The organism is Planctomycetia bacterium, from assembly GCA_016795155.1.
GTDB lineage: Bacteria > Planctomycetota > Planctomycetia > Gemmatales > HRBIN36 > JAEUIE01.
On the sequence record JAEUIE010000005.1, the window covers coordinates 1 to 57,671 of the forward strand.

Annotated in this window: 48 protein-coding genes and 1 tRNA gene (1 of these 49 running past the window's edge); 28 read left to right on the top strand and 21 right to left on the bottom strand. The window is 50.0% G+C overall.

Features of this window, described 5'->3' with window-relative positions; genetic code table 11:
* The 6 genes from JNJ77_02070 to JNJ77_02095 form a co-directional block, all read left to right on the top strand.
* The coding region (locus JNJ77_02070) for a relaxase domain-containing protein (protein MBL8821345.1) at positions 1 to 1,727 on the top strand (1,727 nt) is incomplete at its 5' end.
* Positions 1,724 to 2,284, top strand: coding sequence for a hypothetical protein (locus JNJ77_02075; protein MBL8821346.1), 561 nt, complete (start codon positions 1,724 to 1,726; stop codon positions 2,282 to 2,284). The genes JNJ77_02070 and JNJ77_02075, both read left to right, overlap by 4 nt.
* A complete protein-coding gene (locus tag JNJ77_02080) occupies positions 2,281 to 2,436 on the top strand; it encodes a hypothetical protein (protein MBL8821347.1) in 156 nt (51 codons plus the stop codon). Before JNJ77_02075 ends, JNJ77_02080 begins: the two co-directional genes overlap by 4 nt.
* Positions 2,426 to 3,640, top strand: coding sequence for a type IV secretion system DNA-binding domain-containing protein (locus JNJ77_02085; protein ID MBL8821348.1), 1,215 nt, complete (start codon positions 2,426 to 2,428; stop codon positions 3,638 to 3,640). The genes JNJ77_02080 and JNJ77_02085 overlap by 11 nt, the downstream gene beginning before the upstream one ends.
* A 58-nt stretch (positions 3,641 to 3,698) precedes the next feature.
* The gene (locus tag JNJ77_02090; GenBank protein ID MBL8821349.1) at positions 3,699 to 4,658 is read left to right on the top strand and encodes a hypothetical protein; all 960 of its coding nucleotides are present in this window, start codon (positions 3,699 to 3,701) and stop codon (positions 4,656 to 4,658) included.
* Between the two features lie 2 nt (positions 4,659 to 4,660).
* On the top strand, positions 4,661 to 4,873 hold the full coding sequence (locus JNJ77_02095) for a hypothetical protein (protein ID MBL8821350.1): 213 nt from the start codon (positions 4,661 to 4,663) through the stop codon (positions 4,871 to 4,873).
* A gap of 140 nt (positions 4,874 to 5,013) precedes the next feature.
* Here JNJ77_02095 and JNJ77_02100 read toward each other — a convergent pair whose 3' ends face one another.
* The 3 genes from JNJ77_02100 to JNJ77_02110 form a co-directional block, all read right to left on the bottom strand.
* The gene (locus tag JNJ77_02100) at positions 5,014 to 5,256 is read right to left on the bottom strand and encodes a hypothetical protein (protein MBL8821351.1); all 243 of its coding nucleotides are present in this window, start codon (positions 5,254 to 5,256) and stop codon (positions 5,014 to 5,016) included.
* 74 nt (positions 5,257 to 5,330) lie between these two features.
* Positions 5,331 to 7,859, bottom strand: a complete 2,529-nt coding sequence (locus JNJ77_02105) for a S8 family peptidase (GenBank protein MBL8821352.1) — start codon at positions 7,857 to 7,859, stop codon at positions 5,331 to 5,333.
* Between the two features lie 20 nt (positions 7,860 to 7,879).
* Positions 7,880 to 8,875 (bottom strand): ATP-binding protein, encoded by a 996-nt coding sequence (locus JNJ77_02110; GenBank protein MBL8821353.1) that lies wholly within the window; start codon positions 8,873 to 8,875, stop codon positions 7,880 to 7,882.
* Between the two features lie 613 nt (positions 8,876 to 9,488).
* On the opposite strand from JNJ77_02110, the gene JNJ77_02115 reads away from it, so the two are divergent.
* Positions 9,489 to 10,148, top strand: coding sequence for an energy-coupling factor ABC transporter permease (locus JNJ77_02115; protein ID MBL8821354.1), 660 nt, complete (start codon positions 9,489 to 9,491; stop codon positions 10,146 to 10,148).
* 5 nt (positions 10,149 to 10,153) lie between these two features.
* Here JNJ77_02115 and JNJ77_02120 read toward each other — a convergent pair whose 3' ends face one another.
* Positions 10,154 to 11,269, bottom strand: a complete 1,116-nt coding sequence (locus JNJ77_02120) for a YedE-related selenium metabolism membrane protein (GenBank protein ID MBL8821355.1) — start codon at positions 11,267 to 11,269, stop codon at positions 10,154 to 10,156.
* Between the two features lie 406 nt (positions 11,270 to 11,675).
* On the opposite strand from JNJ77_02120, the gene JNJ77_02125 reads away from it, so the two are divergent.
* The 5 genes from JNJ77_02125 (at position 11,676) to JNJ77_02145 (ending at position 18,573) form a co-directional block, all read left to right on the top strand.
* Positions 11,676 to 12,251 (top strand): sigma-70 family RNA polymerase sigma factor, encoded by a 576-nt coding sequence (locus JNJ77_02125; protein ID MBL8821356.1) that lies wholly within the window; start codon positions 11,676 to 11,678, stop codon positions 12,249 to 12,251.
* Positions 12,248 to 14,551 carry a protein kinase gene (locus JNJ77_02130; protein MBL8821357.1) on the top strand — a complete coding sequence of 768 codons (2,304 nt, stop codon included), beginning with the start codon at positions 12,248 to 12,250 and terminating at the stop codon, positions 14,549 to 14,551. Before JNJ77_02125 ends, JNJ77_02130 begins: the two co-directional genes overlap by 4 nt.
* Positions 14,552 to 14,690: 139 nt before the next feature.
* Positions 14,691 to 15,458, top strand: a complete 768-nt coding sequence (locus JNJ77_02135; protein MBL8821358.1) for a polyphosphate polymerase domain-containing protein — start codon at positions 14,691 to 14,693, stop codon at positions 15,456 to 15,458.
* Positions 15,451 to 16,128 carry a DUF4956 domain-containing protein gene (locus tag JNJ77_02140; GenBank protein ID MBL8821359.1) on the top strand — a complete coding sequence of 226 codons (678 nt, stop codon included), beginning with the start codon at positions 15,451 to 15,453 and terminating at the stop codon, positions 16,126 to 16,128. The genes JNJ77_02135 and JNJ77_02140 overlap by 8 nt, the downstream gene beginning before the upstream one ends.
* Before the next feature lie 729 nt (positions 16,129 to 16,857).
* The gene (locus JNJ77_02145; protein ID MBL8821360.1) at positions 16,858 to 18,573 is read left to right on the top strand and encodes a CotH kinase family protein; all 1,716 of its coding nucleotides are present in this window, start codon (positions 16,858 to 16,860) and stop codon (positions 18,571 to 18,573) included.
* Here the strand turns inward: JNJ77_02145 and JNJ77_02150 are convergent.
* The 3 genes from JNJ77_02150 to JNJ77_02160 all read right to left on the bottom strand — a co-directional run bounded on the left by JNJ77_02150 (position 18,570) and on the right by JNJ77_02160 (position 21,459).
* Complete coding sequence (locus JNJ77_02150) at positions 18,570 to 18,866, bottom strand: MoaD/ThiS family protein (protein MBL8821361.1); 297 nt, start codon at positions 18,864 to 18,866, stop codon at positions 18,570 to 18,572. The two genes, JNJ77_02145 and JNJ77_02150, sit on opposite strands and share 4 nt — an antisense overlap.
* Positions 18,863 to 19,975 carry an exo-alpha-sialidase gene (locus JNJ77_02155; GenBank protein ID MBL8821362.1) on the bottom strand — a complete coding sequence of 371 codons (1,113 nt, stop codon included), beginning with the start codon at positions 19,973 to 19,975 and terminating at the stop codon, positions 18,863 to 18,865. The genes JNJ77_02150 and JNJ77_02155 overlap by 4 nt, the downstream gene beginning before the upstream one ends.
* 107 nt (positions 19,976 to 20,082) lie before the next feature.
* Positions 20,083 to 21,459 (bottom strand): neutral/alkaline non-lysosomal ceramidase N-terminal domain-containing protein, encoded by a 1,377-nt coding sequence (locus JNJ77_02160; protein ID MBL8821363.1) that lies wholly within the window; start codon positions 21,457 to 21,459, stop codon positions 20,083 to 20,085.
* Between the two features lie 130 nt (positions 21,460 to 21,589).
* Here JNJ77_02160 and JNJ77_02165 point away from each other — a divergent pair, with 130 nt between their 5' ends.
* From JNJ77_02165 to JNJ77_02175, 3 genes are read left to right on the top strand one after another with little or no spacing between them, the layout of a single operon-like run.
* Complete coding sequence (locus JNJ77_02165; GenBank protein MBL8821364.1) at positions 21,590 to 22,666, top strand: tyrosine-protein phosphatase; 1,077 nt, start codon at positions 21,590 to 21,592, stop codon at positions 22,664 to 22,666.
* Entirely contained in the window at positions 22,644 to 23,672 is a 1,029-nt protein-coding gene (locus tag JNJ77_02170) for a flippase-like domain-containing protein (GenBank protein ID MBL8821365.1), read from the top strand. Before JNJ77_02165 ends, JNJ77_02170 begins: the two co-directional genes overlap by 23 nt.
* Entirely contained in the window at positions 23,611 to 24,600 is a 990-nt protein-coding gene (locus JNJ77_02175) for a glycosyltransferase family 2 protein (protein ID MBL8821366.1), read from the top strand. Before JNJ77_02170 ends, JNJ77_02175 begins: the two co-directional genes overlap by 62 nt.
* A gap of 2 nt (positions 24,601 to 24,602) precedes the next feature.
* On the opposite strand, the gene JNJ77_02180 is transcribed toward JNJ77_02175, so the two are convergent.
* The 5 genes from JNJ77_02180 to JNJ77_02200 all read right to left on the bottom strand — a co-directional run bounded on the left by JNJ77_02180 (position 24,603) and on the right by JNJ77_02200 (position 29,741).
* Entirely contained in the window at positions 24,603 to 26,534 is a 1,932-nt protein-coding gene (locus JNJ77_02180) for a DUF362 domain-containing protein (protein ID MBL8821367.1), read from the bottom strand.
* A gap of 75 nt (positions 26,535 to 26,609) precedes the next feature.
* Positions 26,610 to 27,545 carry an EamA family transporter gene (locus tag JNJ77_02185; GenBank protein ID MBL8821368.1) on the bottom strand — a complete coding sequence of 312 codons (936 nt, stop codon included), beginning with the start codon at positions 27,543 to 27,545 and terminating at the stop codon, positions 26,610 to 26,612.
* Between the two features lie 57 nt (positions 27,546 to 27,602).
* Positions 27,603 to 28,280, bottom strand: coding sequence for a hypothetical protein (locus JNJ77_02190; GenBank protein ID MBL8821369.1), 678 nt, complete (start codon positions 28,278 to 28,280; stop codon positions 27,603 to 27,605).
* Positions 28,281 to 29,135, bottom strand: a complete 855-nt coding sequence (locus JNJ77_02195) for a DUF481 domain-containing protein (protein ID MBL8821370.1) — start codon at positions 29,133 to 29,135, stop codon at positions 28,281 to 28,283.
* Positions 29,136 to 29,246: 111 nt separating this feature from the next.
* Complete coding sequence (locus JNJ77_02200; protein MBL8821371.1) at positions 29,247 to 29,741, bottom strand: CAP domain-containing protein; 495 nt, start codon at positions 29,739 to 29,741, stop codon at positions 29,247 to 29,249.
* 99 nt (positions 29,742 to 29,840) lie between these two features.
* Here JNJ77_02200 and JNJ77_02205 point away from each other — a divergent pair, with 99 nt between their 5' ends.
* The 3 genes from JNJ77_02205 to JNJ77_02215 all read left to right on the top strand — a co-directional run bounded on the left by JNJ77_02205 (position 29,841) and on the right by JNJ77_02215 (position 32,529).
* Entirely contained in the window at positions 29,841 to 30,704 is an 864-nt protein-coding gene (locus JNJ77_02205; GenBank protein ID MBL8821372.1) for an RluA family pseudouridine synthase, read from the top strand.
* Between the two features lie 38 nt (positions 30,705 to 30,742).
* Positions 30,743 to 31,834, top strand: a complete 1,092-nt coding sequence (locus JNJ77_02210) for a 5-(carboxyamino)imidazole ribonucleotide synthase (protein MBL8821373.1) — start codon at positions 30,743 to 30,745, stop codon at positions 31,832 to 31,834.
* Positions 31,835 to 32,079: 245 nt separating this feature from the next.
* Positions 32,080 to 32,529 carry an RNA-binding protein gene (locus JNJ77_02215; protein MBL8821374.1) on the top strand — a complete coding sequence of 150 codons (450 nt, stop codon included), beginning with the start codon at positions 32,080 to 32,082 and terminating at the stop codon, positions 32,527 to 32,529.
* A gap of 56 nt (positions 32,530 to 32,585) precedes the next feature.
* Here the strand turns inward: JNJ77_02215 and JNJ77_02220 are convergent, their stop codons facing one another.
* Positions 32,586 to 33,887 (bottom strand): DUF418 domain-containing protein, encoded by a 1,302-nt coding sequence (locus JNJ77_02220; protein MBL8821375.1) that lies wholly within the window; start codon positions 33,885 to 33,887, stop codon positions 32,586 to 32,588.
* A gap of 1 nt (position 33,888) precedes the next feature.
* Entirely contained in the window at positions 33,889 to 34,845 is a 957-nt protein-coding gene (locus tag JNJ77_02225; protein MBL8821376.1) for an RNA-directed DNA polymerase, read from the bottom strand.
* A 396-nt stretch (positions 34,846 to 35,241) separates the two neighbouring features.
* Between JNJ77_02225 and JNJ77_02230 the strand changes: the two genes are divergently transcribed.
* The 3 genes from JNJ77_02230 to JNJ77_02240 all read left to right on the top strand — a co-directional run bounded on the left by JNJ77_02230 (position 35,242) and on the right by JNJ77_02240 (position 39,731).
* Complete coding sequence (locus JNJ77_02230; protein ID MBL8821377.1) at positions 35,242 to 38,145, top strand: DPP IV N-terminal domain-containing protein; 2,904 nt, start codon at positions 35,242 to 35,244, stop codon at positions 38,143 to 38,145.
* 209 nt (positions 38,146 to 38,354) lie between these two features.
* Positions 38,355 to 38,984 (top strand): hypothetical protein, encoded by a 630-nt coding sequence (locus tag JNJ77_02235; GenBank protein MBL8821378.1) that lies wholly within the window; start codon positions 38,355 to 38,357, stop codon positions 38,982 to 38,984.
* A 138-nt stretch (positions 38,985 to 39,122) separates the two neighbouring features.
* Complete coding sequence (locus tag JNJ77_02240; protein ID MBL8821379.1) at positions 39,123 to 39,731, top strand: hypothetical protein; 609 nt, start codon at positions 39,123 to 39,125, stop codon at positions 39,729 to 39,731.
* Between the two features lie 8 nt (positions 39,732 to 39,739).
* On the opposite strand, the gene JNJ77_02245 is transcribed toward JNJ77_02240, so the two are convergent.
* Both JNJ77_02245 and JNJ77_02250 read right to left on the bottom strand, forming a co-directional pair.
* Complete coding sequence (locus JNJ77_02245; protein ID MBL8821380.1) at positions 39,740 to 40,474, bottom strand: sigma-70 family RNA polymerase sigma factor; 735 nt, start codon at positions 40,472 to 40,474, stop codon at positions 39,740 to 39,742.
* Between the two features lie 7 nt (positions 40,475 to 40,481).
* Positions 40,482 to 42,620, bottom strand: coding sequence for a serine/threonine protein kinase (locus tag JNJ77_02250; GenBank protein MBL8821381.1), 2,139 nt, complete (start codon positions 42,618 to 42,620; stop codon positions 40,482 to 40,484).
* A gap of 90 nt (positions 42,621 to 42,710) precedes the next feature.
* On the opposite strand from JNJ77_02250, the gene JNJ77_02255 reads away from it, so the two are divergent.
* The 4 genes from JNJ77_02255 to JNJ77_02270 all read left to right on the top strand — a co-directional run bounded on the left by JNJ77_02255 (position 42,711) and on the right by JNJ77_02270 (position 49,437).
* Entirely contained in the window at positions 42,711 to 43,193 is a 483-nt protein-coding gene (locus tag JNJ77_02255) for an HIT family protein (protein ID MBL8821382.1), read from the top strand.
* A gap of 166 nt (positions 43,194 to 43,359) precedes the next feature.
* Positions 43,360 to 46,278: a M28 family peptidase gene (locus tag JNJ77_02260; GenBank protein MBL8821383.1), complete on the top strand. Its 2,919-nt coding sequence runs from the start codon at positions 43,360 to 43,362 to the stop codon at positions 46,276 to 46,278.
* 28 nt (positions 46,279 to 46,306) lie between these two features.
* Positions 46,307 to 46,777, top strand: coding sequence for a GNAT family N-acetyltransferase (locus JNJ77_02265; GenBank protein ID MBL8821384.1), 471 nt, complete (start codon positions 46,307 to 46,309; stop codon positions 46,775 to 46,777).
* Between the two features lie 263 nt (positions 46,778 to 47,040).
* Entirely contained in the window at positions 47,041 to 49,437 is a 2,397-nt protein-coding gene (locus tag JNJ77_02270; GenBank protein MBL8821385.1) for a TonB-dependent receptor, read from the top strand.
* Here the strand turns inward: JNJ77_02270 and lipB are convergent.
* From lipB to lspA, 3 genes are read right to left on the bottom strand one after another with little or no spacing between them, the layout of a single operon-like run.
* On the bottom strand, positions 49,434 to 50,108 hold the full coding sequence (gene lipB, locus JNJ77_02275) for a lipoyl(octanoyl) transferase LipB (GenBank protein ID MBL8821386.1): 675 nt from the start codon (positions 50,106 to 50,108) through the stop codon (positions 49,434 to 49,436). The two genes, JNJ77_02270 and lipB, sit on opposite strands and share 4 nt — an antisense overlap.
* A complete protein-coding gene (locus JNJ77_02280; protein ID MBL8821387.1) occupies positions 50,108 to 50,788 on the bottom strand; it encodes an LON peptidase substrate-binding domain-containing protein in 681 nt (226 codons plus the stop codon). Before JNJ77_02280 ends, lipB begins: the two co-directional genes overlap by 1 nt.
* Entirely contained in the window at positions 50,785 to 51,369 is a 585-nt protein-coding gene (gene lspA, locus JNJ77_02285) for a signal peptidase II (GenBank protein ID MBL8821388.1), read from the bottom strand. Before lspA ends, JNJ77_02280 begins: the two co-directional genes overlap by 4 nt.
* A 169-nt stretch (positions 51,370 to 51,538) precedes the next feature.
* On the opposite strand from lspA, the gene JNJ77_02290 reads away from it, so the two are divergent.
* Positions 51,539 to 51,610, top strand: a tRNA-Val gene (locus JNJ77_02290).
* Between the two features lie 73 nt (positions 51,611 to 51,683).
* Complete coding sequence (locus JNJ77_02295) at positions 51,684 to 51,923, top strand: hypothetical protein (protein ID MBL8821389.1); 240 nt, start codon at positions 51,684 to 51,686, stop codon at positions 51,921 to 51,923.
* 54 nt (positions 51,924 to 51,977) lie between these two features.
* Here the strand turns inward: JNJ77_02295 and JNJ77_02300 are convergent, their stop codons facing one another.
* A complete protein-coding gene (locus JNJ77_02300) occupies positions 51,978 to 53,327 on the bottom strand; it encodes an MFS transporter (GenBank protein MBL8821390.1) in 1,350 nt (449 codons plus the stop codon).
* A 227-nt stretch (positions 53,328 to 53,554) separates the two neighbouring features.
* Here JNJ77_02300 and mnmE point away from each other — a divergent pair, with 227 nt between their 5' ends.
* Complete coding sequence (gene mnmE, locus JNJ77_02305) at positions 53,555 to 54,976, top strand: tRNA uridine-5-carboxymethylaminomethyl(34) synthesis GTPase MnmE (protein MBL8821391.1); 1,422 nt, start codon at positions 53,555 to 53,557, stop codon at positions 54,974 to 54,976.
* A gap of 1 nt (position 54,977) precedes the next feature.
* On the opposite strand, the gene JNJ77_02310 is transcribed toward mnmE, so the two are convergent.
* Positions 54,978 to 57,671, bottom strand: partial view of a hypothetical protein gene (locus JNJ77_02310; GenBank protein MBL8821392.1) — the 3' portion only. Its footprint extends 1,578 nt past the window's final position; 2,694 of the gene's 4,272 nt are visible here — the last part of the coding sequence; its start codon lies beyond the right edge, outside the window — the gene reads right to left on this strand; the stop codon is at positions 54,978 to 54,980.

The window sequence follows — 57,671 nt, forward strand, 5'->3', positions numbered from 1 at the left end:
GGATCCATAACTCCAAGTCTGGTGGCATCGACTACATCCTCTTCAGAGAGGATCCGAGTCGAGAACTGGAATTAGTTCTCGACGGAACGCTGAGCTCACGCTGGTGCATGAAGGAAGTCCCTTCGGTTGAAACGCTGAAACAACTTGCTGCTGGGTTCCACAACGGCTTGCCATTGACACGAAATGCGGGTAGCCCCCATCGTCATGAAGGCTGGTTCGTGACAGTGGTGGCAGATCAGTCAATCCAAGCTCTGTATCGGGCAGCTGACTGTGAAACCAAAAGAACTCAAATCGAGAGTGAATTCTTAACCGTAGCCAGACGGATCACCAGTCTGCTGGAAAAAGATGGCGTCACGACAAGACGAGGCCATCAAGCAGAACTCCTCAGTCTTGGAAAGCTGGAACGCATCACACGTGATGGCCGACAGTTGCTTCATTTCCATGCCTATGTGTTCAACTTTGGACGGAGTGTGGAAAGTGGTGAATTCGGTGCCCTCAGTTTTAAGAAGGCCTTTGATTTACAGCGTTACTATCAGAACATCCTGACAAAAGACTTCGCGAACCGCTTGATTACCAAGCTGCACTTCGATATTTACCGACGGCGGGACAACGGACTTGGGATACGAGGAGTTACCAAAGACTGGATTGCCTCATGGAAAGCTGATTCCAATCAACGTCTGAAGTCGTTTAAGAACACCGTTGGTGTCCGTCGGCAAAAACTCATTGATCAGTTCAACAGGTACTCAAGGGTCGCAAAACAGCAATGGAATCTAGAAGAGCGGTTAGCCACCTGGCGAAAACAGGGTGAGAAGTTCGGATGGTATTTGAGAAATCTTCCCACCAGAACATTGAGATATCTCAGCGAGAAGCAGGTAGAACGGCTGTCTACACGCTACGTCAAAAGGGCCATCCGGTGGGAATCCAACCATGCCAACCTGGTGCGACCCTCATCACTGGTGGCATCGGCCCTTGTAGAGTCACTTCGTGATGAACGTGTCAATGAAGCAAGTATCAAACAAGCCATCACCAAGATGATGAAAAGCCCTAGGAAGTATGGGCTCGATACCTGGAAAGTGAAGGATACTGAGTATCTGATTTTGTTGCGGAACAGTCAGTTGATGCGACAAGCGATCATGCGTTCTGCGACGATGGGCACACAACAACACCGTCGTCACAAGATTGACAAGAAGGAATTAGCTCATCACGCCCTGTATTTGGACCAAGACAACACCGTCACGCTCAACCAATTTGCCACTGGTGAGTATCTCACGTTTGTTCCAGCAGATAGAAAACAGGCACTGCATGCCATCATGGAGAGTTACGCATCCAGGAAATACCGCACCATCATCGTTTCCAAGTCGCCAAGACTCAGACCGAAAGGGGTCGATGGCGAATTTGTCACCGTTGCCAACTTCATCAAGAAGACTCAGCCCAAGAAATTTGCCGAGATCTTCTGGCGAGTCAGGCAGCATCGGTTACGAGGCATACGTCATACAGCCCAGATGATGGATATGATCCGCCGGCCTGATTGGAAATTGAAGTCACGTACAACGGTGCTGCTAGACCCATCGAACTGCAAAGCAGCAGAACTCAAAGTGATGATGGACTACCTACATCGCAAACGTTGCAAAGTCATCATGCTGTCAGATAACCACATCGCAATGCAGATGCAGCATGAACTCAAGCAACAGCAGCAGATGTCCATGAAAATGGGGATGAAGCTGTGACCATACGATCTTTCTTGCTGAAAGCGTGGCATGCTGACCGGGAGCGAGCAAACTCCTGGCTGGTCGTACTCGCACCATGTCATGTGGTGGTTTCCATTGCTTTGCTGTTCAAGGTACGAGCAGAGCAGATGGGCCTGATGTTCTTACTTTGGGCGTTCCTTGCTCTGATAGCTGCCTACTGCGTGTTTGTGAATGGATTGAGGAAAGACACCAAGCCAGTTTGGTACATCGTTATCTACTGGGGGTTACCTCTGCTCGCGTTCTCCACGATCTATGGCTTCATTGCGGCAAAAACCCAGGGTATCAGTCTGAAAAGTATCAGCGTAACTCAGTTGATGGAAAACAGCCACGAAGGCGATGAAGATAGCTTGCTTACCCCTGGCTTTCGCTGGGTGGGTGACCAGCACCATGTTGGCGGTACCCTTGGAACGAATCTCAGCATCATAGGTATTGGCATGCTGCGTTTCATGCTGTCCGTGGTGGTGGAAACACCAGTGTTCATCTATGTGATGTTTGTCTCAACATGGTTGTTTCAAATACGAGGGAGAAGACCATGATGCTCGGATTGGTAATTTTCATTTTTTGGGTGATTGTCCTAGCAGCGTTGTATTCGTTCGGGCAGGTGCACGAGCCAGAAGACCAAACTCATCTTCGTGGGCAAGAGCTTCAATCTGATAAGCAGTTGCAAGGGGACATTGATGACAATTGACCTCGCTTCGATTGCCATTACACCAGAACAGGCAACTCGAAACATCATGATTTCAGGTTTGCCTGGGAGCGGCAAAACCGTGCTCGTCTGGTTCCTGCTGGATTCTCTGCTGAAAGGGTTTCCAGATGAGGACATTCGTATCCTGCTTACTGATCCCAAGAAAGAGAATACCCCGATTGTAGCTGGTGCACTTCCACCTTGGGCACCCATCTGGCTCACTCATCCAGACGAAGCCAGGTCTGTTCGAATTGCCTTCGGCAAAATCTACAAGACATTCAGTGATGCGGAGCGGCTGTCTCACCACCTTATTCAAGACGAGAAGAACTCCGTTGAAAAGTACTGGCGTAACATCGCTCGTTTGTTGCTGTCCTACGAAATACTGTGGTACCAGACAAAACATCCTGGCAACTGGACGCTCCATGATCTTGTGACAGCCGGAACCAATTCAGCAGAACTCGAAAGAAAGCTCGGTCGATTCCCGCCATCGCAGAGTCTGATTCAAGCGACATTTCAAGATCCAGAGCACCGTGGAAAAGTAGTTTCGTCGCTTGGAAGCTATCTTGGGCAATACCGTGCACTCGCTCAGAACTGGCAGAAGTGCAAGGACGAAATCTCGTTGGAGAACATTCTGTCATCTCGCTGTGTGCTGATGCTCGGGCATGATGAACTGTATCCCAGTCAGTTTGCTCGTCTCAACAGCCTGATCATCTCCGAACTGTCAGCCGCCATTCTCTCAAAGCGTGATCAATCCAAGAGGCATTATCTCATTCTCGATGAGTTTGCCTTGCTGAAGGGCTTTACTGATATCCGTGAACTGCTTCTAAAAGGCAGAGATTCAAACATCTCCGTGGTTCTGACCTTCCAAGATCCCGCTGCTGTTATCTCGGTGCTTGGAAAAGACAGGTTCATTGAAATAACCTCGATGTGTCAATTCAAAGTTTTCTTGAAACAGGGACCTGAAGCTTCACGATGGGCATCGGAACAGTGTGGGCAACGCGAGGTGAAAGAAGGGAGTGCCATCAAACAACGTCCAATCATTTTGCCAGATGAATTCATGAACTTGAGCTTGGCAACTGGACGTACCATAGACGGTTTTATCACCACGCCCTATGGAGCTCCCGCTCGATTCAGTCTCCCCTTTCGTAAACGTTTGATCAGTATCTTTCAGAAGGCATCTGGACGTGGGTTTATCCCACGATCTTGATAAACCGTTTGCCATGGTGGCTGACGGTAGAATGGGAATCTCTTTCAAGGAGAAACCGATGAGAATGCGAGTGTTCATGCTGGTGACTGCCATGGCTACCAGCTGGTGCGGTTTACATGGCCAGGAACCCGATCCTGCTCTTGCGCTTGGGGCTGCCTATAGTAAAGCAGTAGCTGAGAAGGAAGAAACTTACCATCGCGCTATTGAAGAACTGTCGAAGAAACTATCAAAAATGCAAATCCTCTCGCAGGATAGCAAAGAAGAAACCATTCTTGCTATGAAAAGCATCGTGACTGGCTTGGTAGCTGAAGGAAAAGCAGTCATTGCATCATATGAGAAATACAAAAGTGACTCCAAGGCCTACATGGCTGCTATGGACCGCATTCCATCTTCAATACCACCGATGGCAGAAATGGCACGCTTCAAGGCACGAAAGTATGCAAACAACCCTATCGGCAGACAATACGAGCAGTTTGCAAAAGAAGCGAATGAACTCATAGGGAAGATTTCTCAGCGTCGCCTGGACGTAGAACAGGGTGATGCCCTTATTGCCCAAGCTGTCAAAGAAACTGAAAATGCTGTTGAGTTCCTTACAGATTACGGAGCATTCCTCGAAGTATTGTCCTTGGGCGACATCACAGCTGCAAGGCAAGCTTTTCGAGAGAGAATGCATGAATTCATGAGGAACTATCAAAAGTTCGATGGGTTAATGCAGCAGTTCCACGAGAAGCTCAAGTCAACCAGTTCCTCTGACCAAATCAGGCAGGAGTACCAGTCGAAAAAGGCAAAGAAGGCAGAGGAGCAGGAACAAAGACGTGTTGAATCTTTGAAGGCGACACGAAGAGAAACAGACCCACAGGATTGGAGTGCTGAAACTGTACAACCTACACTCGCCTACTCAAGTCCGGCACGAACGGTAACGCAAGGTAACTATCGCCCTGTCAACTATGCGAATGTTGCCAAAGCTTCGGCCAACGTGCAACGCAACATCAATACCGTTCGGCGGTTCATCAAATAGCCATGACGACTAATCAAGCACTGGCAATGGATATTGCAGAATGCCTCCTGGAGGCGTTGCCGATTCGTTTCGGAACAATTCAAGAGAGGCGATTTATCACCAAGGCTGCTCTCATCATTGCCGAAAAACTTGATGGTTCCATCAATCAAAAAAGCCCTCAGGATGAGGGCTTGATGGCAACAACAAATGAGTCTTCATCTGAATACAGTGGGTAATTTCCAATGGTGATCCAAGTCTTCGGGTAACAGATCCCAAAGGCTACCTTCCAAGAAATAACGCTTTGATTTCTGGCAGTAGGCTTCTTCGATTTCAATTCCAATCCCAGCAGTTTACTTGGTGAAGGGATTGGTTAGCCTTACTTGATATCACTAATTCCAAACTGATCAGCTTCTTCCTTCGTAATGATTTCAATGATCTGATGAGCAACAAGCACAACAATCCTCAATGGCAGGTGGTTCACTTGGAGAATGACAACTGTCTCTTTTTGAATCTCTACTTTTCTTACCTTGGCCATCGCATCTTCAATGATGGCTTGCTTCTGCATGCCCATCAGGATTTTGGCAGCTGGAGAGCATCGAACCTTGTAGATGTTGTCCATTTCTTGGTTCAGTGAGCAGTTGAGTGTCGTCGTGTTGAAGGTGTCAAGTGTCTACAGTACTGCCAATCAAAAGCTTAGCTGGTCACTTCTATTTCTGTCATCACTTCGGGTTGTGCTGTAATTGCACCATAGAGATCGATCTCAGCATTGGGTGTTTCAATGGTGATGACGAGGCTATAGCGAGCTTTACTGTTGTATTTGTTGAGATGTGGGCGTTCCTTCCACCATCCGGTCACTGGATAGATTGCAATATGGCTGCTTGCTGCCAAAGTTGCAGCATTACCATGCCACCAATCAGAATGAATGCTTCCATGATTTCTTGCTTCTCCTATAAGCCAAGAACGAGTATCCGGAACAATGGAAGGTCTATTTCCATTTTCCCACTCATGCTTGGTGAGCCTACGTCGAAAAGCTTGCAATGATTCTGTTGGTCTCTTGAGGTCGAACCTTAACCCGTGAGATTGATATCGGTACTTTCGCCCCCATACCACTCGGCCAGGGCTTGATTCAATGTAGTACGATAAAGTCACGTGCATCTTGATGTTCAGTTCTCCCAACTGTTGCAACACTTCGATGGGCCAAGGCAAGGCATGAAGATGCATCTCGTTGGTCGAGGGCGGATTCTCAGTAGTATCACCATCCGCGTTTACTGACACTTTGCGATGATAAGGTTGTAGTTCACCCTGGTAAATCAGGGTTGCAGCGTTTTGTGCACTAAAGAGAGCCTTCTCTAAATCAGGGACACCGTAGCCATAGCAGCGAAGTCTCTTCTGAATCACAGATTTGTTGTTGCCTGGAAACCGACGAATCATTGCCGGCGTCCATTGTGCACTGTGAATCATCAAAGCCCGTACTGTTTCTGGCCAGAATTGAGGATAGTAGCTCCAAATGACAGCAGCCATTCGAGCAGCCGATGCAGCAGCAGGACTGGTATCACGTGTGGTAGTGAGCAACTGACCTGTTGGCTTAAGGCACGTTGTCAAAAGTGAAAGATCATCGAGATTATCTCTTTCACCGTTTTTCTCAATGTAGTTTCCGCCCTCCATCACGATGTCAGGCTTGATAGGCCATTCTTTCTGATTATCTGGTGGCCAAGGCAACGATGTACGACTGGTAGGTGTCAGATCACCGGGCTCGGCAATAACTTGCCAGCCATCTTGCAGCGTTTCTCGTTCGATTACTTTCTCCGTGTATGCCCCTACGGTAACGGCATTCCAAGCCTGTGCCGGTTCTTCGATTCCAGCCTTCTGACAATTCCAATCATGGTAGGAATAAGTTGATGCAAAGAACTCTGTTCCAATGTTTCCAGCGGAAACAAAGACAAGCTTAGGAATAGCTTCAAGTCCTCCATGACAACAATCATCCAGTGCAGCTGACCATTGTGAAGGAAGCCCATTATCAAGATCATCAGTTGTAATAGTTAGGCAGTACGCTCGATTCCTTTCTGGTGCGACGGATTCCACTCTTGCAGTTGCTTCTTTGGTAACCGCACCATACACATCTGGTGAGTTTTCACCAGGTGGTGGTGGAATCAACTTCACTGATTCCAATCGGTGCTTCAGCCTGATCGGATCAACAGAATCCAAGATGGTGGTGAGGCAGCCATAAAGGGCTATCCCTGCCATCGTGGTTCCGTGCTGATGTGGATCGTGATCGCTGTTTCCCCATTGGATATCCACAGCATGCAGATCGCTAGGTTCTAATGCTGGGGCCAACAGAAGGTGTCCACGATTGACACCAGTATCAAGCAAGCAAACTGCGGGTGCTGTTCTTGCGGGAGGAATTATTCGTTGAGCTGCGTGTTGCACGAAGTCTGCTTGTTCTCGTCCAGATAGCTGTGTGTAGTGCGATGCAAGCTCTTTGGCTTTGCGCACTTCAGCTACGAGCGTGAGCAGGTCCAAAGACTTTGAAAGCTGAGCAAGTGAGCCAAAGGCTAGCGTCACCAGTCGTTCAGGAAACTTCACATATCTCGACGTGACTTGAAATCCAAGCATCTGTGCCAGCTGAGCAAATCGCTGATAATTTTGCTCCGGTTGCTCATTGAACTGATGAAGCCAAACTTCCAGCCATAAGGTGGCATCTAGACTTGGTATTGGAATGCTGTCAGACCAGAGGTCTTGCACGACTGTCAGTGAGATGGATGAAATACTCTCAATCAATTCTCGATTATCAGCATTTCCATGGGAGTTATCTCGTCTGGCGTAATTCTCAATCAGTTTCAGAAAGCCGACCACCTTGTTGATTGGCATCGATATGGTTGCAACATAGATGCCATTTTCGACTCTGGAACTGAGTAGCCTGATTTTCTGACGTACCCGGTCAAGTCTTTCAAGTCTTAATTGGAACCCTGGATCACTGCGAAGAGTAAAGGTAATGTACTTGATCTGCCCATCGTCTTGCACGTGCAAGTCTGCCTGTTCTTGACGGAGTCGTTCACTTTCTGCAACGGCATTTCTGACTTCATCTGCTCTCGCCCGGCCATGCGGAACTCGATCTCGTGGTGGCAACTGAAAAGGTAGAGCATTAACAGGCACTCCTCCAGCATAAGAATAGGGCACGGAATCAGGAATTTCCTCAAGATGTAAGTGAGGCTTGTTTCTCATGAGGCCCGCTCAACTTGTGATTAACCTAATTCGCTCGTTTGAGGTTTCATTTGTTTTCGAGCACGGAGAGCTTGAATCAATATGCTGCTGTCCATTTCCAAGTTCTTGGAAAGCACCACTCGCCTAGCAGCATCATCACATGCACGACACGTTTCTGCGTGGCTCAGTCCAAGAGCAGACTTGATAACAATCTTCCATTTGATCTGACTGAGATCGTACGAACTCAACCGATTTTCGATCAATTGTCGAAGCATGGTTGCATTCGGGAGTTCGTATCGAATGACATCGTCAAAACGTCGAAAGAGAGCTTCGTCCAGCATGCCCATGAAATTGGTGGCGGCGACAATGATGCTGTCAGACTCATCTCGTTCAAGTAGTTGTAGGAATGAGTTCAGAATGCGTCGTATCTCGCCAACATCATTCCCAGCGGTTCGAGTTGAACCTATCGCATCAAACTCATCAAACAGATAGACTGCTCGAGTTTCCGTCATTGCCAAGAACAGTTGATGCAACTTCGCTGAAGTCTCGCCCAGGTATTTGGTGATCAATCCATGCAACTGAACAAACATCAACGGAAGCTGACACTCGGTTGCCAGTGCTGAAGCAGTCATAGTCTTGCCACATCCTGGCGGTCCCACCAGAAGCAGCTTACGTTTTGGCGTAAGTGCATGCATACGAAGCACTTCACGTTCGCGATTCTGGTGTACGATTTCTTTCAGCTGCAGCATGCTGGCTTCATCAAGCACCATGTCAGACAGCCGAACGGTTGGATAGGACGATGAGACAAGGCCTACCAAGTCGCTTGGTGGCTTGGTGATGGGAACTGCTCGTGGCGGACTGACAGGCCGTTGTTCTCTCCGTGCTTGGTCGATTAGCCTTCTCAGTTCTTCTGCTAACGAGGTGTTTCCCTTCTTTGCACTGTGTGCGGCAATCTGCATGGCAATAGATCGGAACTCAGCATCATCATGCTCAGTGTGACTTCTAACCAATGCTTTAAGCTGCTCAGCAGTAGCCATCTCACCCTTCCAACACACTCGACCATGAGCATCAGTCATGCCGTACGACTATAGCCTATGCCTGTTGGTTATGCTATTCGAGCCTTCTCAACCAAGTGTCTGGTAAACAAAAGACAACGTCGAAAGTGATGCACGGAACGTGCACGGAATACCCTTCCAGGGTGGGTCTTATCGAAGCTTTCGTGCAGTAAACACTAAGTAATCGTCCATCATAAGTCATTAAACCAAAAGGTTTTCCGGTAATCGGCGGTAACCCTAATTCTACTTGGGGTGCAAGAGGTCGTGGGTTCAAATCCCGCCAGCCCGACTCAGTAAACCTCGATGATTTATCGGGGTTTTCTTATTTTATGAAGATGATGAGCGTAGAATTTTGCACCTCCAATGCAGGGAACGTGCAGTGAATCCGCTCATGCGAACACGCAAGCCTTGGTATCGTAAACAAAACAACTGCTGGTATGTTGAGATCGACGGTTCTCAATATCTGCTCGCCAAAGGCACGTAGAACAAACAAGAGGTCGAAGTTGATTACCAACGCCACATGTAAATCGGCCGGTCATGACCTACCAGATTACTTACAATAGCGTTGATTCGTTCCGGGAAAAGAGACGCCATCATGACTTGGGCTGTACATATCCCCGATGGTGTACTTTCTCCTGTTGCATTAGGGTTGGGCCTGGTATTGCTGCTCCTTTTGCTTGCTGTAGGGTGCTACCGCCTGCGCGACGACGAGGTAGCTAAGACTGGAGTATTTACAGCCATACTTTTTGTAGCATCACTTATTCATCCTCCGATTCCTGGTACTAAAGTACATCTGATCCTGAATGGGTTAGCCGGGATGTTGCTTGGTAAACGTGTTGGGTTGGCGGTAGTTATCGCCTTGGCATTGCAGGCACTTCTATTAAGTCATGGTGGACTGTATGCGCTGGGTGTCAACTGCGCCACGATCGGTTTGCCTGGACTGCTGGTTGCTCTGGTTTTTGCATTGATCAAGCGATCTGTGCATCTTCAGTCGCGTTTATCGCGACTATTGGCAGGAGGATTTCTCGGGGGCTTGGGACTCGTCAGCACGCTCATACTGTACTACCTGGTGCTCAGGTTTGGTGCAGTTTCCGGTGAGGACCTGCAGTTACTTGCCACCATTGCATTCGTATGGCATATACCTGTGATAATAATCGAAGTAATCTTTACTGCATTGGTATTCGATTTTCTTTACAGAATCAAGCCAGAACTGCTGGGATTACAGCGGAGTGCAGTTCGTGTAACTGGACAATAAGCCACTCATCTCGCTCTGGAGACTTCGTTTGCTGTAGTAGTCTTCAGTCGTGAAACAGAAAAGACCACCCAGGCGGCATATGAAAAACAAATCGTAAGACCGAGCAGGATAGCGGTGCGACCTGCAGGAGTTGATCCTGAAGATAATGAAACAATCTGAAAACTGTGAGATATTGAGCAGCCTGCAAGAATGCCGATGGCGGTAATCATGGCGTCGCCGTTGCCTTCGCCTGCCAGGACGATCTGTCTCACGGGGCAACCACCTGCAAGCACGCCGGTTAAACCGACCAGTGCCATGGCAAGAATGTTCCAAATATGATCACTGTGACTTGCAGGTTGACTGGTGAAGTCGAGGTTGAATTTCCCGGTGCAGATAGCCAAGATGAAGTACCCACCGATCAGCGCAATCGCAGCCCAGAGCATACGACGTGGTCTGGTATAAATCTGCTTTACTGCTGAGATTGCGCAAAACCCTGTCCAGGATAAGATGCTTCCAGCTACGATGGCAATTCCCAGTGACCAGAACCATGGAGCATGTGGTGGTTTGCCGGCAAGGTCTTCTGGACCGGGGCCAAAAGGCATCCCTCCAGCAAGAAAAAGAATTAACGCAGCAATTGCCAAAATCAGTGCAGGGGTACCTGCAGGAGTAATGACAATGGAAGTCTTACCAGAAGTATAGTTACGCATTTCGAAGATTCGCCCGACACCAACACCAATAATAAATCCTGCCAGTCCAACGAGGGCATTCAGATCGCCTCCCCCCATACGCTGCAGCATTCGAAAGGGGCAACCGAGAAAGACCATGGTTCCAATACCCATCCAGAGTCCGAGGAAAAAACGAGGAGCGGCATGAGCGCCGGCTCGCCCTTCGATGCGGTTTTGCGCAAGACGGAGGATGAAAGCGCCAAGAATCAACCCAGCTAATTCTGGACGAAAAATACGCGGGCCTTCTCCGGTAAAAAGTCCCAGGGCGCCAGCAGTGTCTCTCAAGAAACAGGCTCCGCAGATGCCCATGTTTCCCGGGTTTCCCAGGGCGACAAGCACAGCAGCCAATGCACCTATCCCTGCACATGCTATCCAGAGCAACCAGAGTTTGGTTCCATGAACTTCTGTCCTCAGCATGGTAATGCACTTCCTTTACTTGCTTCTATAAAAAGTCTGCTTCTGACAACCTGCATCACATCATCTTGTTGACAGTTTGAAGTGTGCTGAGTTTCAGATCTGTCAGACTATATGGATGAAGCAGTGCAATGATACAACGACACCAGAAAATGTGGTGATCACAGATTCAATTGTTGGGAAATCAGTCAAGAAATAATCTTACCTTGTTACACTATTATTTGCCACCTATGAACTGGTATTACTGTTTCCAGAACAATGACATGGATCAAGCATGTCTGAAGTGCCTATCAATAGATGGTGTGGAATTATCTGCATCGCAGTGGCGGAGTTGGATGTTTATTCGTTACTTTACTGGTAGTCCCCGATGAAGATTTCTGAACCGCTTAATATTGTTCAACAACTGAAAATGGCACGGCAGAATGTGCCAGGCGCTCGAGGCGATCTGTTGGAGAACTATCGCAACTATCTCGAACTGTTAGCCAGGGTTGAAATCGGCAGACTGTTGCAGACGAAACTTGATACGGCAGATGTGGTACAGGAAACTTTTCTGGAAGCACATCGCCATTTTGATGGATTTCGAGGCAATACGGAAAGTGAACTGGTTGCCTGGCTAAGGAGTATTTTCTCTGCCAAGCTTTCCAACCTGGTGCGGCATTACCTGGGAACACAGGCCCGTGATATTCGAAGGGAGAACGCCCTCGAATTTAACCTCGACCACTCCAGTCGCATGCTGGATCGAGGCCTGTTTACGCCTGAAGGCACTCCCAGCCAGCAGGTGGTACAGCGGGAGCAGGGGGTATTGCTGGCGGAAGCGCTGGCGAAATTGCCTGACAACTATCGAGAAGTGATAGTGCTTCGCCATCTGGAGGAATTGACATTTCCTGAAGTGGCACAAAGGCTGGAGCGAACGGAGAATAGTGTGCAGAAGATCTGGGTACGGGCACTAGCCAAGCTTCGCCAATTGATGGGGGCATCAGAATGAGTCGTCAATCGGTTATCAAAAACGATTCAGACGGGGATGCAATCACTGATTCCATGATGGATGATCCTCGTGTTCTCGAAGTGGTAAATGCTTATCAGCATGAATTGGATCAGGGCCGTCATCCGGATCGCAAACACTATATTCAGCGCTATCCAGATGTATCTTCTGCAGTGAAGCAATGTCTCGAAGGACTGGATCTGGTTCGAAGTGGCATACGGCAGTCAAAATCGAAGGCAGGCTCCACGTTCGTTCCCGGTGCAACTGCTCACGCCGGTGAGTTATCAGCCAGTCCCTTGGGTGATTTTCAGATTGTCAGGGAAATTGCCCGTGGTGGCATGGGTGTGGTGTATGAAGCAATTCAATTATCGCTGGGCAGGCGGGTAGCTCTCAAAGTATTGCCTTTTGCTGCGACGATGGATGCAAGGCGTTTGCAGCGATTCAAGAATGAAGCCCAGGCTGCTGCATTGCTGCACCATACCAACATCGTTCCCATCTATGCGGTTGGTTGTGAACGGGGCGTGCATTTCTATGCCATGCAGTTGATCGAGGGGCAATCGCTGGCGATTATCATTGAACAACTGCAGCAGCAACAGGTGCAACTCGAACCAGCAAGCCCGTTGCCCAGAGCTGGAGCGACCTTGCCAAGTACTGCAAGTCTGCCTGGAACGGAAGCGATGCTGCATCGCACTGAGCAGCAACCAGCAGAGCGAAAACAGAGCAGTACACTGCAGATTTCCGCTGCGGTTACCAGTGGCGCCAAGCTGGATAGTGAAACATATATCCGAAGAGTAGCCAGGCTAATGGTGCAGGCTGCGGATGCACTGGAGCATGCCCATCAGGCTGGCGTCATTCATCGCGATATCAAACCAGGCAACCTTCTTATTGATGCTTCGGCAAATTTGTGGATTACCGATTTCGGGTTAGCCCAGTTACAGGCCGACAATGGCCTGACACGTTCAGGCGATTTTCTCGGCACGTTCCGATACATGAGTCCTGAGCAGACGGGTGGCAAGCGCACTATGCTCGATCATCGAACCGATATCTACTCATTGGGTGCAACTTTTTACGAACTGTTGACACTGCGTCCCGCACTGCCCGGCGAAACTCATCAGGAACTGCTGTATTCCATTCTGCATGTAGAGCCAGCGAGCCCAAGGCAATGGAATCGTGCCATACCTCCTGAAATGGAAACCATTCTGCTGAAGTCGTTATCCAAGCATCCAGCTGATCGCTACCAGACGGCAGCAGAACTCAGTGCAGATGTTCAGCGGTTTCTCGATCACAAGCCGATCACAGCCAGGCCGCCTTCACTGTATGATCATGGACGCAAATGGATCAGAAGGCATCCATCCATTGCTGTTGCATGCGTGCTGCTTCTGGCAGTAGTCACTGCTGGGCTTTTCATCAATAACCGGATGATTGCTACTGAACAGCAGAAAACAGCAGATTCCTTGGAGCGGGAAAAACTGAGGGCTCGTGAAGCAGAAGATAACTTCCAAAAAGCCAGGCAGGCGGTTGATGCCCTGTTTCAGATCAGCCAGGAAGAACTGGCAGACAGGCCCATGGAAGCCAGTCGTAAGCGCATACTTGAAGTGGTGGTGAACTACTATCAGGATTTCATTGAGCAGAGGCAGGGGGATCCCGCTTCGCAAGCGGAACTCACCAGGGTACAGAATGAAGTGAAGAATATTCTGAGAGAATTGAATGCGATACAACGCGAAATGCAGTTACGGCTGCTATCAAACAGTGCTGTTCAAAAGGAATTGAAGTTGACCTCGGAACAGGAAACGCGATTAAAGGAATTCCTTGCTCAGTGGTCGCAGCAGAGACAGTTGTTTTTTGACCGGTCACGAAGCCAGAATACCGAATCACGTCGTACGGAACTGCTTGCCAGTGATGTAGAGCGTGAGAAGATGCTTGCATCCATCCTGCAACCATCACAACTTAAGCGTTATCGTGAAATTGCGATTCAATGTCTCGGTGCGGCGGCGTTTCGGGAGCCTGATATTATCAAAGCCTTGTCGCTAACCTCTCTACAGCGAATGGAAATTCGCGACGTGGAAAAAGATGTTTTCATGCGTCCAGTCAATTTTGGCTCAGGAAATCCTCGACCGCCTGCTCCGTTTAATCCCGAACGGCATCGCCAGTTGCGACATGATGCCATGACCAGGGTGCTGAAAATTCTGACTCCATCGCAGAAGGAAATCTGGCAACAAATCACAGGGCCAGATTTTGAAGAACTGCCTGTCGGCCCAATGCCTGGAATGATTTTCGGTCCTGCACCTGGTCCGGGAAGATAAATGCTGCTGGACACAACTTCGACCGTTTTCAGAAAAATGAAACATATCATGGCGGGAATTGTTTCAATACCGTTACTTAATGTGAAGACACGGTAAAGAAACCGTGAAGCTAGTCTCTGATCCTGTATTCGGGAAAAACATGACTGCACCGATCAGACTGACTGTTGCCTCCCTGGAAACGCAATCTCCTTCGTTGAGGCGTTTGCAAGGTGACACGCAGCCAGCCTGTGAACTTAAATTGCTGTTGAGCGAGGAGCAGGCGCTGGCTGTCGAAGACCGATGCCGGTTGGAACTGTTGCTCGATCCACATTGCACGAACCAGTCAAGCCCTGGCTATCACATCAAATCACTCTACTGCGATACACCAGAGTGGGATGTCTTCCATCGGCGAAACCGATTCCGTTTGTTCAAGTTTCGCGTAAGGCAGTACGGCTCCAGCACCCAGGTATATCTCGAACGAAAATCCAAGAAGGGCATCGAAGTTCGCAAAAAGCGATGGTGTATCCCTCTGCAACAGTTAGGGCTGCTGAACGGTGATGCAGAACAGGATTGGGAAGGAAGCTGGTTTCATAACCAGTTGATTCGAAACCGCCTGGGCCCTGTATGCCTGATTGAATATGAACGTGTGGCGTACTATGGCTCAAGTGGATCGGAGCCAGTTCGATTAACGTTTGACCGTCACATCCGTGGGGGATTGCATCATCCATGGTCGATGACCAGCCAGACATTTTCCATGCCCATTCTGCGAAACCAGGTGGTATGTGAATTCAAATTCCGAGGCTTATTGCCACCACTGTTCAAGTCGATCATTCATGAGTTGCAGCTAACAACCAGTGGTGTATCCAAATATCGACACTGCATTGATGCCAGTGGAGTTCTGAAGCAGGAGCAAAAGAATTATGCCTGATTGGTTATTGCCTTCGGCAGATGGAACGGCAGTAACGGCGAACCAGATGTTGGTGCGCCTGGTTCTGGCTTCCATCTTTGGAATTGTGGTGGCCATTATTTACCGGGCTAGCCATGGCAAGCATGATCAACCAGGCGATGCATGGACGTTGACGACAACGCTGGTTCTGCTCGCAATCCTGATTGCCATGGTTTCCATGGTCATTGGAGACAGCATAGCACGGGCATTCAGTCTGGTAGGCGCCTTGTCCATTGTCCGATTTCGCACGGTGGTGGATGATACACGGGATACAGCCTTCGTGATATTTGCAGTGATTGTCGGCATGGCAGCGGGAGCCGGGCATTTCATCCTGCCACTGTTAGGGATACCTGTAGTTGGATGCATGGCGGTGCTGCTCAGTCGTGCCAGCAATCCGCAAAGGCTGGTGCATGGCTCTGAACTGCAACTGAAGGTACGGCTGGGATTAGGGCGTGACCCACGGGAAATGTTGACGCCGATACTGGAAAAGCATCTCAGTCAGTATCGCCAGATTTCTGCATCGACCTCGCGAAAAGGCGCTGCCATCGATCTGACTTACATTGTGAAGCTCAAAATTCCCTCGGGAATGACGCACTTAGTGACAGACCTGAATCAATTGGAAGGCGTGCAGGAAGTTGAACTGCAGCCTTGAGAATGAACCGAGTACAGCTTAATCAGGGTGATAAACATGACACACGTTAAACCATGGATCATGGGAAGCATCATGCTTCTCGTGTTGAACTTCAGTTACACTCAGGAGCCACCACGCAAGGAAGGTCGAGGCTTCGGTGGACAGCCACCGGGCGGGCCGGGACAACCCCCACGCATGATGTTCTTCGGCCCTCCCGGTGCGATGCAGAATTCGACCATATCCCTGTTGACTATTCCTGAAGTGCAGAAAGAACTTGCACTGACCGAAGATCAGGTCAAGCAGGTGGAAAAGGCAAATAGCGAAGTGCAGCAATCAGGATTCGGCTCATTCAACTTCCAGGAGATGGAGAATCTCACACCCGAAGAACGGGAAAAGAAGATGGCTGAAATGCGTTCCAAGATGGAAACTGCAAGTAAAAAAGCAGATGAAACAGTTCGCAAGTTGCTGAATGCAAAACAATCCGCCAGGCTGGTACAGTTAAAACTTCAACGTGAGGGAGCCTCTGCCTTGCTGCAAGAAGATATTTCCAGCCAGTTAAAACTAAGTGAAAAACAGCGCGCTCAGATTGATGAAATTGTTCAGCGCAGTTCCACAGGTATGGGGCGATCATCCTTAACACCCCAGGCAAAAAAGGATTTGTTCGCCATTCTGACGAACGAACAGAAACAGCAGTGGGAGAAACTGGCCGGGAAAGACTTTACATTTCCAGAACAGCCAGGTGGACCTGGCATGATGATGCGAGGCCCTGGTGGTCCGGGTGGTGGCCCGCCCGGTGGTGGGCGAGGCGGTCCCGGTGGTCCAGGAGGTATGTTTGGCCAGACTCGCAAGATCGTCGGGCAATTTGATAAAGATGGCAATGGCTGGCTAAATAACGATGAACGTAAAGCTGCCCGCGAATCGCTGAGGTCGCAACCCAATGCAGGTGGTCGAGGCGGTCCAGGCGGACGTGGTGGTCGTGGCATGATGATGCCTGGTGGCAGGCATGAGCCGGGTAAGCCTGGGCCGAAGATCAGTCCTTCTGATGTGAAGACTGTTGCTGGTGATAATCTCTACGATCCGCATGTTATACGCACCTTGTTTTTCGAGTTTGAGAATAACGACTGGGAATCGGAACTGGAAGAATTCCGTTCCTCGGATGTCGATGTCACTGCGACGTTGACTGTAGATGGAAAAACTTATCCAAACGTGGGTGTCCATTTCCGTGGCATGTCGTCTTACGGTATGGTACCTGCGGGTTCCAAGCGATCGCTGAACGTATCGCTCGACCTAGTAGATTCCAAGCAACGCCTTTATGGCTACAAGACATTGAACCTGCTGAATGCCCATGAAGATCCAACCTTCATGCACTCGGTGCTTTATTCCCAGATTGCACGGACTTACATTCCTGCTCCCAAAGTGAACTTTGTCAAAGTGGTGATCAATGGTGAAAGCTGGGGGCTGTATTCCAATGCTCAACAGTTCGACAAGGTTTTCCTGAAGGAAAACTATCCCAGCGATAAGGGTACACGCTGGAAAGTTACTGGCAGCCCGGGCGGTGGTGGTGGATTGACTTACTCTGGTGACAATGTCGAAGATTACAAGCGACGGTTTGAAATCAAGTCGGGTGACAATGAAAAAGCATGGAAAGCACTGATCAAGCTCTGTTACACGCTGGATAAAACGCCTGTTGATCAATTCGAAAAAGCACTGGAACCGATGCTGGATATTGAAGGCACATTGTGGTTCCTGGCACTGGATGTCGCATTAATTAATGGTGATGGTTATTGGGTTCGGGCCAGCGATTACAGCATCTACCTGGATGAGAAAGGCAAATTCCACATCCTGCCACATGATATGAACGAGGCATTCCAGCCGCCGATGGGCCCAGGCATGGGTGGGCCTCCGGGTGGCGGACCAGGTATGGGTGGGCCTGGAGGCCGAGGTCGTGGTGGCATGGGGCCAGGCGGTGGTGGACCACCAGATAAACTAGGCGGTCTTCCCGGAAAACAAGGCGGCCCGCCACCAGGCAAACAGGGTGGCCGAGAGGGAGAATTTGGACCTGGCTCGAAGGATGGTCGGGCTGGCGGCTCAGGCCGAGGCGGTATGGGAGGCAACTACAATCTTGATCCTTTGGTTGCCATCTACGATGCCTCCAAGCCTTTACGCAGCAAACTTCTGGCAGTGCCCAGCCTGCGTACACGATACCTGCAGCATGTAAAGACTATTGCAAAAGACTGGCTTGATCCAGAGAAGTTTGGTGCTGTGGTGAATGAGTATCGTGAACTGATTGAGAAAGAGATTGCAGCTGATACGCGCAAGCTCAGTTCCACCGAAGAGTTCAAGCATGCTGTTGAGGCTCCAGGTGAACGAAGCAACGCCAATGCATCGCGCAGCAACCTCCTGAAGTTTGCCACGGAACGACGCAAGTATCTGCTCAATCACCCTTCCATCAAGGATTTGCCTTAGCCGCCTGCAATGGCACCGATAATGAAGAAAGGTTCCCTGCCGGAGGCGACAGCTTCCGGCAGCGGCGTTTCAGGCTCTTCGTAGGACCAGTCCTGCTCGCAGACAAAGAAACGAATCAGTGGTCGTCGCTTAATGCTGCCGTGATCGCGGATGGTGCCTTGCAGCACAGGATAGCGTGCTTCCAATGCGTCGAGTATGGAACGCATGGAGACTGGCCCGACAACATCGAGTGTGACCTCGCCTGTTACCTGGGCCAGATTGCGGAGGTGGTAGGGAAGAACAACGCGAATCATTTCAGCGTTTGCACCTCGACAGAGAGAACCGCAGGCAGGTCGCGAACTACTGGAGCCCAGTTGTCTCCACCGTCGGGTGAACAATAGACTTGTCCACCGGTGGTGCCGAAGTAAACGCCACAGTCATCGAGGGAATCAACTGCCATTGCATCACGGAGTACATTCACATAACAGTTTTCCTGGGGCAGGCCTTTGGTCATAGGCTCCCAGTCGTTGCCACCCGTTTTGCTGCGATAGACACGCAGCGCACCATCCATCGGGTAGTGTTCCGAATCACTCTTGATGGGTACCACGTAAATGGTTTCGGGTTCATGGGCATGGACATCAATGCAAAAGCCGAAATCGGTAGGCAGATTGCCACTGACTTCATGCCAGTTATCGCCAGAGTCATCGGTGCGGAGAACATCCCAGTGTTTCTGCATGTAGAGCGTGTTGGGTTTGTCCTTGTGCATGCAGATGCGATGCACACAGTGGCCGATTTCGGCAGTGGGGTCTGGAATGTACTGTGAATGCAGACCTTTGGTAATGACTTTCCAGGTGTTGCCACCATCTTCTGAGCGAAACGCGCCAGCAGCGGAGATGGCAATAAAAATGCGATTCGGGTTATTCTGATCAATCAGAATGGTGTGCAGCCCCATGCCACCGGCGCCGGGTGCCCACTTGGACCCCTGCTGATCGCGCAAGCCGGGCATCTCTTCCCAGTTCTGTCCGCCATCGGTGCTGCGGAAGAACGCAGCATCTTCCACGCCAGCATAAACCGTATCTGCATCGGTGACTGACGGTTCAACGTGCCAGACCCGTTTGAATTCCCAGGGGTGAGGCGTTCCATCGTACCATTGATGGGTGCCTGGCGTTCCGCTGTAGGCAAATTTGTTTCCGATGGGATTCCAGGTTTTGCCACCGTCATCAGATCGCTGCATCTGCTGGCCGAACCAACTGCTCGACTGTGATGCATAGATGCGATCCGGGTTTACCGGCGAGCCTTTGAGATGATACATCTCCCAGCCACCAAAAAACGGCCCGGAAACATCCCACTTCTTACGGGCAGTATCTGAAGTTATGACGAATGCACCTTTGCGTGTACCAACGAGAAGACGAACGCCTGGCATAAAGAACTCCTTGACATCCAGCAGATATCAGTGGCATCGAGATATGACTAACAGCATCGTACACGGCTTGGACAAGTTTAGCCAAGCAGAATTTGAGTGATACGATTTCATTTCAAAGACTCAGCCAACTTGTACACTGTCCGGGTGATTCGGGTTTCAATATCGCCAGCCCATCGCAAGGCCGGCCTGCCGTATTCATATAGATAGGATCCGCCTTCGTAGCCACCTTCATCCCAGACACGTCTGGAAGGAATGTAGGCAGCCATGTCGTCGACATATCCCAGCACCCAGGTTTCCTTTCCAAAGTGCGATTTGAATTGCAGTGCATAGTCGACGACGGTTTCTGCTCCCTGGCCAATCATCCAGAGTTCTCCGAGCCGCCAGACATGAATCGGATAGGGATAGGCAGATGGGAAGGTTTCACCTCTATCCAACTTTTTAAGCAGTCGTTGTGCCCAACGCTGTTTGATGGCGTTCGAGTCTTTGAGTGAATCCTGCAACTGCTTTCGTGTCACAACCAATTCAAAAGGCAAATCGACAAACTCAAATGCATAACGCAATTCGGCATCAATGGGTTTCGCTGGTTTCTTGATGGCATCGCCAACGGCTTGGGCGAGCGTCTTGCCATACTTTTCGCACAGTTCGACTGTTCGGCGGGGCAGGGGATTCTGATCGCCTCCACAGGTATTAACAAACATCGCCATCGCATGGGGATGTTGCTGCTCAATGGCCAGTTGCGCAAAGCCAGGGTAATCGCCACACCATTGAGTGAAGGAAAGAGTGGTAGGATGACAGGCGTAGCCGAACACGATGGCTTTCAGAGAGTGATCCGCTCTGGCAACTGTGATCACTGGCACCGTGTGATCGACCGGGCCTTTGAATGGAGATCCCCGCTTTAGCATTTCGGGAACATCAGCTTCACGGTTGTTGCGTCGATTGACTGCAAAGGTAGCATGGCCTGCATTACTATTGAGATGCGCGGGAGCCAGGTCTTTGAGTGCATCAGCTACCAGTTTCACTATGCGTTCTTCCATTAGCTTGGTGTACTCTTCGACCAGTTTTTCCTGAGCCGGTTCGACAGGGTAATAATCCACCAGATCGCTTCCCAACCTGGGGCCGCAATGATTGTGGGAAAATGTGATCATGACCTGTTGGCGTTCAAGTTGTAACTGTTGCTTGAGTTGCTGGAAGACGCGATCCGACATTTCTTTGGGGATGCCCTGGAAGTCGCTGGTAATCAGTACCACTTGATGTCCGTATTCATCTTCCAGTGCGAGTGCTTTCATCCAGAGTTCGTGCAGTTTGCCGGTCGGTTCCCGTTTGGTACCATATCCAGCCAGCCAGACTTTAGTTTGTGGCGTAATAATGGCTCGTGCGGTGCCCGCTCTCCATGCTTTTCTTGGTGCGGGAGCAGATGAAGGCGTGTTCGCGTGCAGAAGCAATGTTGTCAGGAACAGTGACAGGATCCAGCGTAAAATTGCCATGCCAGCAGGATACCGTAAATCGTTATCTGTCATCAATATAAAACTCGCCTAGTCAAAAAATGTGATTTTTGACATAGTCCGGCCAGTCGTCAGCAGGGACGCTGTCGAAGACCAGGGAAGGTCTGTCTTGATGAGTCTGACATCACAAACGGATGGTGCAAACTGCATTCGTAAGCGGGTCATTTATGTCTTGCGTACGACAGTATGTCTTGCAGTTTTTTTTGGCATCATCGAAGTTGTCCGTCTGTCGCTTGGACCGAACTGGCACACCATCGTCGATGGCGAATTGTATCGTTCAGCTCATTTATCTTCGCAGGAAATACAGACAGCGGTTGATCGCTTTGGCATCAGGTCCATCATCAACCTGCGTAATTGCTGTCCGTGGGAACCATGGTATCAGGATGAAACCAGTGCAGTGGAAGCATTGAACTTGCACCGGGTTGATTTCAATTTCTCAGCCTATTTGCCACCAGCACCGGATCAGTTGCAGAAACTCTGGCAGACGCTGGAAACAGCGCCGCGGCCTATTTTGATTCATTGTCGCCGCGGAGCAGATCGAACCGGCCTGGCCAGCGTGATTGCCTACCTGCATCACCAGGGAGATGGGCCAGTAGAACCAGCCTTGCGGCAACTTTCGATCCTGCGTGGTCATGTACCGATTGATCGCGTCCTGGAGATGGACAAGGTGGTTAATTATTACATCGATTGGCTAGCCCAGACAGGTCAGTCGCATACCCGTAATGCACTCAAGCACTGGATTTTTGAGGAATATCGGCCTGGGCAATGTTGGGGAGAAGTGATTCCCATTCAGGTGCCTGATCGAATAGCCGCTGGTGAACACCAGGTAATCAAAGTGAAGCTGCATAACCAGAGTCAGTATCCCTGGCATTTTGACCGTGGTTCGAATGTGGGAGTACATCTACGGGGCTACATCGAACCAGAGTGGGCAAAACCACCACCCTGGATCAAGGCAGATGATCCGTTGCCACATCGCAAATACCTGGCAGCAGGGTTTATGGGCGTTGTTGTTCAGCCTCAGCAAACGATTGAGCTGACAGTGGCAATTCCACCACTGCGCGAGCCGGGGAAGTATCGATTGTTTCTGGACATGTACGATGAGCAGCTGCGATGTTATGGCGATATGGTTGGTTCCAAAGCACTCAAAAAAAAACTGGAGATAGTCAGTGCCTCAGTTGCACAACGATAAAGCGAAATATCTGAAACACTGGAAGGTGGCATTGCGAGTTGTGCTCAGTGTCATCATCGTTGTTTTTCTTGCATTTCAGTTGAAATGGGAATCGCTGCAATCCGTTTTAACTGAGATGAACCACGGTCTGGTATTGCTGGCATTTGTCATCATTCAGGTTGGGCAATCTTTCAGCAGTCTGCGCTGGTTGATACTGGCACGTATTGCTGGTTTTCAGTCGTCTTATCACCGGTTTCGAACGCTGTTTTATGTTGGCACGTTTTTCAACCTGTTTCTACCTACTTCCATTGGAGGCGATGCAGTCCGAGCCTGGAAACTAGCAGCTAATAAAAAGGAACGACCTGCAGCGTTTGGAACTGTCATTGCAGATAGACTTGCTGGTGTAACGGTCATGCTTATCATGGCCTGCCTGGCTACGATCAATTCCCTGAATGCCATCGATACATGGATTATTCTGCTACCCTGGGCCTTGCTGGCTGGAATCATTGCAACACTGGTAGTGCTGCCCAGACTTTCAGTCCGATCAGAAAAATATCTGGCAATAGTCCAGAATCTGACATGGTCGGCACATAAAACTTCGCCCTGGTCGCAGGCATTGGGGCTGGCATTCATTGTGCAATGCATGGCTACCTGGCAGGTGATTTTGCTGGGCCAGGCTTTGGGATTGGCAACGCCTTGGTATGCCTACTTTGTGGTAGTGCCGCTGGTGACACTTTTGACCATGCTGCCTGTCAGTTTCAATGGAATTGGGGTTCGTGAAGGCGGTTTGATCCTGCTCTTTGCACCATATGGTGTCAGCAAGGAGCAGGCGTTGGCTCTGGGAGTTGCCTGGTTTGCCTTATCCGTTGGTGTCGGGTTAGTAGGCGGTGTGTTTTACCTGTTTTTTGACCGACACGAAGTGTCGGCTACATATCGTACTCTTGTAGAAGAAGGGAAGGATTCCCATGAATCTCTCGATCGTGGTTCCAATGAAGGACGAGAAAGACAACGTCGAGCGGCTGCATGAGGCAATCACTCGAGCATTGGATGGAACCGGCTACGAGTATGAAGCCATTGTGGTTGATGATGGTTCTACGGATGGCACCTTTGAAGCACTGGCCAAGGTGGGAGCCAAAGATCATCGCTTTAAAGTAATTCAGTTAAGACGAAATTTCGGTCAAACTCCAGCGCTGCGTGCAGGTATTGATGCAGCACAGGGCGATGTCATCGTTACCATGGATGGCGATTTACAGAATGATCCCAGCGATATTCCGATGATGCTGGAAAAACTCAAGGAAGGGTACGATGTTGTTCTGGGTGAGCGGGTAAACCGACAGGATAAACTGGTGGTACGGAAGATACCAAGTTGGACAGCCAATGCCTTGATCCGCCAAGTGACAGGTACCAAAGTTCGTGACCTGGGCTGTACGTTGCGCGTGATGCGACGTGAAGCAGCATTAGAATTGCCTTTGTATGGGGAAATGCATCGCTTTATGAGTGTTCTGTCGGAGATCAGCGGGCAGCGTATTTATCAGATGCCGGTCAAACATCACGCCAGGCAGTTTGGCAAGACGAAGTACAACCTGTCGCGCACCGTACGAGTGGTGCTTGATCTGATCACGGTGAGATTCCTGCAGAGTTATCTGACCCGCCCCATGCACATTTTTGGGCTGACCGGTCTGGGCTGTTTTGGCCTGTCTTTTGCGTTTCTGATGACCTGCGTTGTACAAAGGTTGGCATGGAATGAGCGTATGAACCGCAATCCACTGCTGCTGCTGAGCGTGCTGCTCACCGTCGTGGGTGTGCAGTTCATTTCGCTGGGTTTGATTGGTGAGGTTTTGTCGAGAACGTACTTTGAAAGCCAGGGCAAGGCGCCTTATCACATTCGCAGGACATTGAATTTAGACAACGATGTGATCCAGGCAACTCTCGGCTTGGAAAAGAAGGTTGCTTGACGTTATCTATCCACAATGTCTTCCAACTTCGGCGGTGGTTCAAACGACTGCCTGAGGCTATCAATGGTTTCGCCTGCCTGTTGAATGCGGCTGGCTTCCAGATGTCCAAGTCTTCGGCGGGCACCCAGAATCAGGTGCCCGATTTTTTCTGGACGGAATCCCATCAGTCTTGCGCAGGTGCAGTCAACAGCCAGCGGATCGCTACCCATGATGATGGCACCCATCTGTCGGGCTTTGCCATTGAGTGGGCCATCGCCTTCCATGCCGACGATGCCATCGACAATAGCCAGTTCCGGCGTTCTGGTTAATGCTATATCGATGATGCTGTTTTCAATGCCTCGATGGTGTAGTTCATTCTTCGGCCAGCCGTAACAGATGCCGGGCAACGTGCCGAAAAGGTTTTTCAGCGAGAGCGTAACACCAGCCCAATGATGGGTTTTGAACTTCGGCATGGAGATCAGCACGTCTGCTTCAGCAACGGTTGCTGAGTAGTAAATGTGATCCATGCCTGTGAGCATACCCAGGTTCAGGCGTTGAGCAATGCGATCACTGTTCACATCGACAAAAGGCACCTGATATTTTGCCAGGACATCGCGCAGGCCGCTGGCAGTGACCAGATATTCAACATTGCGCCAGTGCCCGGGGCCTTCTGCAACGGTAATTTCCCTGGCACCTTCTTTCAGGCACAAGGCAATCACCGCACCAATCACTTTAGGATTGGTATTGATGACCCGATCGGGATGGTATTCGACCAGATTGGGTTTGATGACAACTTTTTTATCTTTCAGTGGAACTTTGGCTCGAAACGATTCGTATTGTTTTGCCACCAAAGAGATCAAATCATCTTCATAGCTTGTGGCTTTGCCGATGTGAACGACGGTGGATTCAGGCAGTGCACGCAATTGTCCCACTGCTGAAACCATGATGCCTTTGAATGATGCAGCCAGCCGATCTGCAAAACCAGGTTTCTTCGGCTTAATTTTTTCATCAGCAGAGGTTGTTGTTTCCTTGCCAGTAGGCAACAAGGGGTTCACCTTGTCGACTTGTAAAGCAAGAACGGTCAATGCCTGGCGAATCGTGCTGCGTTTGAAAACACGTTTGTCCTGCGTCTGTTCTTCGTACAGTTCAAGGATTTTGTCCTGTAAGCTTGGCAATATTGCGGCTGTCGCAGGTTCCTGATTCCAGGCTTCCAGAGCTAATCGAATCCAGCAGAGATTTTCCAGGTCAGCGTGATTGGTGATAGAATCGCGTAAGTACTGTCGCGAAGCAGCCAGTTTGGGGTGATCTTCCAGGCCGCTATGAGCAAGGAGCAATGAGCAGGTGTTGGCGGGAACAGGTTCGGTCATGGAGCCATATATTCGTCGGTTGCCACAGTTGGCGCCACCTTCGGGATAAACACGATCCAGAAGAAGTTTTAGTCCTTCTGAAGTTCTGGGGTGTTGTGCATTGCCAGTCAGACGCAGTGCAAGGATGACCCATGAGGTGGGATCAACCCAGGAGAAAGTATCTTCGGTCCAACTCCAGCCTACCAGAGAAGTGTCAATTTCAAAATCGCGGGCCAGATCCTCATTCATTTCCTTGGTCTTGGATCGAAGAGATAACAGCCAGCCAAGAGCTTTTTTGATGACTGGTGAATCAGGCTCGACAATATGCAGTGCAACGATGGTGATCGCAGTGGGCCAATACGATTTGACAAATGCACCTGGAACGCGAATGGCTCCGCTGACATCCTGCAGACCTGCAAGAAAGCGACATGCTTTTTTCAGTGATTCAGAGTTCTGACTGAGGTTACCCAAGGCCAGTAGACTCATGGCCGTTGGTTCAGGCTGGGAAGGGAGACCTTGTGCATAACCCCAGCCGCCATCTTCATTTTGTGTGGAAAGGAGATAATCTCTGCTTTGCTGAATAACTTCGGTAGGCGAAAGAGTAAGCATGAATTTCTCGGCGTACAGTATGCGTATCAACTGCTTTCATAATATAGTTGCCATTACACTATACCACACGCTGAACTAACTATAAGCAGTCGCACGTTTTCGCATGCCCTGCTTGATCAAACCAACACCGGTCAGGGTAAGAATGAGGGCAACCACCGCAGCACCGGGCACATCTTCCTGGGCAGCCCATGCTCCTAGAATCAAGGCAATGACGGGTGTGATGTAAGCATATGACCCCGCAAGTGCGAGAGAGACATTGGTCAGCAGAAACTGGAAAATGACAAAGCCGATTAAGGAACCGATGAGCAGGAGATAGAGAAATGCCAGGAGAGCAGACCAGGTAAAAGTGTTCTCGGAAATACGCCAGGGTTCTCCGAGTATTGTGCTGACAATCATCATGCCAATGCCACCTAGCAGCATCTGGTAACCTGCCACCAGCCAGGTAGGGCCCTTTGGCCGGTTGTATTTCGATAATACGGTTCCCAGTGACCAGACCAATGCCGAGGCAGAGGCCAGCAGGAAGCCCCAGTGGTGATCATCATTGGCACCCTGGCTGAGTTTATACCAGGCTAAGACGGATATGCCGACGAAACCTAAGAGCAACCCGATCCAGCCCCGGCGGGTTAATCGATCGCCATGGGGGATGGCGAGTTCCATCAAGGCCATCCAGATGGGGGATGGAGCGATGATGACTGCAGCCAAGCCTGATTCGATATACATCATCGAACAGGTCAAGAGTCCGTTGCCACCACAAAAGAGGAGGGTAGAGGAGAGTCCACAGCGTAACAGATCAGCATTACTGAGTTGCCATTTGCCAGTTCGGTAGGCGACTATAGCGAGCACGACCAGGCCGGCAATCACCAGGCGTACACCACCAAAATAGAACGGCGGCATATCATGCACGCCGATGCGTATGGCAAGGTTCGAAGTGCCCCAGGAGAGATAGAGGACGATTAAAGCTGTTGGAATCACCCAGGGAGAGAGTTGGGTGCGAAGTGACGACGATGACATAAGGCTTTAATACTGACTTGGTGTTCAGTAGCTAGTGGTATCAATCAGACTACGCACTTATTTGGGAGCTTCGGGATCGAGGGTTTCCCCTTCGATGAAGAAACTGCCCTGCTTGATTTCGAGATGCTTGAAGTGAAAGGAAGGTTCGCGGCGATCTGCCTGGAATTTCAAAACCAGCGTAGGATGGCCATCCTTGCGGTACCAGAGTGTTTTAATGTTCTGGCTTCGCAATTGTTCAGCGATTTCTTCATGAAAGGTTTTGACACCAAAGGGCAAGGCTCCAGCCTGCATGGAAACCATTTCAATTACCAGCGTATTTGGGTCTCGTGGAGCCAGCCAGGCTTTCATGGTGAGTGAAACAATGGTTTTGAACTTCCCGCTTCCATATCGAAAGCCAAGATGAATCTCGTCGTTGAGGAACTGTACTCGAATGTCGTGAACATGGGCTGGCAGCATGCTGGCAGTTTTGGTTTTCAGGAAATCTTCCACGAAATAACTATTGATCTGTTCGTGCGTGCAGGAGAATTTCCACGATTTATTGTAGGTGGCATCGGTGACGAGATTGATGACCCGCTGCTCAAAATCGCGTGAGGCTTGTTCACGAACTTTGCCCGCTGGCTGCAGGGCATCGCGGTAAAACACGGGTTCAAAGGAGAGTACTGCATAGGCAGCGCCTCCCAGTCCACCCAGCAGGATGATAGACAATGCCAGCGATATCCACCAACTGCGTTTCATTTAAAACTTCCAGATCAAAGCGACGAAATAGAACAAATCGTTGGGTTCACGTCCTTCAGGTGTACTGTCATAAAGATCCTGAATGCCCAGTTTCAAAGCCAGGTTATATTCCTTGGACAACATGGTTTCAAAACCTGCCTGAATCTGTAAACGGTAGTCACTGAAGTTGGTGACATTGGGAATAAAATCGGCAGTGGTGAAGACTTTGGTGTTTTCATTGAATTTGTGATCGAAATCCATGCCGAAGAGGAGTTCAGGAGTCCAGTCGTCATTGGGGCCGCCAAACTCCCTGCTGACACCAGCACCGGCCCGGCCTTTGAGCAGCGTCTGGGAATTGTCAATGAACTTGTACGTCACACCAGCGTGGGTGGCGACTCGGTAATCGAAAGCACGGAACTCATCGTATTCGAAGGTGCCATCGACGAAGAAGCCCCATTGGGTGCCACGGAAGTACCATTCGTCGCGAGCGATGGAGAACCATCGGTTTTGCGTTCGAACATCGTCCATGCTTGCCAGGTTGTACTGGGTATCGAAGGTGAAGATGTTGTCCTGCGTTTTGTGTCGAACGCCCAGGCCATAGCGAAGGTTAAAGTTCTGACTGTTGCCTTCAGCGCCATTGATGCCGAACTCCATGGCACCCGACCAGGGGTTCACGATGGCAACCGGAGGCAGAAATGTTGGAGGACAATCGACCGGAGTGGTTACCACTGACGGCGGTGCATCCTTGGGCATTTCCACAAATGGCTTGGGTGCATTGAACATGGTAGGCGCCATGTTCTGACCATGAACGGAGCATTGACCAAGCGACGCTGCAATCAGCATTGCAATTGGTAGATAGGTGATATGACGCATCATCTCCTCGCTGCCCTGATAAATAGGTGCAAATTATGATAATTCACCGGCAGCGATAGCATTTTCACAGAAGTGTCGCAAGGTCAACTGAATCGAACTAAATAGCACAGATTGCTACCGAAAAAGAGGTGTCGCAAAGACTTGCACCCAGTAGTATTCCCCTTTTTCACTCTTGGCCAGACCGAGACCTATTTCGACATACTCTTCCGAGAGGATATTGTTTCTGTGATCCTCGGATTCCATCCATTTCTTCATAACCAGGCGAACGCTGCCTGCCTTGTGAGCGATGTTTTCCCCTGCTTCCGAGAAAGCATATCCCTGGGCTTTGATGCGATCGGACATATCTTTGCCATCAAGATGATGATCCAATTTCTGCTGCTTTGCCATGTTGGCAGCGTGTTCCCGGGCTGCTTTCATCAATTGGGGATGAACCTTGAGAGCAGGCAGGTTTTTCAAGCGTCTTTCCCTGTTCGTTAAATCCAACAGGGTCTGCTCTTCCGACGACAGTTTTTCATCAATCGGCCAGGCATCGGCGCTGGTTGCACTACAGAAAAAGACAAGAACCGTTAGAGCAAGCCGGGTAATGCTATCTGGGTAAGTGCTTGCCATAAAAATACTCGACAGCAGAGTACCAGCCCATCATAAATCGAAATAGGATAATACGCCAAGGTAAAGTGATTGTGATTGGCAATAAGGCTGCAACCTTTCATGAAGTTCAAGTTGACATCGCTTGATGCGGAAATGCGGCTGGATCAGGCCTTGCGGAAGCAGTTTCCTGCCTGGGGTCGGAAAGATATTGGCAGGGCGATCAGCCATCGTGAAATCAGGGTGAACGGCAAAGCGGTTTGGCTGGCATCCTGGAAAGTCAACCGGGGCGATGTCATAGAAGCTGAGGTGCCTGCAGAGTTTCGAGCGGAACCGTCTACGGTATTTGATCCGCAATGGCTCATTGCCGATGACGGTGATATCGTTGCAGTCAACAAGCCGGCAGGATTGCTTAGTGCGCCATCACGTTCGATCCATGCGGTGAATCTACATGATCTGGCGAAGGCTCACTTTGGCGAGTTGCTGCTGTTCCATCGATTGGATCGAGATACATCAGGAGTGATTTTGCTCACCAGGCCGGGCAAAATCAACAAGCTGCTGGACAAGGCATTCAAAACCCGCGAAGTGAAAAAGGAGTATCGGGCTGTGGTAGCATGGCCTCATCGCCTTCAGGAATCAGGAGTGATAGAGGCTCGGCTGGATGTTGATCCGAATCGGCGAGATCAGATGGTCGTGGTGGAGAAGGGCGGGCAACATGCAAGCACCAGGTATGAACTGGTTCCTGGTAACCAGGAGCATACACGTCGACAGCAGGTAAGGCTGTGGCCTGAAACTGGAAGAACACATCAACTCCGAGTGCATCTGGCTCATCTGGGTTCGCCCATACTGGGAGATCGGCTCTATGGGAAAGCTCATTCTGCGAAACGGCTAATGTTGCATGCGCATCGGTTGGAGTTGCCTGCATTGGGGGAAAAGACAGCGAGAGTGTATGAGGCGATGATGCCGGGAGAGTTTTGCGTTCAATAAATGGATTGCAATGTATGGAGCGTTCATATTCTAATTTCATGAACATCGGCATTCTTGGTGGTGGGCAACTGGGACGCATGCTGGGTTTGGCGGGGTATCCGCTGGGCTTCCGCTTTCGCTGTTTCGATACGACTCCTGATGCGGTGGCAGGGCACGTCATGCCGCTGACAGTGGGTTCCTTTGATGATCTGGAAGCATTGCAGGCATTTGCTGAAGGATTGGATGTACTTACCTACGAATTTGAAAATGTACCCACCTGGGCAGTGGAGTTTCTGGCAACCCACGTCAACGTGCATCCTTCCCCACTGGCGCTCTCCATCTCGCAGGATCGAATCGAAGAGAAGACATTCTTTCAATCGATGGGTGTACCTACTGCTTTGTTTCTTCCGGTGAACACGCGAGAAGAATTGGATACCGCAGTCGATCAACTGGGCATGCCTTGCGTTATCAAGACATGCCGACTGGGTTACGATGGCAAAGGACAGTTTGTCATTCGCTCACGAGACGATGCTGAAGCAGCATGGCAGACGCTACAAGGGAACCCTTTGATATTGGAACAGTATGTAACGTTTGATCGAGAACTGTCCATCATTGCTGTTCGAAGCACAACCGGTGACAAGAAATTTTATTCACTGGTGCAGAACTTTCACGAAGGGGGGATACTTCGCAAGACTCTGGCACCGGCTTCAAACGTTTCTGCTGCACTGCAACAACAAGCGGAAGATTTTGCCGACATGGCGATGCATGGGCTCGAATATTCAGGCGTGCTTGCCATCGAGTTTTTCCAGGTGGGTGAGAAACTGGTTGTCAATGAGATGGCTCCTCGGGTTCACAACAGTGGCCACTGGACTATTGAAGGTGCCTGTACCAGCCAGTTTGAAAATCATTTGCGTGCCATTTGTGGTCTGCCTTTGGGAAATACCAGGGTACAAGGCAGTGTGGGGATGATTAACCTGATTGGAAGCGTGCCTGCACTCGAAAAAATCATGAGTGAACCATGTTGTCAGAATGAAAAAGTCAGCATTCACCTGTATGGTAAGGAACCAAAGCCAGGCAGAAAAATAGGGCATGTCACGATAGTTTCTGCCCACGACGAAAAACGAGACGAGATTATGAGGCAAATAGGATAATTTCCTGCATTCTGTGAATTTCCATGAAATGTAAAAATTCAGAGTCGACAGGGTAAAGGTTGTCGTTATAATGCCGGTTAGCCTTCGGTTGCGGAGAGTCAAGCAGGCGGCACGTTAGCGAGAGGTTAGGTTCACTGAAGTAGGTGGACGGTTCGCGGCGACACTTGTTCGATGCCCTTCTGTTACGTTTCACATCGTTCGATGGGCCTGGTTCCCGAATTACCGAGAGTTGGAGTGTTTGCGTTATGAAGCGTTTGTACGTAGGCAATTTGCCCTACCAGATGACCGATGCAGAATTGAACGAATTGTTCGCTGCTTATGGAGCCGTCGAATCGGCTCAAGTAATTGTTGATCGAGAAACAGGCCGTTCCAAAGGGTTCGGTTTTGTTCAAATGGGTAACCCTACGGAAGCTGACGCTGCAACGCAAGCCTTGAATGGCCAGCAATTCAAAGGCCGTCCTCTCACTGTGAACGAAGCCCGTCCGAAATCAGAATTCGGTGGTGGCGGCGGTGGTGGTGGTGGCGGCGGTCGCGGTGGCTACGGTGGTGGTGGCGGCGGTCGCGGTGGCTACGGTGGCGGCGGCGGTGGTCGCGGCGGCTACGGTGGTGGCGGCGGCGGCGGTCGAGGTGGCCGAGGCGGTTACGGCGGCGGTGGCCGCGGTGGCGACTACGGTGGCGGCGACGGCGGCTACTAATCTACTCAGCATTTAATTCAAACAACCCTCGTGACACATCACGAGGGTTGTTCTTTTTATCGTCGCATCGGTTGCAGTTTCCAATAGGTCAACGATCGCCAGACCCATTCGCACGGGCCGAAATGGAAATGCTTGAGCCAGATCGGACTGATGAATAACTGGAAACACCAGATGGCAATTACCAGAAGAAAGAGTTGATACCGTTGCCATAAGCCAAACTGTGCCAGGCCCCAGCCGTGAAAGATAGCGGTGCAGATCAGCGTTTGGGACAAATAGTTGGTGAAGGCCATTCGGCCAACTGCTGCAAGGCGTGATTGAACAGCAGGCAACCATCGTTGCTTCACAGCCAGCATGATGACAGCAAAGTAGCCTGCTGCCATCAGCAGGGAACCGTAGTAGTCGTACGTGGCCATGGTTCGAATCATGTCCGGCATTTCTTTGGTCTGCAAATGTTGCCAGATTCCCAGGCAGGTGAGCAGTATCCCAAGCCCCAGACCAATCATGGCCCAGCGCTGATAACGTTGATTCGGCCAGGAACGGTCAAATGCCTGTAGTTGGTAAAGAGCGATGCCACAGAGCATCAGACCGGTGATGCGCCACAAGACAAACGTCAACAGGCCAAAAATCTGGAATTGAGCGGTTGAAGGCGCCCGCAGCCTTAACATCTCGACAAACCCTGCATCACGAACCTGTTTGGATTTCTCTTCCACCATGGCAGGAGTTGGATTGAAGTTTTCCTTCATTTTTCTGATATCTTCCGTCTCCTTCACCAATTCGGGATGAGATTCCACATAGCTGAACGAGAAGTCAAGAAGTAATGATGCGCCGACGAGAATCAATGAGCCTAAAAGGATCAGGCTCAGACCGAGAATCAACTGGTTTCGCGGTTTCCATCTCCGAAACCAATAGACCAGCATTCCCATCAAGGCATAGTAGGTCAGGATATCACCATACCAGAAAACGTAAGCATGAATGAGTCCGATGATGAGCAGCCAGAATACCCGGCGGAAAAATAACCCACGGCCCGAACCAGGCTTGCCACGACGTTCTTCAACCCGGCTTACCTGAAGAAAAAGTCCGACGCCAAAGAGCATCGAGAAAAGGGTGACCATCTTGCCTTCGAAGATGACGTGCGTCAAAAGCCAGGTGATAAAATTGATGCCGGTAAAACCACCGGCGATGGCAGGATTCTGGTAAGCAGCTTCAACGTGCGCGAAGGCAATGATGTTGACAGGCAGAATACCTAGCAGTGCAAACCCTCGCAGTACATCGATGGCGTGGATCCGTTCCTGATCCTGTACCGGTTGAGCCGAAATTGGCTTGGCAGGTTCCAAAGACTCTGGTATCTCCTGGCTCATATCAATTTCCTGTCGATTGAGTTTGAATCATTTGCTGGTAGGCTTTCCATCCAGCCAGTTGTTCGCGAGTTAGTGTGGCGGATTTACCAGTGTTGAGGTGATGTTCGACGGAACGCAACCAGCGACGGGTTGATCGGGGGAGATGTACTTTGCGGTTGACCACCAGGCCTGTAACCACTTGCCTGTTATGTTGGCGCATGACATTCAACTTGGTTCTGTTGATGGTGTAGCCTGATTCGAACAGAATGCTGACAACACGCCGGATGACGCCACGAATGAACCGACGGTTATCCTGTTCGAATGAAAAGATGAGATCATCGGCATAGCGGCTATAGATGGCTTGGCTTTTCCCGGCTAATCCGGCCAGGCGTGCATCCATACGGTAGTTGACGAGGTTGCTGAGTATAGGGCTGGTTGGGGCTCCCTGTGGGAGGCGATTTTTTCGTGTGCAAATGGCTTGAATAAGCGAAGCGGCTTCATGATTCCAGCCAATCCGGCGAAAGAAATCGTAAACCTGATTTCCAGATGTAGAGTGGAAGAAATCTTTGATATCTATTCTGACCACAACCGCTTTGCCAACATGAAGCCTGGCGTGAGTGCAGTTTGATTGTCCTCGACGGAAGCCTTTGCAGGCTGAATGAACTGCAAGTTTGGCAAATACTTTTCGCAACAGCAGCTTTTGCAACAGCTTCAATCTGGGATTGGGGGAATACAGCATTCTGGGTTTGCCAGAACGCTTGGGAATCTTGTGCCACCAGTAACCAAGGGGAATGAGATGTGGTGCCAGTAAATTGGTATCCCTCGGATTGAACCCCCTTACCGTGTAGATCAGATTGATTTCATTCAGATTCAGTCGACGAAGCAGTTCTTTTTTGTCCCAACGTGGCTCTGGATATTTGAAAACAGAGGGTGGAAGCGTTCGCCGGAAGAGCTTGGAAATCCAGTTGAATAGACCCATGGAAACTCCAAATGAAATAGCAGCTCTTGCGAGCTGCTATTTGCCTTGCATAGGTCAATCTGGCCATATCGCATATGGCCAGTTGTCCTATCCCGCAGTAGCCGATTTTCCAGGCTACCTGAAACAACCCGGCTGACGAAACATCAGCCTATGCCACTCCAGTCAAGGGGCATCAAGCCAAGGCAATGGCATCCTAACGGATGTTTCGGCATGGTAAAAGCAAAAACCCGACTTTCAACCGTTATGACCAGATGTAGACCATGAAGACCTTATGAGAACTGAAAACTGAATGGTTTATTTTTCACTTTCAATGGTTTATTCTGTCATCATCCTGCTGCGTACCTACCGGCATAACATTCCAGTGAAATCGTCAGGCGTCTTCTGAGAGGTCCCAACATGTTTTCGCGAATGATTCTTTCCCGCACACTGTGGGGGATTGGTCTTGCAGTTATTTGTGTATCAGTTCAGGCTGCAGAGCCGGAGAGAGTCAATAAAGCCAATTATCCCAATGCTCAGAAGTTCAGCAGAGACTTCATTCAGCAGTTCAGCTATGACACCAGTGTGACACCGAACTGGATAGGCAAGACGGATAACTTCTGGTACGTCTATCGCACGAGCAAGGGCACCAGCTATTGGAAAGTGTATCCGGCCAATAAAAGCAAGGAAGCTCTTTTCGATCATACGAAACTGGCCGCAGCCTTGTCTGAAGTGGCCAAGAAACCTATCGAGGCTCATGGCTTGTCGTTGAGCCGCGTCTCCTTGACTGATGATGGTGCGAAGCTGAAATTCGTGTTTGATGAGTTTCAATACGAGTATGAAATCGTAGCGAATAAATTAACCAAGGGGTCACGTGCTCCGCGAGCGCCACAAGGTGGGAATATTCCCGGTCTGTCACAGGAAGAACAACAGCGGCGTCAGGAATTGGTGGAAAGGTTCCGCCAGCAACAGGAACAGCAGCAACAACAAGATCAGCAACAGCAGACACAGGGGCAAACGACGGAACCTGCCAGGCCTAACTTTGATTATCGGAACTTCTCCCCCGACAAGAAACATTATGTGTATGCCTACAAGCACAATATTTACGTGTCGGAATCTGAAAAGGAAAAGGATGCCATCCAGCTATCCAAGGATGGTGAAGAGGATTACACCTTTGCAGGTGGCTTTGGCGGATTTGGTGGAGGCGGTGGACGAGGAGGCGCTGAGACAAGGCCAGTCGATCCTGAACGAAAAAGCAGAGTGAATGTTACTTGGACACCTGATTCCAAGGCGTTTTATGTCACCAGGAATGATTCCCGCGGTGTGCAGGAACTCTTTCTGGTTGATTCGATTGCCATGCCTCGCCCCAAGCTGGAAAAGTACAAATACCCCATGCCGGGTGAAGATAAGATCAGGCGGGTTCAGTTGTATTATGTGAATCTTGACGCCAAGAAACTGGAGCAGGTTACACCACGATTCAAGGATGAGCGCTATTTCAACATTCACTGGAGCAAGAAGAACAACGAACTCCGGTTTGTACGTCGAGACCGTCTGCAGCGGAATATCGAATTCTGCACACTCGATGTGAAAACGGGCAAATGCAAATGCCTGTTTGAGGAGGGACTTGATAACGGTAACATTGAATTCCAGAATGTGCGATACCTGGATGACACTGATGAAATGATCTGGTGGTCAGAACGATCAGGCTGGGGGCATTTCTACCTGTACGACACCAATGGCACGCTGAAAAATGCCATTACCAGCGGGCCATATCGTGCCAGTTCCATAGTTGCAGTCGATTCCAAGAATCGCACGCTCTACTTCCGAGGAAACGCACGAGAAGCTGGAGAGAATGTCTATTACCAGCACCTCTACTCAGTCAGATTAGATGGATCCGGATTGAGATTACTGGATCCAGGCAATGCCAACCATAATTCAATCCTTTCGAGTACCTACCAGGTTCTCGTCGATAATTCTTCCCGGATCGATCAGGTTCCGACTTCGGTACTGCGTGATTCTTCCGGTGCGAAGATTATGGATCTGGAAACCTGTGATGTCAGCCGACTGAAAGAAACCGGCTGGAAACTGCCTACTACGTTTGTTGTGAAGGCAGCAGACGGCGTTACCGATCTCTATGGCAACATGTGGACACCATTTGACCTCGATCCCAAAAAGAAGTACCCCATTATCGCCCATGTTTATCCCGGGCCACAGACCGAAGGTGTAACCCATACCTACTCTGCCTTCAGCAGTAACATGCAGATGGCTCAGTTAGGTTTCATCGTCATACAAGTTGGCCATCGTGGCGGCACGCCGACACGTTCCAAGGCCTATCACCGCTACGGCTATTTCAACCTGCGTGATTATGCATTGGAAGACAAGAAATCAGCCATCGAACAATTGGCATTGAAGTATCCGTTTATGGATATCGATCGAGTGGGTATTTATGGTCATTCCGGCGGTGGATTCATGTCCGCTGCTGCCATGCTGCAGAAGCCTTACAACGAGTTCTTCAAGGCAGCGGTCGCTTCAGCCGGTAATCATGATAACAACATTTACAATGATAACTGGTCGGAGCGTTATCATGGCATGAAGGAAGTGCCCGCAGACCAGGCCGATACCAAGACAGCTGCAACTCAACAGCAGGATGCTGGCGATGTACAGCGCGGTGCTGGCCAGCGTCGTCGTCGACCTCCCGAAGCAGGTGAGTTCAGTGAGGTGGAATACGATCTCGAAAATGAACCTCAGGATGTTGGCACAAAGGATCGACAGGAGAAGCTGGATGCCATCAAGAAGGAAGTGGCAGAGATTGCCTCGAAGATGGCAAATGCCAAAGGCGATGAACTGACCAGCCTTGAGAAACAACTCGCTGATGCAAAAGAAAAACTCGGAAAACTGACCACGGATGCCAAAACAACTGAAACCAGGAAGGAAGTCGAAACCAAAACAGGCGAAGTGAAAAGAGAAACAGACAAGACTGATTCCAAGAAGGATGAGGAGAAAAAGAAAGAAGAAGAAAAGAAAATGAAGTTCAGCATTGCTGTTCCCACCAATGCTGAGTTGGCTGCCAATCTGAAAGGTGCATTGTTGCTGGTACATGGTGAAATTGACAACAATGTTCACCCTGCCAACACGATGCGACTGGTAGATGCCCTCGTGAAAGCGAATAAGCGTTTTGACATGCTCATTCTACCTGGCCAGCGGCATGGCTTTGGCACCTCGCAGGCTTATTTCAACCAAAGGATGTGGGATTTCTTCTCCGATCATCTGATCGGAGACAGGCCTGCTGGAGCTGACATTAACGAGAAGATAAACGGCAAATAGCAGCCGACAAAGTACCTTTTGTACGCCACAGGCGAAGTAATTTTCCTGTGGCACTTACCTTTAAGTGCTTGCAATTAATAAAGTTGCGTCAATTGCTTGTCCTTTTTCAGGAAAATTCTCCATCGAGATGTCACAGTGATGCTTTCTGAGTTGTACGAGTCGTGTCAGTGGATCAACAACCACAAACGTCTCAACTCAGGAGTTTTATCATGTTCGCCCGCTTAGCATCCTTGGCACTCGCAACGGTAGCAATGGGTTCCACCGATGCCTTCGGTCAGGTTTATTATGGTGGTTACAATCTGGGGCCAGATTATGGCCAGATGGCTAACCAGATGATGGCTCAAATGAACAGTACGGTCCGCCTGGCAGAACAGCGTGCACAGGATGCAGTGGAAAAGGCCATGCAGGACCCACGCTGCAAAGCGATGCATCAGCAGCACCTGCAACAGGGTGGCCGCACTTCGCTTCGCGATTTCGCCTACTGGTATGTAGCCACTGCTGGTGGTACGCCGGAAGGCGCTCGTCGTTACATGAACAACGAATTGAACAACCAGTCAAAAGAGAAAGCTGCTGTTCAGGGGCTGTGGAATGCGCAGCAACAAAGCAAACAGGCCATCGCAGCCTGGCAACAGGGTTATTACCACAACCAGGCTGAAGCGGGTAACATCTTGTCAGGCAACAAGACCTACACCGATCAGAATGGTCAGCAACATGTGTTGCCTTACCTGCAGCCTGGCTATTATCGGAATCCACAAACGGGAGTGTTATTCCATCTCGATCAGTTTGGCAGGTACCACATGCGGGATACCAATGGTTACTGGACTGAACTGAATCGATAATACCACCTCATGACAGGTGAAACTCCGAGGCTGAAGCTTCGGAGTTTTGTTTTTTTAAAGGCATTGTCACAAACTCACCGCTGATTTGTAGTGGTTTATGACAACGATGACCCAGCAACACTTAACCGGAGAAAAACCATGTTTGCAAGAAACCTGTCGCTTATTCTGGCATTTTGCTCGACCTCAGCAGCATGTGCCCAGTATGGCTATGGAGGATTGATCAGAATGGACTACGGAGACTTATCAGAACTGGAACGTATCGTCCGGCAGGCAGATGCCCGACTGGAAAACACTATCCAGCAGATGATGCGTATGCCTGAAATACAAAAACGATATCAGGAATTTCGCCAGGCGGGTGGTACCCTGGCATACAAGCCTTATGTGCATTGGCTCGCTCAAACCGCGGGTGGTACGCCTGAAGGAATCAATCGGTTTCTCAAGTCGGAAAGGAATCGCATCGAGCGCGAGAAATCTGCCTATGCAGATTTAAGCAAAGCTCATCGCGATGCTTCAGAATCGATGCAGAGAGGATTTGATAACGCAATGACTCGGAACCGTGAATTTGGGGATGTGATTGCAGGGAATCAGCATTATCTGCTGCCGAACGGCTCGCAGGTCCAATTGCCGTACACCCGTCCGGGATTCACAGCAGATTCGGCTGGACGAACGTTTTATCTCGATCAATATGGTAATTACTCGTACCTGAATGAATATGGCTACTGGGTTCCGCTCAGGCCGAAGAACTAGCAGTTACTTCAAAGTTGCAGCTTTCCACTGGTGGAATAATCGGCTGGCAGAAAGTCTTTGACATGTTCCAACAGACCCAGTGCAGCCAGTTCATCGAGCACGCGGGCTGGAGAATCTTCCTCCAGCCCGTTTTCAATTTCTTCGACAAGTGCTTGGGCGAGTTTGAACCTTGCCCGCCGGAGCATCTGCCTGCAGGCATCGGGTTTGACTGTTGTCTGCAAGCGAGCGGAAAGCAGTTCCGCCAGGGTTTCTGAAGTTGCTTCCGGATGATCCATCCGGAGTTTGAGCAGCAAGTAGATTGAACCACCCTGATGATCATCGTCGTCGCGACAACTGGCGAGAGCATGATCCAGAACGGTTTTCTGCCAGGCGCCGAGCCACTCTGCTTCCCGCTGCTCGTCATTTTTCCCAGGTTCCGTGATGAGTGTTTCGGTTTGCCTGCGTCCCTGTTTGGCCCAGTGATTCTGAATCATGTTTCTGACAGCAGTCTTCAGAAAATCGCGAAAGCGGCCACGTGTCGGATCTGCCCCGGCAAAGTCACCTCGCATCAGCCGAAGGACTACATCCTGGGCCAGTTCGTCGGCATCATCGCCGGAACGCACGATGGCGCCCACATATTTGCGAACGGCAGAAGCATAGCGAAGCACCAGCATCTGTCGTGCTTTACTGGTATCGGGGTGGTTGCCATGCGCCAGTCGCAACAGGCTCCAGCGTGTGGTGATGGCATCGATGCGTTCAGCCATGGCTTCCTCACTGTTGGCGGGATGACTCCAGTTTCTGCAGCAGTGCGCGATAGTGTCGTTGCATGCTGGCAATCGAAGTATACTCGGGATGTTCCTCAAGCATTTTGTCCACCATCGTAACGAACGATCGAAGTTGAGGAAGACCAATTGTGATATTTCCACGTTCCAGATTCAGTTCGATCAGTTTGCCCTGAATCGACAGGTCATCGTAAAGAAAACTCGAGTTCAGGGGAAACTGGGTTCGAAGCGATTGCATCACCCTGGATGCCTTCGCGTAAAATTCCTCGGCCGGTTTCCACGCTTGTCGCGAACGGGCAACATCACCGAAAGATATGTTGAGCAGTGCCTGCTGGTTCAGTTTGTCAGCATCTGGAATCTGTAGCCTGGGTAGTTGTGTTTGAATAGCGAGGAGCAGTTTTTCCGCCTCATCGAAACGGCGCGTAGCCAGCAGAAAGGTCGCCAGGCTTTTCTGGGAACCCATGAGTAAGGATGCGTTCTGGCCGTCTGGTTCTTCCTGAAAGATAGTCTTTCTGAATTCGACGATAGACCGATAGTGCTCGAGGGCAGTTTCAAATTTCTGCTCAGCGATTGCATCACCAATCTGGTTGTTCAGCAGATCAATCGAAAGCTTCAGAAACCGGGTATCGTTTGGAGAAAGTTTCAGGAATTCCTCCAGCATACCCTGTGCCTGCTTTTCAGAGATTTGTGCTTCCGCAGGTTTAGATTGCCGACGGGCCAGCCAGCCTTGATTAATCAAGTGTTTGATCTGATAGAGTTTTAATTCCGTGTCCTGTGGAAATTGTACCAGCTTGGTTTGAAGCAGTTGGGTAGTTTCAACGAGTGTGTTTCGGGCATCGTCGTGACGATGGTACAGTACCTGAGTCACGAAATACTGATAAAGTGTTTCCAGTCGTGCCAGTATGGTTGGGCGATCATCAGGTCGAAGTTTATCGAGCGACCGAAATAATTCAATGACCGGGCGATACGATTCAATGGTCAACTGTTCTGCCTGAGGCAGAGTGCTCAATAACTCGGTATTGTTTTTCAGAATGGAGATCAGACTATCGCGAGATAAGGTGTAAGCCTCGGTTGCATTATCTTTGGCGTTGGAAATCTGCTGATTAGCGTGTTGCATGTAAGCCAATCCTGCAGCCAACGCCATCATCAGTGCCAAAGTAAGAGCAACGGCTGCAGCCTGCCAGGGTCTTCGACGTGCCCATTTCACCAGTCGTTCCACAGGGCCAACAGGCCTGGCCTGGATGGGTTCACCGCTGAGAAATCGTTCGAGTTCAAGTGCCAGGGCTTCCGCACTTTCAAAACGCTTCTTCGGCAACTTTTCCAGACATTTCATGCAGATCGTGTTGAGATCGCGAGGCAGCTGAGGCTGCAACTGGCGTGGTGGCAGCGGATCATCACTGAGCACCATGAGCATGGTCTGCATCGGATCAGTTCCAAGGAATGGTGGACGGCCTGTGAGACATTCATAAAGAATGGCGCCCAGTGCATAGATATCGGTGGCGGGTGTCAGTTTGGAAATACCGGATGCCTGTTCAGGTGACATATAACTGGGGCTGCCGAACAGATCGCCCGTTTGGGTGAGTTGAGCATCTTCCAGCATGCGTTTGGCCAGGCCAAAGTCGGCGATTTTTGGAACGATAGAGTTGTCATTCGTTTTTTCCAGAAGCACATTACCTGGTTTGAGGTCGCGATGCAGAATCCCCTGCGAATGGGCGTAATGCATTGCATGCGCAAGCTGAATGATCACGCGGGCTGCTTGCTGTGGAGTCAACACCGCTTCCTTGAGTCGTTGGCTGAGCGTTCCACCAGCCAGGTATTCCATGCTGTAATAAGGGCGACCCTCAACCTGGCCATTTTCGTATATCTGTGCAATGTGGTGATGTTTCAAGCTGGCTATCGCCAGTATTTCCTGCTGGAAACGATCTTCAACATGTTGACTGGGTGAAGTGACAACTTTCAAGGCTACCAGCCGGTTCTGCTGAAGATGTAACGCTAGATAGACTTTGCCCATACCACCCTGACCCAGCACTTTGATCATCTCGTAGCCACTCACGAGTGGAAGCGGATCAACCTGAAGTGGAGGAGAGATTTTCGGTTTTTGAACCAGGGTTGCATTGGGTTCCGACATTATGGTACATCTTCCTGCGATTTCGAATTGGCAGTGTAACAAAGGTTCCGGCAGACAGTCAATTCTCAGGTTTCATTCAGGATAATTACTATGTCATCGCAAGGCTCTCCATGTTCACTTTGCCAGAAGATCGCTGATTATCAGCAGCGTCATGCAGATGAACTGGTATGGGAGTTTGCCACCAGTATGGTGTTCCTGGGGACTTGGCAGTACTACGAAGGCTACTGTGTGGTGACTGCGAAAAGTCATTTCACTGAGCTTTTTGAAGTCTGTCCACAGGATCGGCACACCTTGATGGATGAAGTGACACTTACCGCACAGGCCATCCATGCTGTGGTGAAACCTCGGAAAATCAATTACGAATGGTTGGGGAATCAGATGCCTCATTTGCACTGGCATCTGTTTCCCCGACAAGAATCAGATCCGAATCATTTGCAGGCGGTCTGGCTGGATATTGCCAAGGCAGAAGCAGATGCTGAACTCAAGAAACGATGGCAATCCAGCATTCGGGGACGTACAGCCATCATCAAGGCATTAAAGGAACAGATTCGGAAGTTGATTGGTTCAGCATAAGGAACGAGCTATTTGACTAATAACATGGGGGACGATTTCAAAAAGTCCCGACTGGCACTATTAACAGTTCAATTCTGAAGATGATTGGTTATTATCGGGCAGTCATAGTGTAGCCTTCCGTCTCTTATGAAATAAGTCGTCAGAAAATTCAAGTTGGAGATAGTACATGTCACATGCTGGTTGGCACCAATTAATTCCTAAGGATGATTACTTAAAAGGTGACTCCGAGTTTCACATCAATGCTTATTCCGAATATATGCCGCCGCCTCGCGTTGGCTGGAAGCCTTATGGCCCGGTACCTATCAACAATTATTTGTTTTCGCGAGATGACCCTTATGGATGGAAAGTACATGAGTTTGATGAGGCATTAGAGCTTCAACCTGGTCTTCATCAAATTGCCAGGGATCTTCTCAGACGACTGAAACGATTACAGGATGGAAACCCAGACACGGGTTTACCCAGGCACATCAGTCGAGAAAACCCCTTTTGGCCTGCCGAGTTAGCTCAGGCGAATCTCAAGAACGATCCATGTGTTCTGTTATTGCCTATATCTCTTTCACGAACGCAGGATGATAAAGGTCGAGTACGCTGGACACTCTTTGGCAACAGCGAACAAGGTCCAAGCAAGGCCTTCTGGAAAAGCTTTTATACAGCACCGGGTGTAGAAGCGCCGGCAGAGGATGGCATTCAATTTTTCTGCCGTTTGTTGAACTCAGTCTATGGAATATCCGTTTCTGATAGCAATGACTTACGCCAGGCTGGTTTACGAATCCTTACCGATGATAAACCCGATTTCCCATTCTGGAGTGAAGGGGAATTGCCCTCGTGGACCAAGCCGTTTCAATTTCAGGATGATGAACCAAGCGAGGCAGTGAAGTATCTGGTAACGTTTCGACCATTCGGGCGCATGCCTGTCGCAGTGCGTGAAGGCTATCTGAAAGGTCGCCTGGCCTTGCTTCCGTTTCCTGGCAGTCTGGTCTTCTGGGGAGTAGACCGTGCTCGCCGTATTTATCCACAGTTGCCGCTTGGTTTACAAATCCCGTTACTGGCTAATGTTGATTATCATGAATCGCCCATAGGCATTCGTGTTCCACAATCTGGCTTGTTCCATCAGCCCACCAGTGAGCAACCAGAGTACGCTAATACCGCTGGGCATCTGAGAAACACTTTCAAACGAACACACCGCTGGCAGAAGATTCTGCGCGATCAGGATCAGATTGAACTGATCGGACAGGAATCCTCCCTTCTGAATGTCTGGTTTAGTACCGTTCCCGAAGATCTGGGATTGTATGGCAAACCTATGGCTCGCAATGTTCAGATCTGGACTCAGAAGCCGGAATTACTCTTGGACGGCCCCAACGCTTCACCATCTCAAATCAAAAAAACCATACGTGCAGTGAAAGCAGGCGGAGTGTTCGGCTATCGTTTCCTGTTTCCGGCCATGCGCGTCGGTCATCATGAAGTGTATTGGCATCGGCCACTGGTGGCTTTTCGTAATTCTGCAGGCGAAACAGCTGTCGTGGACGATGCTCCGTTGGGATATTTTACAGCCTACGATGCGGAGAAACCACGACTGGAAAGAGCCATCGAACTTTGGCCAAGGATGCAGAAACGCGATGTGCTGATGACAGCTTTGGAAGGCGAGGACTACACCCGTAAGCGACAAGTGCCCATTCAGGTTCGAAATGTTAGAAAACTGACTCATGCCTATGCACTGTTTGGCGCTAAACCACTGCCTGTCCAATTTGCCCGGCGTATCATGGGGCTTGATCGTGAGGGAGCGGGCAAACGCTGGTTAGCGAAACTGCCTGAACAGGTGGCGAACCGCATCCGCGAAATAGTCGTGCCCGATCAGTCACCAGAACTGAAAATCAAAGCTGGACGGATTCCTGAATCCCTGACCTATTCGAATACTGCCAATCGCTCCTTCGAAGTAGATTACTGGAAGACGATAGCCTCGCTGGCTGAATCTCCGCTCATCAACAAGAACAATGCCGATTGTGTGCTGGATGAGGCAACGCAACAGGTCATACCCTATCACGAGCGCCAGTTGGATCAGTTAGGTGACGATCTTCTGGCGTACTACCAGAAGGCAATCAAGGCAGCCAGGATGACAGGAAAAGCTCTGGCAGGGGATGTACCTTTCCAATGGCGAACCGATGCTGATTATTCCTGGATGGGTGGCTGGCGTAAAAACGAGAAAACACGTGCAGAGCGCAATTTGCTCATCATGATTCCTGGACGTAATTGTTCTGAAGCGGTTATTATGGCCGATCATTACGATACGGCGTTTATGGAGGATAAGTACGAAACGGAACGTGGCGGAACTGGAGCGCGCCTGGCGGCATGTGGCGCTGACGATAATTATTCCGCCACTGCATCACTGATGCTGGCTGCCCCGATTTTTCTCGAAATGAGCCGACAAGGCAAACTGGGATGTGACATCTGGCTTGTCCACCTGACGGGCGAGGAATTTCCAGCCGATTGCCTGGGTGCCAGAGCGCTCGCTGCCAGGCTTGTCAGTCGTTCGTTAAAGTTACGATTGCCAAATGGCAAGACCAGGGATTTATCCAAAGTCACCGTACGCGGTCTCTATGTCTCAGACATGATCGCCTACAACCATGATCATGAACGCGACATCTTTCAGATTTCGCCAGGCAACGAACCCGCTTCGATGTGGTTGGCCTACCAGGCCCATATCGCAAATGAGATCTGGAATACTTCCGTACCATATTGGAACAAAAGCCAAAAAAGACTTGGACTGCCACGAAGTCGCCGCAGTCCCCATGGAGCTGCTATTCCCGAAATGGCCCCATTTCTTGAGCTGTCCGGTCATGTAAGGGTGCCTTCCGATCCCAAAAGCACGCTCTTCAATACAGACGCACAGATCTTTTCTGATGTAGGCGTGCCCTGTGTGCTCTTTATGGAGAATTATGACATCAATCGCACGGGTTACCACGACACACACGATACGATGGAGAATATCGATCTGGATTATGGAGCAGCGGTTTGCGCCATCACTATCGAATCTGTGGCACGGGCGGCAAAACCAGAAACAGTACACTATGATCTGACTACAACATAACTAACTACTTGTTTCAGGAGTTGCATTCTTGATTCGTGCCACTGTGCCTGCTGATACGCCAGAATTACTTGCACTTGCAGAAGGTACACTCGTCTTTAAGCCGCATGAGATTGTAGCTTTGAACGAGGTGCTTGATGATTACCATGATACCAATCACGCAGAACAGCATCGCTGTGTTACTGTGGAAGAAGATGGACAGATTATCGGCTTTGCCTACTACGCACCTGCCGCTATGACTGAACGCACCTGGTATCTCTACTGGATCGCTGTTCGAGTGGATATTCAAACCAAAGGGACTGGCTCGAGGCTCATGGCACATGTCGAAGAAGACATCCGAAACAAGCAGGGCAGGCTGTTGCTGATAGAAACTTCGTCCCTGCCTCATTATTCGCTGACACGTCGCTTCTACGAGAAGTTGAACTATGAAAAAGAAGCGGTGATTCGCGATTTCTACGCAGACCACGACGATCTGGTGGTTTTTCGCAAGCGACTCAATTAATTGAGAACTTCATGCAATTTGTTAAAGAAATCATCAAAAATGGACAGGCAAGAAGTTCAGAGCTGAGTTGATAATTCGTGGTAACCTACATTTGATACCTTCAGCAAGTGTTACCCAGCTTGCCAGACTTCTCAGGCATGCTGTCTATTCCGTCTGAATAGAAGTAATCAAAGGTGCCGAAATTTACAAAGATGCTGCATGGATGCGTGCATCGGGAGTTCACCCCTTCAGCCAGGCAATTGGCATTGTGGTCAGGAGGACCCATGTCTCTGCGCAACAAATCTTCGTTGAAATCAGCAAAATTACTGGCTGTTGTGGGTGCCACAAGCTTATGGGCAGGCATCCTGCATGCTCAAGAGGGCAAGCAGGTAGCAGTGGCGCCACCAGAAAAACCAAAAGTGGTTGCCCATCTGCCCGAAGCAGTGATTTACTTTGACCCCATGGTGGAACGGGTACAGGATGTTGCCCCAGTAGTTCCGGCAGTCCCCACCCAGCCACAATCAACACAAAGCGGATTAGGCTTATCAGCCGACATTCAGCAGGCACTGAATGCCAGCCCGCAGAGCAGCACCACCGGTAGCCTGGCTGGTTCCGGCGCCAGTGCTGAGCGTGTATCAGCTGCTGCTTCGCCTGGTAGCACGGGTGTCATCGGTGGTTCGCAATCACAGTTGTTGGCCAGTACTGATGCAGGTGATTTGCTGGCACGCAGTGGTACCGGTATTGAAGCACAACGCCGTTCGCCCATTGCCAATGAAGCCCGCATCCGAGGTTACCGATTAGGGCAGATCAACACCTGGGCTGATGGTGGCTTTTGGTTCCCTGCACGCAATGATATGGATACATTCCTGAGCAAGATTGATTCAGGCCTCATCCGTGACGTGATTGTGTACAAAGGACCTTACTCAGCTCGATATGGTCCAGGGTTCGCATTTATTGACATTGAAACCAACGATACGCCCCGCTACCAGAACGGTACGGAATGGCATGGGCGAACTGCTTCAACGTACAAGGATAACGGCGAGCAGTTCTATGGCAGGCAATCGATCTTCGGCGGTGGATCAGACTGGGGCATGCGGATGAGTTACGGCCACCGAACTGGAAATGATTACACGATGGGTAATGGTGAACAACTGCCCACCAGTTACAATGCACGCGATGTTGACTTTGTCTATGGCTTCGACCCGACAGCCAATTCAAAAGTGGAATTTGGCTACATCAGGCTGGATCAGACCGGTCTGGAATTCCCTGGGCAGGTTTTTGATACCAGCCTGCTGATGACCGATGGCTGGCGTGCCCGTTACTTGCTGAGCAATCAACGGTATTTCGATCAATTGGAAGTTCTTGGATGGTACAATCAGACCAGTTTTAAAGGTAATGCACAGGGTTCAGGAAAGCGTCAACAAATTCCTGAACTCAACGAAAGTGGCTTTATCGGTTTTACTGATGGCCAGATTTCGACGGGTGGTGTACAGTCTGCAATTACCTGGGGTCGAGCCAACGATGTGCAGTGGACCATTGGTAGCGATTGGCGTTATCTGAGTCAGCGGCTCAATGAGTATGATCGTCTTTTCGAAATTCCCTGCGATCTGAATTATCCGGTGCCTCGCACCGAACAGACCAATACGGCTGGTTTCTTCTTCGAGAATCGAACCCCTGTCAACCAACGCCTGACACTGAAGTTTGGTGGTAGAGTGGACTTCATGAATTCGAATGTAGTTGCAGTCCCGCCTGGCTTTGGAGAACCAGATTGTGGCTGCGGCTGCGATCATTCAACGGCGATTGCAGACGCTCTGGGAGTAGACAGGCTTGATCGTGACTTCACGCTGTGGCTGACCTATGCGAATGCTGAATATCTGATGACCGATAACATCACTTTGCTGGGTGGTATTGGTTATTCGATGAGGCCAGGTACTCCCACGGAACTCTATGCTGTGGGGCCATTCCTGGCATCGTTGCAACAGGGTTTCACTTCGGTTTTGGGCAACCCGGAACTCGAGCCTGAAAAACTGTTCCAGATTGATATAGGATTCAAAGCCAACTATGAACGTTTCCGTGGTGGGTTAAATTTCTTCCACGCATGGGTGAACGACTATGTAACGTTTGCAGCGATTGGAGATGTGCAGGGGAAAATCGTGCTGGAAGCAAACGATGCCTTGCAGGTTCGCTTTGTAAACACGGGGCTGGCAACCCTGTATGGTGGTGAAGCCTATGCAGAATATGATCTGAGCGATGTTCTGACACCTTTCGCCACGCTGACATACGTTCGCGGCCAGGATCATACTCGTGGTAATCGAGGCAATCCGCTTCTGGGTTTACCAAATCCTGATTCAGAACCATTGCCCATGATTACACCTCTTGATTCACGTTTTGGTGTTCGACTGCATGAACCCGGCAAGAATCCAACCTATGGTCTGGATGTAATCTGGCGTGTGGTCGATAGCCAGAACATGGTGGCTGCTTCGTTGCTGGAGCAGCCTACGGCCAGCTTCCAGGTCTGGGACATGCGGGCCTACTGGCAGATGAAGGAAGGCGTATTGCTGACTGCCGGTATGGAAAACGCATTTAACGTCTTCTATCGAGAGCATCTCGATCTTCGAACAGGTCTGGGTGTTTTCCAGCCGGGCCGAACAGTCTATTGTGGATTGGAACTGAGATATTAAGAGGTTATTGCCGATGGTTCCTTGTTGAACCATCGGCACTGTTGTACTTCCTGTCGGACGAGTTCCATTACGTCTTCCATGGTAGGCGAAGTGCCCAGCAATTCCTGAAGCGATGTCATACGCACCTGACTGATGCCACATGGTACGATCAGCTTGAAATCATCAAGATTGGTTGTCACATTGAGTGCGAAACCGTGGTAGGTCACTCGCTGAGAGACCGCAATACCAATGGAAGCCAGCTTGGCTTCGGTACCATCTCTCAGAGTTGTCCAGAGACCAGCATAACCAGGGCTGGGCCGAGCTGTAATGCCCAGGTGTTTCACAACTCGCAGCAGCAACTGTTCGAGTTCGCGAAGAAAATCACCTACCTTGATGATGAGTGGAATCAGCGGGTAGCCAACTAGTTGTCCGGGGCCATGATAGGTTACATCGCCGCCTCGTTCGATGTGGTGAAATGCAATGCCTCGTTGGCGATATGCCTCTTCAGTCATTAAGAGGTTTTCTGATTTGGCAGATCGTCCCAGTGTAATGGTTCGCGGGTGTTCGAGCAGGAGTAGGGTAGGCGGACGATTTCCCGATGCAATTTCACTCAGGTATTTTTTCTGTAGTTGCCAGGCATCCAGGTAGGCAACGCGGCCAAGGCATTCAATGATCAGTGGAGGATCAACCATTAATTTGTACTGAAATCCGGTGGATTTTTACGAGGATTGGATGTGTTTTGTTTGAATGGTTCGACGGAATGCAACAGTTCGCAGAGTTTTCGAACCCGATCAGGAACATTGAATATTTCGAGCAATTGCTGCTTCCAATCAGACAGGATGGGTAGGGCGAAGCTGACAACATCGACAATGGTTCCCAGTGGAGCCTGGCTGTGCATCAACTTGATGAACTGGCTACGCCCTTCACCTTCTTCCGACAACCAGGGAAGTACTTCTTTCTCCAGTTGATTGCGGAGTCTGCCCTCATCCATCACATGCGGGTCAGGTTGCAACTTGACCTTCGCCTGTCGATAAAGCGTGTGGGTCAGTAGTTCGTGTTCGAGTTCAATGCGGCAAAGACCACGCAGCAGAATATTGTATCTGCCATCCTCCAGTTTTTCGTGTTCATGGATGGATGCCAGGCAGCCTACCGTGTAAATGGGAAAAGTACCTTCGTAGTCTTTTTCCCACCCCTGACGGGGGAGCACCATGGCAATCAACTTGTCTTTACTCAGTGAGTCTCTTACCAGTTCCCTGTATCGCGGTTCAAAAATGTGAAAGTTCTTGAGCACATGAGGCATCATGACAAAATCAGGCAAAGGGAACAGTCGTGCTGTTCCTTCAAAGCCATCAATGTGCAGGATCGGGTTCATGCAGGTTGAGCAGTTTTTGTCTCAGGCGTTCCCACAGATTTTACAGGAGCAGGCCAGAGTAAACCATGCAGTAACAGCATAATAGCTCCACCCACCAGGAAACAATCTGCAAGGTTGAAGACAGGCCAGTTAAACGGGTAATCATTTTCGCCACGTTGATAGTAAACCCAGATCCAATCTCGTACACCACCGTAGAACAGGCGATCCATGCAATTTCCCAAAGCTCCAGACAGAATCAATGCCAATACGATGGTGTATAAACTGTTGCGATGGTTGTGAGGCCAGAGAGCCCAGCCAACGATTCCAAGAATAGCCAGACTGCTGATGGTGATGAAAACCGCGTTGGCAGTCAGTCCCCATTGATTGCCCAGGCTGAAGAGTGCTCCTTTATTCAAGGGAGAGTTTTTCAAAAGGCTGAACACTGGAGGGATTATGTCTGTCCTGACAATGATGGCGTTTTGCCGTTCCTCATCACTCAAGGTTCCGGAGAAATAATTCTTAGAAGTCCAATCTGCTAGGAAGCCCAGGGCAGCAATGAGGAAGAAGGTGACTAACCATTTAAAGGAGGGGTATGTTTTCACGCTGACGAGTCCTTATCCAGTCATTCTGAAGAAAGAGGCTATTGCCATAGGGAGGTATGACGTATTCTGGAAGGGCTGGCAAGCTCATTATACCCAATCAAGTATTCAGAAGTTCCTGGCTATCATACCTTGCCACCAGCAACAGGAACACTGACAATGATAACCTATCGGGCGTTTAGCACAGCGGTAGTGCACCTCGCTTACACCGAGGGGGTCACAGGTTCGAATCCTGTAGCGCCCACTCTTTACCAGTGGCCTGAAACTTCATAAAGTATCAAGCCAATTCCATTTGCATCAATTGCCAGGAAACCGTTATGGGTAAGCGTGGAGATCGATTTCGTCTGCGTGCTGTCAAGCAGAAAGAAGCCAAGGCAATCAATGGCCCCCGCAAAGCTGCAGAACGTGTACGTCGCGAAAAGCGGATGATGACCATTTTGAATGCAGCCAAACCACCCTATTCCAAAGTGGTACGCAACTGGTTATCCAATCTGCTGGGTAAACCTGAAATGCATATTACCGATGCTGATGTGAAGGCAGTTCTTGCCAAGAAGTAGTATCAGCCATTGAGTAGATTGAGCCTGGAGTATCCAGGCTCTTTTTATTTGTCATTATTCATTGATGACGGATGTTGTCGCCGTCGTTGCATCAACTTCTTCCTCGATCAGTTGATGGGCAGGTTGCGTAACTGCACGCAGCCTCCTGTCGTCGCTGAGCGACCAGACGACAACGGCAATGGCAGCAGCTGAAGCCAGTATTCCTCCAAGAAGTGCATTGACTCCGAAGAGAACAAACAACTGCGTTCCGATCCAGGGCATGATTAATCCACGAATGCCGTTGAGCCAGAAATGGATGCCGTTGTACATGGGAACATCAGCTGCAGAGGGCGCAAACTGGACCGAGGCCAGTGCCCAGGTTACCTGCCCGCCACCTTCAGCAACACCACGCAGTACGCTGGCAACGATGATCAAGTGTGGCACAGACCAGACGATACCGGCAAAGTAAAAGAGAAGGTAAATCGTCATGACTGATGCAATAAAGAAACGTGCCTGTTCGATGCCCATCTGATCCATGAGCCGACCCCAGATCGGGGAGGTAACAGCCAGAAAGGTTTGTGGCACAACTGCAAGCCAGAGTGCTAATTCCAGCGAGGAAAACCCCAGATCCTCCTTGCACATCACCAGCACCAGATGGACAGACAGGAAGAAAGCTGAGCCAGATAGGAAATATCCAAGTTGAAATCGTCGATAAGCGTGGTCATTTTTTAGAATCTGTTTGACTGCCCGGTAAGCGCTTCCAAGAGTACTGACTGATTCCTGTACGGCTTGAGGTGGTTTCACTTTAGCATAGGCCAGGCATGCAACGAATCCGAATAATGCAGCCAGTGGACACAACCAGCGGTAATTCTCTGCACTGTATCCCCGTTCTTCATCGACGAGATAGCCGATAGCAATGACCACCAGCACCATGGAAATGAAATTCCAGAACACCAGCCAGCCTAATACACGGCCACGCATGGTGCGCGGATACGTGGCATGATACAGGCTCGATTGCCCCATTCTCATGGCTGAAAATGCCAACTGGCTGATGGCGATAAATAGTGTGAACCAGTCGGCGGCGGTTCCGCAGGGCAAATACTCCACCAATGGCGTTAAGAGTAATGGAACGTTGGCCCAGATAGCCATGCGGAGAACCAGTTTCTGCATGCCCCATCGTGCGCCCAGTCGAGCCCAGAGCGGGCCGATGAATGCGCCGCATGGGAATGCACAGGTCATGATGGTGATATGCCACTGGTTGGCATGCAGGCTCTTGAGTGCAATGACATGGGCGGCGTAAAGGATGGTGCCCATGAATACGCCATTGAGCGCATTGAAAATGCACTCCATGCGTAAGTTGTACTTTAATCGTTGCAGTGACGATTCAGAACTTTGGTCTGCAACCGGTGCGTCATGAGCTGCCATACGATTTGTTGTATTACAACACCTGACTCGTAGCGTTACATTCAGATGGTGGACTCGTTTCGAAGACACCAGCCTTCATAGAAGCTTCAACCAGTGCTACTTGGTTTTTCGCTGGTGCACGTATATCATGATACCAAGGTAAGCCATAGTGGGACTCGCTTACCGATGTGACAAGGAAGCACTCACCATGATAGCGGGATGCTGTAATGGTGCTGACAGGAGCAATCATGCTCTCGCTGTCATCCAGTCAGGCTCGCCCCGCGACATTGCTCAAGAATGTCAGTGGCCTTAGTCCCGAACGATCTATCAACTATGAAGACTTGATAGTAGCTCCTGCTACGCCGCAAGGGCAGGGTGCCCGGGCCATTCTTCGCCTCACGGGGAATCACGCCTGGTCTGTTGTCCGTTCGCTGCTGCATCCCAAGGAAGATATCTCAGCGGAAATGGTGCAGGGCAGATTTCCGTCGCAACTCAGGCTGCCTGATTTCTTCAGCCCTTTGCCAGTGCAGATTCAAGCCTGGCAAGGCCCTTGGACTTACACCGGGCAGGATCTGGTGGAACTGCACCTGGTCAGCAGCCCACCGCTGGTACAGGCGCTGCTGGATCATCTGCTTGAAATGGGAGCCAGGCTGGCTGAGCCCGGAGAGTTTACGCTGCGAGCCTTCCTTGCTGGTAAGCTCGATTTAACACAGGTAGAAGCGGTCCATGCACTTTCGACTTCAAGTGATTCGCAGGAACTGCGAACAGCCTTGACTCAACTGGCTGGTGGCTTGTCCCGGCCTCTGGATGCTCTGCGTGAAGAAATTCTGTTATTGCTGGCGGAAGTGGAAGCTGGCTTGGACTTTGCCGATGAAGACCTCTCCCTGATTGATAACGATTCATTGCTGTGGCGAGTGGACGCCTGCAGGTCTGCCCTGATGGATGTTCAGGATCGTCTGCGTGAACAGGGCAAATCTTCAGCCGTGTTTCGAGTAGTACTTGCGGGAATGCCCAATGCAGGCAAGAGCAGCCTGTTCAATACTCTGGTTGGACAGAACAGTGCATTAGTCAGTGCTCAACCTGGCACTACACGCGATTACCTGACCCGAACTTTGCAGGTGCAGGGCGTTAGCCTGGAACTGATTGATACAGCAGGTAGTGAACAGGCCACCGGCACTATTGAACAGCAAGCGCAGGCTCTGCGACACGAACAAATGCATTCTGCTTCGCTTCTGCTCTATTGTTTTGATTCAACCAAAGGCCTTGATGATTCGGAGCACCGATTGATACAACAATGGCCTAATGATAAGTTGCTTCTGGTTGCCACCAAAAGTGATCTACCTGGTGAGCCTGCAATATCACAAGCGATACAAACCAGCACGGTAACGGGAGCTGGGATAGCAACTTTGCGTCTCAAACTGGCAGAGCATGCCAGACTATGCATGATGCCTGCACTGATTTCTCCCAGTCTCCATCGTTGCCAGAAGCATCTGGAATCAAGTATCAAGAGTCTGGTGCAAGCCGGCGAACTGCTGCATGAGCATCAACATATGGAACTGGTCGCTGCAGAATTACGGACTGCACTGGATCAGATTGGGTGCATGGTAGGCGCGGTATATACCGAAGACCTGCTCGGAAGAATCTTCAGTCAGTTCTGTATAGGCAAGTAGATCATCGCTGCTTGATGCGAATCGAAAGACGCGACGAATCTGTGGCATCCTGAATCTGATTTTCCAGATATGCTTTTGATGGCTTGGCTGTGAATTCTCCAGCTTCCTGGCATACCAGATCAAGAACGACCCTGAATGACTGTTCTGTTGCCAATTCAGGGATTTCCAACTTCAGCTCAGATCCTTTCATGTTCCAGCGAACGGGCTCAGCAGTGCCTGTTGGCTTGCTTGCTTTGATGGCTGCATTGATCTGTTTCAAGTTTTCCGGCAATCTAAGCCCAGCTGGGAGGTTGATTTTTACGATAATATTCGGCTGTAAACGCGAAGTGGTGTTTTGTAACTGGCATTCGAGTTGAACAACGTCATTGATTCGAGCTTCCGGCTGGCGGATTCTGGTTTCCAGAGTCAAAGGTTTCGCTTTGCTGCTGGTAGCTTTGACGGAAATGTCAATTGTTGAGGCACCCAGGCGACCTGCACCATCAAATCCGAATACATCGAATCGATAAACACCTTCGTTCTCAGGCAAGTGAACAGGTAGTTCAATTCTTCCCTGCGGGGGAATCATCTGGAAAGGTTTCCAGAACACGGTTTGCGTCCAGGAGGCAAGTCGTTTTCTTGTCAGGCTTTCCTGGCCCCAGGCGTATTCGCGAACAAAAAAGTTGGCAGCTTTTGCTTCATTATTCTGAGTGTCAACAAAGTCCTGAGCTTCATTTTTCTTGTCAGAGGTATTGGCACTTTTCTCTTTTCTGCTGGGAGGAGGAACAGTTTTATCCTGCTTGAATCCGCCGATTCCACCAGGAACTATGTCTCGGTTGGCACGTAAATTCTCAGCGAGTGAGTCCTTGGCATTCGCGTTTCCAGGTTCGATGGAAAGCTTGCCTGTTGCCCCTTTTTCGAGTGACAAATGGTTGTCGATTGCAGAAGGCAGTTTCTTGTTCTGCCTGGTGATTTGCACCTTTCCAGGGGCCTGCGGCGGGGCTGTGTCCTTATTCGCAGACCGCATCGAGCTTAATTGAGGAGAGGGAAGATTATCGGTCTTCATTGCCATTGCCTTTTCCAATTCCTTGCCAGGAACAGCAGCAGGCGGCATGGCAACCGATGGTGCCTGCCTGCGTTCAGCCTGTTTTTCGCCAGGACCGGCATCGAGAACAGCGTTACCTGATGGTTTTGCTGCACTAACTGCATTGGATGGATTCACCAGTGTAACTGTATTTTCCCCGCTTCTATCTCCTGCTCCTGTAGCACCACCTGACGCTGTACGAAGCTTGGCAGCCTGTAATACTTCTGTTAATTCCGATCCAGCAGGTGCAGGAGCGGTCGCTTCTCGGAGTTCATTCGACTTGCCAAGTTCAATAGTTTTGATTTGAACAGGCTCGGCATGATAATTCCAGAGCAACGCTGTGCCTGCAAATCCCAATACGCTTAAACCACCCAACGTCAGAATAAGATGCCACGGCATAAAGGATCGCTTGATGTAGACAGCGGCAAGACCAGCAAGGCTGGTAATGCCCAGTAGTCCTGCACTCAGAATGTGGAACCACGTTGAGAATTGACTCCATTCCTGTTCACGCAGGTACTTCTGCTGCTCAGCTTTCTTGATGGATAATTCCTGATCCTGAAGTGTTTGTTTGTTCAACAACGTCTGAACATCAAGATCTTTCTTGAGGGAAGATAATCGCTCTTGTGCTGCAGCTAGATCCTTGGACAGGCTCGATTCCTGAACACTGGCTCTTGTCCGTAACTTCACCTGGTCAAGCATTTCCTGCCGATTGTCAAAATAATGAATTGGCAGCCTGTTGAAGTTGTTGATTCTGGCAGCCAGTTCCGGTGCGTTGACTTCTTTGAATCGTCTCCAGCCTTGCACTCCTAAAAGCAGGTCTAAAGCCTGCGATGCACGGGGATGCTGGCTGAGGAAGAAGTCTGCATGTTCCAGTTCCTCAGGCTGACGAACTTCCTGAGCCAGAAGGAAATGAGCTGGCAGGCTTCGCTGCGTCGATGTATCAGCCAACTGCAGCAGCGATTGATTGACGCCAGCAATTGTGACAAAGGCAGGTACAGGTTGTTGAGCTTCGTTTACAGCATCAATTCCGAGCATCAGCGGTTTGCCAGGCTCTTGACGGGTACTCAGCTTCAGGCCGAGATTCTTATCTGGTTGCCTGTAAACGAGGCGTTCTGCCAATGGAATCAGCTGAGGAGGTTCAGTTACTGATGACAACTCAGAAATAGTAACGCGGTATACTCCACCGGGTGCTGAAACAGGATCGATTTGTAACACTTGTTTGGCATCAGCTTCCATTTTGTGCTGATCGAGTGCAATCAACACGCCTCGACAATGCACGGCGACTACCAGTTCACGAGACTTGCCCCGATTGCTTAAATGCAGTTGAAGTGGCGCGTGTGCTGGCAAAACGGATTTTTCAATATGCAGTACAGTTCCTGATGCTTTGGCGGCAGGAAGATTCATGGAGACTGCTTGATTGGCGGGCTTCCTGCTGCGTAGTTTGTACGAATCTTGATTCTTGGGAGTGAATTGAAAACTTCCCATGCCTCGTGAAACTTTGTATTCAGATTCATCGTGAAAGGTACTGAGCGTAGCAACAACCTTATCCTGGCTGTCAAGCAATTCTGCCTCGCTGTCAACTGGTTCACCACGATCATTCTTTACTTCGAAGTAAACAAGATTGGTGGTGCCTGC

Coding starts and splice junctions, on each gene's coding strand:
- JNJ77_02095 (MBL8821350.1), top strand. CDS start 4,661: ATGACGACTAATCAAGCACTGGCAATGGATATTGCAGAATGCCTCCTG.
- JNJ77_02295 (MBL8821389.1), top strand. CDS start 51,684: ATGGGTAAGCGTGGAGATCGATTTCGTCTGCGTGCTGTCAAGCAGAAA.
- mnmE (MBL8821391.1), top strand. CDS start 53,555: ATGCTCTCGCTGTCATCCAGTCAGGCTCGCCCCGCGACATTGCTCAAG.
- JNJ77_02225 (MBL8821376.1), bottom strand. CDS start 34,845: ATGGGTCTATTCAACTGGATTTCCAAGCTCTTCCGGCGAACGCTTCCA.
- JNJ77_02150 (MBL8821361.1), bottom strand. CDS start 18,866: ATGATTCGCGTTGTTCTTCCCTACCACCTCCGCAATCTGGCCCAGGTA.
- JNJ77_02155 (MBL8821362.1), bottom strand. CDS start 19,975: ATGCCAGGCGTTCGTCTTCTCGTTGGTACACGCAAAGGTGCATTCGTC.
- JNJ77_02145 (MBL8821360.1), top strand. CDS start 16,858: ATGATGATGCGAGGCCCTGGTGGTCCGGGTGGTGGCCCGCCCGGTGGT.
- JNJ77_02160 (MBL8821363.1), bottom strand. CDS start 21,459: ATGGCAATTTTACGCTGGATCCTGTCACTGTTCCTGACAACATTGCTT.
- JNJ77_02135 (MBL8821358.1), top strand. CDS start 14,691: ATGACTGCACCGATCAGACTGACTGTTGCCTCCCTGGAAACGCAATCT.
- JNJ77_02280 (MBL8821387.1), bottom strand. CDS start 50,788: ATGAACCCGATCCTGCACATTGATGGCTTTGAAGGAACAGCACGACTG.
- lipB (MBL8821386.1), bottom strand. CDS start 50,108: ATGGTTGATCCTCCACTGATCATTGAATGCCTTGGCCGCGTTGCCTAC.
- JNJ77_02180 (MBL8821367.1), bottom strand. CDS start 26,534: ATGCTTACTCTTTCGCCTACCGAAGTTATTCAGCAAAGCAGAGATTAT.
- JNJ77_02085 (MBL8821348.1), top strand. CDS start 2,426: ATGACAATTGACCTCGCTTCGATTGCCATTACACCAGAACAGGCAACT.
- JNJ77_02215 (MBL8821374.1), top strand. CDS start 32,080: ATGAAGCGTTTGTACGTAGGCAATTTGCCCTACCAGATGACCGATGCA.
- JNJ77_02195 (MBL8821370.1), bottom strand. CDS start 29,135: ATGATGCGTCATATCACCTATCTACCAATTGCAATGCTGATTGCAGCG.
- JNJ77_02260 (MBL8821383.1), top strand. CDS start 43,360: ATGTCACATGCTGGTTGGCACCAATTAATTCCTAAGGATGATTACTTA.
- JNJ77_02115 (MBL8821354.1), top strand. CDS start 9,489: ATGACTTGGGCTGTACATATCCCCGATGGTGTACTTTCTCCTGTTGCA.
- JNJ77_02165 (MBL8821364.1), top strand. CDS start 21,590: ATGAGTCTGACATCACAAACGGATGGTGCAAACTGCATTCGTAAGCGG.
- JNJ77_02270 (MBL8821385.1), top strand. CDS start 47,041: ATGTCTCTGCGCAACAAATCTTCGTTGAAATCAGCAAAATTACTGGCT.
- JNJ77_02200 (MBL8821371.1), bottom strand. CDS start 29,741: ATGGCAAGCACTTACCCAGATAGCATTACCCGGCTTGCTCTAACGGTT.
- JNJ77_02300 (MBL8821390.1), bottom strand. CDS start 53,327: ATGGCAGCTCATGACGCACCGGTTGCAGACCAAAGTTCTGAATCGTCA.
- JNJ77_02185 (MBL8821368.1), bottom strand. CDS start 27,545: ATGTCATCGTCGTCACTTCGCACCCAACTCTCTCCCTGGGTGATTCCA.
- JNJ77_02250 (MBL8821381.1), bottom strand. CDS start 42,620: ATGTCGGAACCCAATGCAACCCTGGTTCAAAAACCGAAAATCTCTCCT.
- JNJ77_02245 (MBL8821380.1), bottom strand. CDS start 40,474: ATGGCTGAACGCATCGATGCCATCACCACACGCTGGAGCCTGTTGCGA.
- JNJ77_02140 (MBL8821359.1), top strand. CDS start 15,451: ATGCCTGATTGGTTATTGCCTTCGGCAGATGGAACGGCAGTAACGGCG.
- JNJ77_02130 (MBL8821357.1), top strand. CDS start 12,248: ATGAGTCGTCAATCGGTTATCAAAAACGATTCAGACGGGGATGCAATC.
- JNJ77_02100 (MBL8821351.1), bottom strand. CDS start 5,256: ATGGACAACATCTACAAGGTTCGATGCTCTCCAGCTGCCAAAATCCTG.
- JNJ77_02190 (MBL8821369.1), bottom strand. CDS start 28,280: ATGAAACGCAGTTGGTGGATATCGCTGGCATTGTCTATCATCCTGCTG.
- JNJ77_02105 (MBL8821352.1), bottom strand. CDS start 7,859: ATGAGAAACAAGCCTCACTTACATCTTGAGGAAATTCCTGATTCCGTG.
- JNJ77_02110 (MBL8821353.1), bottom strand. CDS start 8,875: ATGGCTACTGCTGAGCAGCTTAAAGCATTGGTTAGAAGTCACACTGAG.
- JNJ77_02240 (MBL8821379.1), top strand. CDS start 39,123: ATGTTTGCAAGAAACCTGTCGCTTATTCTGGCATTTTGCTCGACCTCA.
- JNJ77_02125 (MBL8821356.1), top strand. CDS start 11,676: ATGGCACGGCAGAATGTGCCAGGCGCTCGAGGCGATCTGTTGGAGAAC.
- JNJ77_02230 (MBL8821377.1), top strand. CDS start 35,242: ATGTTTTCGCGAATGATTCTTTCCCGCACACTGTGGGGGATTGGTCTT.
- JNJ77_02175 (MBL8821366.1), top strand. CDS start 23,611: ATGAATCTCTCGATCGTGGTTCCAATGAAGGACGAGAAAGACAACGTC.
- JNJ77_02235 (MBL8821378.1), top strand. CDS start 38,355: ATGTTCGCCCGCTTAGCATCCTTGGCACTCGCAACGGTAGCAATGGGT.
- JNJ77_02210 (MBL8821373.1), top strand. CDS start 30,743: ATGAACATCGGCATTCTTGGTGGTGGGCAACTGGGACGCATGCTGGGT.
- JNJ77_02080 (MBL8821347.1), top strand. CDS start 2,281: ATGATGCTCGGATTGGTAATTTTCATTTTTTGGGTGATTGTCCTAGCA.
- JNJ77_02255 (MBL8821382.1), top strand. CDS start 42,711: ATGTCATCGCAAGGCTCTCCATGTTCACTTTGCCAGAAGATCGCTGAT.
- JNJ77_02120 (MBL8821355.1), bottom strand. CDS start 11,269: ATGCTGAGGACAGAAGTTCATGGAACCAAACTCTGGTTGCTCTGGATA.
- JNJ77_02205 (MBL8821372.1), top strand. CDS start 29,841: ATGAAGTTCAAGTTGACATCGCTTGATGCGGAAATGCGGCTGGATCAG.
- JNJ77_02220 (MBL8821375.1), bottom strand. CDS start 33,887: ATGAGCCAGGAGATACCAGAGTCTTTGGAACCTGCCAAGCCAATTTCG.
- JNJ77_02090 (MBL8821349.1), top strand. CDS start 3,699: ATGAGAATGCGAGTGTTCATGCTGGTGACTGCCATGGCTACCAGCTGG.